The organism is Hymenobacter koreensis, from assembly GCF_039541855.1.
In the GTDB taxonomy this organism is placed as follows: domain Bacteria; phylum Bacteroidota; class Bacteroidia; order Cytophagales; family Hymenobacteraceae; genus Solirubrum; species Solirubrum koreensis.
The window spans coordinates 743500-791343 of record NZ_BAABHA010000010.1; the positions used below are offsets into that span (position 1 = coordinate 743500).

At 58.4% G+C, this 47844-nt stretch carries 42 protein-coding genes, 1 other RNA gene and 1 riboswitch (1 of these 44 only partly in view); of the genes, 26 read left to right on the plus strand and 17 right to left on the minus strand.

Annotated features, from left to right (window positions below; genetic code table 11):
- The 7 genes from pseG to ABD903_RS17255 all read left to right on the plus strand — a co-directional run.
- Positions 1-785 carry the 3' portion of a UDP-2,4-diacetamido-2,4,6-trideoxy-beta-L-altropyranose hydrolase gene (gene pseG / locus ABD903_RS17225; protein WP_345226347.1) on the plus strand. Its footprint begins 238 nt before the window's first position, so the window shows 785 of its 1023 coding nt (coding positions 239-1023); its start codon lies off the left edge, out of view; its stop codon occupies positions 783-785.
- Positions 786-859: 74 nt separating this feature from the next.
- Positions 860-1405, plus strand: coding sequence for a UDP-4-amino-4,6-dideoxy-N-acetyl-beta-L-altrosamine N-acetyltransferase (pseH, locus tag ABD903_RS17230; protein ID WP_345226349.1), 546 nt, complete (start codon positions 860-862; stop codon positions 1403-1405).
- 47 nt (positions 1406-1452) lie between these two features.
- Positions 1453-2496: a pseudaminic acid synthase gene (gene pseI, locus ABD903_RS17235; RefSeq protein WP_345226350.1), complete on the plus strand. Its 1044-nt coding sequence runs from the start codon at positions 1453-1455 to the stop codon at positions 2494-2496.
- 5 nt (positions 2497-2501) lie between these two features.
- Positions 2502-3788 carry a glycosyltransferase family protein gene (locus tag ABD903_RS17240; RefSeq protein ID WP_345226352.1) on the plus strand — a complete coding sequence of 429 codons (1287 nt, stop codon included), beginning with the start codon at positions 2502-2504 and terminating at the stop codon, positions 3786-3788.
- 35 nt (positions 3789-3823) lie between these two features.
- Entirely contained in the window at positions 3824-6823 is a 3000-nt protein-coding gene (locus ABD903_RS17245; RefSeq protein WP_345226354.1) for a LamG-like jellyroll fold domain-containing protein, read from the plus strand.
- 112 nt (positions 6824-6935) lie between these two features.
- Positions 6936-8315 (plus strand): DUF7033 domain-containing protein, encoded by a 1380-nt coding sequence (locus ABD903_RS17250; protein ID WP_345226356.1) that lies wholly within the window; start codon positions 6936-6938, stop codon positions 8313-8315.
- A gap of 73 nt (positions 8316-8388) precedes the next feature.
- Positions 8389-9873, plus strand: a complete 1485-nt coding sequence (locus tag ABD903_RS17255) for an oligosaccharide flippase family protein (RefSeq protein ID WP_345226358.1) — start codon at positions 8389-8391, stop codon at positions 9871-9873.
- Positions 9874-9961: 88 nt separating this feature from the next.
- Here the strand turns inward: ABD903_RS17255 and ABD903_RS17260 are convergent, their stop codons facing one another.
- Both ABD903_RS17260 and ABD903_RS17265 read right to left on the minus strand, forming a co-directional pair.
- Positions 9962-11443 carry an amino acid permease gene (locus ABD903_RS17260; protein ID WP_345226360.1) on the minus strand — a complete coding sequence of 494 codons (1482 nt, stop codon included), beginning with the start codon at positions 11441-11443 and terminating at the stop codon, positions 9962-9964.
- A 356-nt stretch (positions 11444-11799) separates the two neighbouring features.
- Positions 11800-11892: riboswitch (SAM riboswitch) on the minus strand.
- Positions 11893-12088: 196 nt separating this feature from the next.
- A complete protein-coding gene (locus ABD903_RS17265; RefSeq protein WP_345226361.1) occupies positions 12089-12964 on the minus strand; it encodes a hypothetical protein in 876 nt (291 codons plus the stop codon).
- A 234-nt stretch (positions 12965-13198) separates the two neighbouring features.
- Between ABD903_RS17265 and ABD903_RS17270 the strand changes: the two genes are divergently transcribed.
- Both ABD903_RS17270 and ABD903_RS17275 read left to right on the plus strand, forming a co-directional pair.
- The gene (locus ABD903_RS17270) at positions 13199-14191 is read left to right on the plus strand and encodes a fasciclin domain-containing protein (protein WP_345226363.1); all 993 of its coding nucleotides are present in this window, start codon (positions 13199-13201) and stop codon (positions 14189-14191) included.
- A gap of 194 nt (positions 14192-14385) precedes the next feature.
- Positions 14386-15888, plus strand: a complete 1503-nt coding sequence (locus ABD903_RS17275; protein WP_345226364.1) for an alpha/beta hydrolase family protein — start codon at positions 14386-14388, stop codon at positions 15886-15888.
- Between the two features lie 21 nt (positions 15889-15909).
- On the opposite strand, the gene ABD903_RS17280 is transcribed toward ABD903_RS17275, so the two are convergent.
- From ABD903_RS17280 to ABD903_RS17295, 4 genes are all read right to left on the minus strand, one after another.
- Positions 15910-16659: an EcsC family protein gene (locus tag ABD903_RS17280; RefSeq protein WP_345226366.1), complete on the minus strand. Its 750-nt coding sequence runs from the start codon at positions 16657-16659 to the stop codon at positions 15910-15912.
- Positions 16660-16679: 20 nt separating this feature from the next.
- Positions 16680-17399: a hypothetical protein gene (locus ABD903_RS17285; RefSeq protein ID WP_345226368.1), complete on the minus strand. Its 720-nt coding sequence runs from the start codon at positions 17397-17399 to the stop codon at positions 16680-16682.
- A 20-nt stretch (positions 17400-17419) separates the two neighbouring features.
- Positions 17420-18481, minus strand: a complete 1062-nt coding sequence (locus tag ABD903_RS17290; protein WP_345226369.1) for a Gfo/Idh/MocA family protein — start codon at positions 18479-18481, stop codon at positions 17420-17422.
- Positions 18482-18635: 154 nt separating this feature from the next.
- Positions 18636-19802, minus strand: coding sequence for a DegT/DnrJ/EryC1/StrS family aminotransferase (locus ABD903_RS17295; protein ID WP_345226371.1), 1167 nt, complete (start codon positions 19800-19802; stop codon positions 18636-18638).
- Positions 19803-19996: 194 nt separating this feature from the next.
- Between ABD903_RS17295 and ABD903_RS17300 the strand changes: the two genes are divergently transcribed.
- Positions 19997-20911, plus strand: a complete 915-nt coding sequence (locus ABD903_RS17300; RefSeq protein ID WP_345226373.1) for a hypothetical protein — start codon at positions 19997-19999, stop codon at positions 20909-20911.
- A gap of 104 nt (positions 20912-21015) precedes the next feature.
- On the opposite strand, the gene ABD903_RS17305 is transcribed toward ABD903_RS17300, so the two are convergent.
- The 6 genes from ABD903_RS17305 to ffs form a co-directional block, all read right to left on the minus strand.
- Positions 21016-21909 (minus strand): glycosyltransferase, encoded by an 894-nt coding sequence (locus tag ABD903_RS17305; protein ID WP_345226375.1) that lies wholly within the window; start codon positions 21907-21909, stop codon positions 21016-21018.
- 17 nt (positions 21910-21926) lie between these two features.
- Positions 21927-22292 (minus strand): hypothetical protein, encoded by a 366-nt coding sequence (locus ABD903_RS17310; RefSeq protein ID WP_345226376.1) that lies wholly within the window; start codon positions 22290-22292, stop codon positions 21927-21929.
- Between the two features lie 122 nt (positions 22293-22414).
- On the minus strand, positions 22415-23119 hold the full coding sequence (locus ABD903_RS17315) for a cell division ATP-binding protein FtsE (protein WP_345226378.1): 705 nt from the start codon (positions 23117-23119) through the stop codon (positions 22415-22417).
- Between the two features lie 109 nt (positions 23120-23228).
- Complete coding sequence (locus ABD903_RS17320; RefSeq protein ID WP_345226379.1) at positions 23229-23432, minus strand: fructose-6-phosphate aldolase; 204 nt, start codon at positions 23430-23432, stop codon at positions 23229-23231.
- Positions 23433-23533: 101 nt separating this feature from the next.
- Positions 23534-24190 carry a fructose-6-phosphate aldolase gene (gene fsa, locus ABD903_RS17325; RefSeq protein WP_345226380.1) on the minus strand — a complete coding sequence of 219 codons (657 nt, stop codon included), beginning with the start codon at positions 24188-24190 and terminating at the stop codon, positions 23534-23536.
- A 167-nt stretch (positions 24191-24357) separates the two neighbouring features.
- An RNA gene (ffs, locus tag ABD903_RS17330) (signal recognition particle sRNA small type) lies at positions 24358-24455 on the minus strand.
- Between the two features lie 201 nt (positions 24456-24656).
- On the opposite strand from ffs, the gene guaA reads away from it, so the two are divergent.
- Positions 24657-26189, plus strand: a complete 1533-nt coding sequence (guaA, locus tag ABD903_RS17335; RefSeq protein ID WP_345226382.1) for a glutamine-hydrolyzing GMP synthase — start codon at positions 24657-24659, stop codon at positions 26187-26189.
- Positions 26190-26289: 100 nt separating this feature from the next.
- On the opposite strand, the gene ABD903_RS17340 is transcribed toward guaA, so the two are convergent.
- Both ABD903_RS17340 and ABD903_RS17345 read right to left on the minus strand, forming a co-directional pair.
- A complete protein-coding gene (locus ABD903_RS17340) occupies positions 26290-26610 on the minus strand; it encodes a hypothetical protein (RefSeq protein ID WP_345226383.1) in 321 nt (106 codons plus the stop codon).
- A 174-nt stretch (positions 26611-26784) separates the two neighbouring features.
- A complete protein-coding gene (locus tag ABD903_RS17345; RefSeq protein ID WP_345226385.1) occupies positions 26785-28755 on the minus strand; it encodes an ABC transporter substrate-binding protein in 1971 nt (656 codons plus the stop codon).
- Between the two features lie 289 nt (positions 28756-29044).
- On the opposite strand from ABD903_RS17345, the gene ABD903_RS17350 reads away from it, so the two are divergent.
- The 12 genes from ABD903_RS17350 (at position 29045) to ABD903_RS17405 (ending at position 43112) form a co-directional block, all read left to right on the plus strand.
- Positions 29045-30466 carry an NADP-dependent isocitrate dehydrogenase gene (locus tag ABD903_RS17350; RefSeq protein WP_425555515.1) on the plus strand — a complete coding sequence of 474 codons (1422 nt, stop codon included), beginning with the start codon at positions 29045-29047 and terminating at the stop codon, positions 30464-30466.
- A gap of 198 nt (positions 30467-30664) precedes the next feature.
- Positions 30665-31351 carry a TetR/AcrR family transcriptional regulator gene (locus ABD903_RS17355; RefSeq protein WP_345226388.1) on the plus strand — a complete coding sequence of 229 codons (687 nt, stop codon included), beginning with the start codon at positions 30665-30667 and terminating at the stop codon, positions 31349-31351.
- Between the two features lie 105 nt (positions 31352-31456).
- On the plus strand, positions 31457-33196 hold the full coding sequence (locus ABD903_RS17360) for a peptidase domain-containing ABC transporter (RefSeq protein WP_345226390.1): 1740 nt from the start codon (positions 31457-31459) through the stop codon (positions 33194-33196).
- Positions 33197-33317: 121 nt separating this feature from the next.
- Positions 33318-34715 carry an HlyD family secretion protein gene (locus ABD903_RS17365; RefSeq protein ID WP_345226392.1) on the plus strand — a complete coding sequence of 466 codons (1398 nt, stop codon included), beginning with the start codon at positions 33318-33320 and terminating at the stop codon, positions 34713-34715.
- Positions 34712-36280 carry a TolC family protein gene (locus ABD903_RS17370; RefSeq protein WP_345226393.1) on the plus strand — a complete coding sequence of 523 codons (1569 nt, stop codon included), beginning with the start codon at positions 34712-34714 and terminating at the stop codon, positions 36278-36280. Before ABD903_RS17365 ends, ABD903_RS17370 begins: the two co-directional genes overlap by 4 nt.
- Positions 36281-36345: 65 nt before the next feature.
- Complete coding sequence (locus tag ABD903_RS17375) at positions 36346-37038, plus strand: DUF1361 domain-containing protein (RefSeq protein ID WP_345226395.1); 693 nt, start codon at positions 36346-36348, stop codon at positions 37036-37038.
- Positions 37039-37106: 68 nt separating this feature from the next.
- A complete protein-coding gene (locus ABD903_RS17380) occupies positions 37107-37589 on the plus strand; it encodes a DUF6705 family protein (RefSeq protein WP_345226397.1) in 483 nt (160 codons plus the stop codon).
- Positions 37590-37643: 54 nt separating this feature from the next.
- Positions 37644-39047, plus strand: a complete 1404-nt coding sequence (gene dgt, locus ABD903_RS17385; RefSeq protein ID WP_345226398.1) for a dGTP triphosphohydrolase — start codon at positions 37644-37646, stop codon at positions 39045-39047.
- A 403-nt stretch (positions 39048-39450) separates the two neighbouring features.
- Entirely contained in the window at positions 39451-40773 is a 1323-nt protein-coding gene (gene hemL, locus ABD903_RS17390) for a glutamate-1-semialdehyde 2,1-aminomutase (RefSeq protein ID WP_345226400.1), read from the plus strand.
- Positions 40774-40922: 149 nt separating this feature from the next.
- Positions 40923-41810 carry a hypothetical protein gene (locus tag ABD903_RS17395; RefSeq protein ID WP_345226401.1) on the plus strand — a complete coding sequence of 296 codons (888 nt, stop codon included), beginning with the start codon at positions 40923-40925 and terminating at the stop codon, positions 41808-41810.
- Between the two features lie 72 nt (positions 41811-41882).
- The gene (gene dcd, locus ABD903_RS17400) at positions 41883-42419 is read left to right on the plus strand and encodes a dCTP deaminase (protein WP_345226403.1); all 537 of its coding nucleotides are present in this window, start codon (positions 41883-41885) and stop codon (positions 42417-42419) included.
- Between the two features lie 207 nt (positions 42420-42626).
- Positions 42627-43112 carry a hypothetical protein gene (locus tag ABD903_RS17405; RefSeq protein WP_345226405.1) on the plus strand — a complete coding sequence of 162 codons (486 nt, stop codon included), beginning with the start codon at positions 42627-42629 and terminating at the stop codon, positions 43110-43112.
- A gap of 77 nt (positions 43113-43189) precedes the next feature.
- On the opposite strand, the gene gldC is transcribed toward ABD903_RS17405, so the two are convergent.
- Positions 43190-43525, minus strand: a complete 336-nt coding sequence (gene gldC, locus ABD903_RS17410; protein ID WP_345226407.1) for a gliding motility protein GldC — start codon at positions 43523-43525, stop codon at positions 43190-43192.
- A 193-nt stretch (positions 43526-43718) separates the two neighbouring features.
- The gene (dnaN, locus tag ABD903_RS17415) at positions 43719-44843 is read right to left on the minus strand and encodes a DNA polymerase III subunit beta (protein ID WP_345226408.1); all 1125 of its coding nucleotides are present in this window, start codon (positions 44841-44843) and stop codon (positions 43719-43721) included.
- Between the two features lie 218 nt (positions 44844-45061).
- Here dnaN and ABD903_RS17420 point away from each other — a divergent pair, with 218 nt between their 5' ends.
- The 3 genes from ABD903_RS17420 to ABD903_RS17430 all read left to right on the plus strand — a co-directional run bounded on the left by ABD903_RS17420 (position 45062) and on the right by ABD903_RS17430 (position 47075).
- On the plus strand, positions 45062-45505 hold the full coding sequence (locus tag ABD903_RS17420; protein WP_345226410.1) for a BLUF domain-containing protein: 444 nt from the start codon (positions 45062-45064) through the stop codon (positions 45503-45505).
- A gap of 50 nt (positions 45506-45555) precedes the next feature.
- Positions 45556-46287 (plus strand): ThuA domain-containing protein, encoded by a 732-nt coding sequence (locus ABD903_RS17425; RefSeq protein WP_345226411.1) that lies wholly within the window; start codon positions 45556-45558, stop codon positions 46285-46287.
- Between the two features lie 461 nt (positions 46288-46748).
- Positions 46749-47075 (plus strand): cyclic-phosphate processing receiver domain-containing protein, encoded by a 327-nt coding sequence (locus ABD903_RS17430; protein WP_345226412.1) that lies wholly within the window; start codon positions 46749-46751, stop codon positions 47073-47075.
- A 94-nt stretch (positions 47076-47169) separates the two neighbouring features.
- Here ABD903_RS17430 and ABD903_RS17435 read toward each other — a convergent pair whose 3' ends face one another.
- Entirely contained in the window at positions 47170-47745 is a 576-nt protein-coding gene (locus ABD903_RS17435; protein ID WP_345226413.1) for a hypothetical protein, read from the minus strand.
- Positions 47746-47844 lie beyond the last annotated feature (99 nt).

Sequence of the window (47844 nt, forward strand, 5' to 3'; positions counted from 1 at the left end):
ATTCTAACGACGTGGCCGTGCTGGACGGTTACCACTTCGACAGCCGTTACCAGGAAACCGTGCGCAGCAGCGGATGCCGAGTGGTGGTGGTAGACGACGTGCTGGCCGCCCCCATCGTGGCCGACCTGATAATTAACCACGCTCCAGGAATTTCACCAGAGCATTACAAGACGGTACTGCCCACCACGCGGTTCTGTCTCGGCCCGGCCTTTTCGTTGCTACGCGCGCCGTTTCGCACCCATGCCCACCTACCTAGCATAGTAGAACACATCAATTCGGTCGTGGTGTGCTTTGGCGGGGCCGATCCACAGCAGTTGACGGTGCGCTGCCTTGAGGCCCTGGCAAAGTCGGCCGTTATCCAACGCATAAGCGTGGTGCTGGGCGGCGCTTTTATGCACGATACGGCTTTGCAACGCTTGATTGCCCAGCAGCCGTCGGTGCAGATTTCGGTTGTTAGAAACCTACCGGCACCGGCTATGGTGGAGTTGCTGCAAGCCCACGACGCGGTAATTTGCCCAGCCAGTACGGTATTGCTTGAAACGCTGGTTCTGGGCTGCGCTGCTATAACGGGCTATTACGTCGAAAACCAACAACACTTGGCCGACTACGTGCATACGTACCGGCAAGCGTATTCCGTGGGCAACTTCACCGAACTTGATTCCAAAAAATTAGAACAGCAACTGCTGGAAGGACTTGCATTTCACCAAACGAACTTACGGCAGCCGTACGTAGCCCGTTTGGCACCCGATGCGTTACGGCGCGAATTCCGAAGGCTGCTTGCCTAATAGTGCCGCCATAACGGCCGGGCTCGGTTTGTTTTACCTTTGCACCGGGCCCATTTTGCTCTTGCTCATCTGTCATGACATCCGATATTCTTCGCCCGTTGCAGCATCAGGATCTGGAAACCGTACGCCAATGGCGTAATTCCGAGGCCGTGGCGCAATACATGTATCATGCGGAGCCCATTACGGCGGAACAACAGGAAGCTTGGTTTACCAGTATCAGCGCCGATGCCAGCAAGCAATACTGGATCATAACGCACGAGGGACGTGACGTAGGCGTAGCCAACCTCTATGCCATCAATCCTGCTTTTCAATCCTGCTATTGGGCTTTTTACCTTGGCGAGCAAAATGTGCGCGGCAGTGGTATTGGAGCCAAAGTGGAGTTTGCGGTGCTTGAGTACGTCTTCACCGAGTTGAAGCTCAACAAGCTGCTGTGCGAGGTTTTCGTAGACAACGCCAAAGTGGTGAGCATGCACGAAAAATTCGGTTTTCGGCGCGAGGCCTACTTTCGTGAACACATCCGAAAGAATGGCGTGTTTAAGGATGTGGTGGGCTTGGCCTTACTCCAGCGTGAATGGCTGCAAGTGCGCGAAGCCATGCGCAGCCGGGTTTTCCGAAGCTAATCCGGCCTTGTTTTTCTGACCCTACACCGCGCCCTGCGCCTGCTTATATGGCTGAATTTCAGCTGGGCAACCGAGCCATCGGCCCCAACCAACCGCCTTTTATCATTGCCGAGCTTAGCGGCAACCACAACCAGTCGCTCGACCGCGGCTTAGCTATTATCGATGCCGTAGCGGCAGCGGGGGCGCATGCCATAAAGCTGCAAACCTATACGGCCGACACCATGACCCTGCGGGGCGCACACCGCATCGACGACCCTACGTCGTTGTGGTACGGGCGCGAGCTGTACGAGCTGTACGAAGAAGCCCATACGCCGTGGGAATGGCACGCCCCGTTATTCGAACGGGCCCGGCAACACGGCATGCTCGCTTTTAGCTCGCCCTTCGACGAAACAGCTGTCGATTTTCTGGAGTCGCTCGATGTGCCAGCATACAAGATTGCCTCGTTCGAAAACACCGACTGGCCCTTGCTGCGGCGGGTGGCAGCCACAGGTAAACCCGTTATTATGAGCACCGGCGCCAGCAAACTTTCCGAAGTAGCCGAAGCCGTAGACCTGTTGCGTACCGCCGGCTGCCGCGAGCTGGTGTTGCTTAAATGCACCAGCACCTACCCTGCTACGCCGCAAAACACCAACCTGCGCACCATCCCGCACCTGCAACAACTTTACCCCGACTGCCTGGTAGGTCTTTCAGATCATACCATGGGCGTGGGTGCTTCCGTAGCAGCCGTGGCCTTGGGTGCCTGCGTAATCGAAAAACACGTTACCCTAAACCGCGCCGATGGTGGCGTAGACTCCGCGTTTTCGCTTGAGCCCGCTGAAGTGGCGTCGTTGGTTACCGAAACCGAACGAGCCTGGCAGGCTCTGGGTCAGATTCAATACGGCGTGCAGCGGGCCGAGGAAAAAAGCCGGCTATACAAACGCTCGGTATATGTCGCCCAGGATATTGCTGCGGGAGAAGTATTTACCCGAACCAACTTGCGCGTGGTGCGCCCCGGCGACGGTTTGCCCCCGCGCTACTTTGAGCAGGTGCTGGGCAAGCCCGCCCGCTCAGCCTTGGCCGCCGGCACGCCCCTCAGCTGGGATTCTCTGTAGCGCGTATGTTCCAGGCTTTGGTTGCCCGCACGCGCGACCTGCTGCAGCTGCGTTTCAGTCCGCTGTATGTATCCTTGCCGGCTGCTGTGCTGGATCCGGTGTCGCCCGCAAATCCCCTACGGCGCTTGGTAAAAGTGCTGGGCTACGCAGGTGCCCGGCTGGTAGGTAACGCGTTCCGCCCCATTCGGAACTCCGAGAAGCTGCACGGCGCGGTGTGGCTGTACGTAGTGAGTCAAAACAACGTGGAGGCCTTGCAGTTTCTGCGCGACCAACGAATCGATGCCGTGCTGGTGGCGGGCCAGAGCAAACAAATCGGACGATATAACCACGTGGTTAACCGCCTTTCGCTACGCCGTAAGCTGTTGTACTACTGGCAATTTCCATTTGTGTTGGCCGGTTTACTGCGCCGTGAGGGCGCGCCGGCGTGGCGTTTCTTCGACCTGATTTTTAACGCCATCGGGTACTACGAAATATACCGACGGGCACTGCGCCACTATCGGCCACGGGCCGTGGTTTTCGCCAACGACCACAACGACGACGCAAGAGCCTTGCTGCTGGCCTGCCAAGCCGAAAACATTCCAACAGCCTACGTTCAACACGCCAGCGTCAGCACCATTTTTCCGCCCCTGGGTTTTAACCTGAATTTGCTGGAAGGCCAGGACGCCCTGGACAAATACGCTCAATGCGGAGCCATTTCTGGCGAGGTGCGCCTGGTGGGCATGCCCAAAGCCGACGCTTACCTGTTCCAGCGGAATACCGAGCTACACGTCCGCCGGGTGGGAATTGCGGCCAACCTGCTTGATCCTACCGCCGGCATTCAAGAAGCCGTAACTGAACTACTCAGCACCTTCCCAGACTTGACTTTCACACTGCGCCCCCACCCCGGCGACCAGCGTGATTTTGCCTCCCTGCGGCAGCGGTTTCCACAACTGCGTTTCTCCAGCGCCCGGGAGGAAAGTGTATTTGCTTTCCTGCTTAAACAAGATGCGCTGATTGCCGCCGACACATCCACTCACCTCGAAGCTACTTTACTGAACTTGGTCAGTATCTATTACCGCTTTGGTGCTCAGACGGCTGCCGATGACTACTACGGATACGTGGCAAACGGCCTGATCGACCGTGCCAACACACCTGCCGAGCTGCAAAGCCTGTTACACAAGTACACCCAACATAAACCGCCGGTTCTTTACCAACGTGCTGGTTATTACTGTGCAACTATAGGAACTGCTCACGAAGGCAATAGCCAGAAACTTGCCCTTCGCTATGTAAATGAGTGGCTAACGTCGGCGTAACTTGCAGTTCTTTTAACCCCGATGCTCTTCACTCTATGGCGCACTTCCTTACTCGAGAACGGTCCATTTTAAAGCGAATTTCTTGCCGAGTAATTCCCGCTCTGCTGCTAGGTTGCCTGAGCTATGGCGCTACGGGACAAGGTTTGCAGGGGGCTGGCAATACTATTTCATTCAATGGTTCTACCTCCATTAATTGTGGGACCAACAACCGTGGTATAACGCAGCAGGTAACCGTTGAAGCCTGGATCAAGACCACCAACAGTGGCTACCAGTGGGTGATGGGCAAATACCAGGACTCAAATGGCGACGACAAAGGCTACCATCTTCAGACTTTCAATGGCTTAGCCAGTTTTCACGGGAGGGCCGGTAACTTCCAATACTACACATCGGGTCAGTCGACCATGCGGGTCGATGATGGAAGGTGGCACCATCTAGTGGGTATTTGCGCAGGTAACACTTGGCAGATTTATGTGGATGGCGCGCTGGTCAACAGCACGACCTTCAACTATACTAACGGCAACATTGCTTCGTCAGCCCCCATGGCTATTGGCATGTATGCTGGGGCAAATGCGCAGTACTTTCAGGGCCAGATTGATGAGCTGCGGGTTTGGCGCACGGTCCGTACTCCAGCCGAAATCAGGGGCGCTATGTGCCAAAAATTCACCACGGCACCCTCTAACTTGGTGGCCTATTTCCGCTTCGACCAAGCCAGTGGTAACACATTGCTCGATGAAGGCTCGGTGCCCACGAATGGCACCCTGAACAACTTCGGAACCACTCCTTCCTGGATCCGCTCCGGTGCGGCCATTGGCGACGCCAGCGTATCGGCTTACCCGGGCGGCGCGGTGTCGCTGACGGCGGCCAACGGCGACGTGGCTGAAGTAAGCAACGTCATCGGCCCGGTGCAGGGCGTTCAGCTTTACGCCGTGAACAGTGCCCCGGCGGTTTCGCCTGGGGCCGGCGCGGCTAGCAGCTATTTCGGGGTGTTTACCTCGCCGGCTAATGCAGCCAACTACACGCTCACGCTGCGCCCGCAGGACGGTAGCTCGACGGGGAAAAAGATGGCCGTGCGCACCGCCAACGATGCCTCCAGCTGGACCACTCCCGCTACCACCAACACGGCTTCGGCCGTGGCCTTGAGCGGCCATGCTTACCGCGGCGAGTACATCCTGGTGAACAACGTGTGGACCGGGGCCGTGAGCAGCGTGTATACGGATGCCGCCAACTGGAGCGCCAACGTGGTGCCCGGCGCCACCGACGATGTGTCCATTCCGGCCAATGCCATTCGGATGCCGGTGCTGAGCTCGGCCGCTTCTGCGGCGGGCTTTACTGTAGCGGCGGGTGCTTCCATGACGGTTGCCCCTAGCGGTACGCTTTCGGTAGCGGGCAACTTGACCAACAACGGCACAGTAACGGGCTTGGGCACGGTTACGCTTACCGGTACGGCGCAACAAACGCTAAGTGGCACCGGCACGGCCGACCTCGGTTACCTGACCGTGGGCACGGCCGGGGCACAATCCAGCTTGCCCCTGCAAATACGGCGCGTACTAACGGCCAACGGCAACCTGGCTCTGACCGACAACACGCTCACGCTGTTGTCGGATGCGGGTGCTACGGCCATGCTCTACAATGTGCCCGCCGCATCGGTAACCGGCCGGGTAACTGTGCAGCGCTACCTCGATGGCTCGCTCAACGGGGGTCCTGGCTACCGCCACCTATCGTCCCCGGTGGAAAACCCTCCTCTCGCCGATCTGGCTACAGCATCGTTCACGCCCATTGTAAATCCTAATTACACCAGCAGCACCGTTCCTTTCCCCAACATATTCTACTTCGGCACGAATGACGTTGGCCCAGGTACTTCGGTAGCCGATTTCGATCAAGGCTGGTTGTCGCCAGCTTCTACTACCAACGTTGTTCTTTCTTTTGCTTCGGCCTATTCCGTGAACATTGCCGGCAACCAAATGGTAGACTTCGTGGGCACACTCAACACGCAAGGGCGACAGCCGATAATTCCGCAACGCAATGGTTTGCCTCAGGCGGGCTGGAACTTGATTGGTAACCCCTTTCCTGGCCCTATCGATTGGAACGTCCTCATTACCGGGGCCGACAACGTTGACAACGCCCTGTACGTGTTTAAGTCCTCGGGACAGTACACGGGCTCGTACGCCACGTACATCAACGGCGTTTCGGCCAACGGCGGCTCAAACATCATTCCCATGGGCCAGGGCTTTTTTATTCGCACGAGCGTACCCAGAGCCGACTTCGGAACAATTATTTTTTCGAACGCCTCCCGCCTGACGAGCTACCAGAACCCGGCGCTGCAACGCACCCAGGAAACCCGTCCGCTGGTGCAGCTGGAACTGCGCGGCAGCACTGGCCCCGCCGATCAGGTAACGGTATACCTCCAGCCCGGTGCTACCGCCGGTTTCGACGCCGCTTTCGATGCCTACAAGCTGGCCGGCAGCAACGCCACGCGCCTGGCCATTCAGGCGGGCAGCAGCGAGCTTTCCATCAGCGGCCTGCCTCTGCCGGGCCAAAGCCCGGTAACGGTGCCGCTGCTGGTACAGGTGGCGCAGCCGGGCTCCTACACCCTGGAAGCCTCGCGCCTAATCAACCTGCCGGCCGGCACCACCGCGTTTCTGCACGATGCGCAAACCGGTACCCGCATCAACCTGGCGCAGCAGGCCATCTATTCTTTCACGGCCACCGGCACCACCCTGCCGGGTCGTTTTTCGCTGGAGCTGAACCCCAACCGGCCACTGGCCGCTAACACCGCACTCAGCGAACAGTTGAGCGTGTACCCCAACCCCGCCCGTCAGGAGTTATGGCTGGGCCTGCCGGTTTCGGCCCGCAAACTAGGTGCCGAGGTAACGGTGGTCAACGCATTGGGCCAGCAGGTGTTTGCGCAGAAACTGCCCGCTACGGTTGCTCAGGAAAATCAAAAACTGGCACTGCCGGCCTTAGCCCGGGGCGTTTATACGCTGCGGGTTGCCTTGGCTGAAGGCGTGGCCACCAAACGTTTGGTTATCGAATAGCACCTCGTTGTGGGTTTCGTTGTCTACGGGCCGCTGCATTCGTGCAGCGGCCCGTAGCTTTTTGTTGACCAGTTTCAAGCATAAACTTCGTAACGGATATCTTCGCAGCCTTATGCCCGCGTCCATTATTGCTCCTGCTGTGCCCGTTGCGGCAGCTTCTATTAGCTCCGAAGTACGCCTTGCCTACGTGTTGCAGCACTTTTGGCAGGCCTACGAGCCAACAAGCCCGGTTACGATTGGGGTGCCCGGCCAGCAGGCGCAGGTGGAAGTTGCAGTTGCTGATGCCGGCTTCTTTGACCAACGCCAGCCGTACCCGCCTGCCCCCATATGGCACGAGTGGCAAGGCAGGGAAGTACCGTTTTTCTTCGGTCCAGCGGCCGGGCAGCCGTTGTTGACATTGCAGTCCGGCCGTGCTCTGGTTCATGCCGACCTGGTTTCGGCGGCATTCTACCTACTTAGCGGCTGGCAGGAATACTTTTCGGAAGAGCGCGACCAGCACGGTCGGTTTCCTTACGCGGCCAGCGTGCAACACCAATATGGTTTTGTGGATGTGCCGGTGGTCAACTGCTACTTCGAGGTGCTGCGCACAGCCGTGGAGCACGTAACGGGCGAGCAGCTCCGCCCCCGCCGCTGGCTTGGTGGTGCGAAATGGGCGGCTTTCGTCACCCACGACGTAGACAGCCTGTTCGGTTCTTGGAAAGCACCGGCGAAAGCCGCATTGCAGCAAGGACGGCTGCTTGAAACCTTCCAGATAGCCATGCGCAGCTTGGCGGGGGTCGATGCCTGGAACAACCTGGAAGCTGTGCAGGCTACAGCCCGCAAGCACGGTGCCCCATCGACCTTTTTTATGCTCGGCAGCACCCAAAAAGCCGCGAACGGAACGCCGAACGCCGACTACCGCGTAAGCGCCCCGGGCATGCAGCGTCGCTTACGAAACCTGCAGGCCAGCGGCGCAGAGTTGTCCGTACACGGTAGCATTGGCACGGCTACCGATGCGGCCAAGCTGCGCCGGGAAAAGCAGCTACTGCCCGGCACCGTTTCCGGCAACCGCTTCCATTACCTGAGCTGGGAGCCCCGCCTCACACCTGGTTTGGTGGATGCGGAAGGCTTCGGCTACGATTCAACGCTAGGTTTTCCCGAGCACTTTGGGTTCCGCAACAGTTACTGTTTGCCGTTTCAGCCCTTCAATTTTGCAACTGGCCGAGCCTGTTCCTTTCTGGAAATTCCGCTGAACGTGATGGATGCAACGCTGCACCACCCGAGTTACCTGCAGCTAGCACCGCAAGAAATATTGCCAGCATTGGAACCCATGTTGCAGGAAATCGAACGGTTTGGGGGCGTGTGCACTCTGCTTTGGCACAACGACCACTTCGATCCGGCCAACACCGTTACCGGGCCGCGCCAGTTCGCTGCGCTGATGGAGTACCTTCGCAGCCGTAATGTCGCGTTCATGACCGGCCAGCAAATTGTGAATGACCAAAAACCGAGCTGAGAAAAGGGGCGCACCGCAACCGTCGCAGCTGTAATCATTTGCCTGTTTCCGTATCTGCCTTTCATTTCCTCACTTGGGCATCCTCCAGCGGCAAGGGCTGCGCAACACTGTAATATCGTACGTTGGCCTGGGCCTGGGCTTCGTGAACACGGCTTTCGTGCTGCCGCGCCTGCTGGCCCCCGACGAAATTGGCCTGACGCGCACTTTGGTTCAAATTGCCACCATTTACGCGCAGGTGGCGGCGCTGGGCTTCGGCAGTGTGGGCATTCGGTTTTTCCCCTACTTCCGCAACCGCGAAACGGGGCACCACGGCTTCCTACCCTTGCTGCTGGGCTTGCCCATGTTGGGCTTTGGCGTAGTCACGGCTTTGTACTTGCTAGGGCGGCCGCTGGTGTTGCGGCAGTACGAGCACGAGTCGGCGCTGTTCAATCCGTATTACTTCTGGGTGGTGCTGCTGGCGTTTTTCACGCTGCTCTACAGCCTGCTCGAATCGTACTTACGGGCCTTGTACCACTCCTCGTTCACGGCTTTCGTGCAGGATATCGGGCAGCGCGTGCTTACCATTATCCTGGCCGTGCTCTACGGCAAAGGGTTGCTGAGTTTCCACGAATTCGTGCTGGCCTTTATTAGCCTCTACGCATTCAATGTGCTGGTAACGGTGCTTTACCTGCTGTACATAGGTGAATTGCACCTCCGCCCTAACGCCGCCGTGCTGCGCGTACAGCCGCTGAAAACCCTAGTGGGCTATGGCGGCTTTGCGTTGCTCTCCAACATGTCGGGCCTCATCATCACTTCCATCGACACGCTGATGGTAGGCGCGCAGATCAACTTCGCGGCTACGGGGGTGTACACCACGGCCGCCTACATCAGCACGGCGCTGGTTATTCCGTTTCGGGCGCTGAACAAGATTGCCTTTCCGCTGCTGGCCGATTATTGGAAACAGCAAGACTTGACCCGCATGGCCGATTTTTACCGACGGGCCACGCGCCTGGGCACGGTGCTTGGGTGTTACCTGGCCCTAGGAATCGGCTTAAATCTCGATTTCATCTACGGCCTTATTGGCAAGCCCGAATACGCGGCGGGCGCGGTTTCCGTGCTGCTGTTGATGGCCGGTCGGCTTATAGATGGCATTACGGGCGTGAACGGACTCATTGTAGTTACCTCGCCCCGTTACCGCTTCGACCTGATCTTCAATCTTTCCCTGGCTGTAATCACGGTAGTGCTGAACCTGGTGCTAATTCCGCCAATGGGCATAACCGGCGCAGCCCTGGCCACGCTACTGGCCATGACGGCTATTAACATCGCGCGCACGTGGTTTGTGTGGTACGCGTACCGCATGCAACCCTTTAGCATGCGCATCCTGCTGGTGCTGGGTATTGCGGCGGCGGCAGGCCTCGCGGCATGGCTGGTGCCCACGCTACCCTCGGCATTTCTGACCATGGTGCTGCGCTCAGCGGTTCTCACGGGCACCTACGGGGGGCTGCTGCTCCTGACCAATGCCGAGCCCGAGGTGATTCAGCTGTGGCAAAAAACCCGTAGCCGTTTCTGGCTGAAATAGTTGCTCCAAGCGTATTGCAGGCCGCAGCGGCGGCAGGAACACTTAATGATGCGCTCCTGCCGCCGCTGCGGTTATCTTTTGAAGGCTTTTAGGCTATTCGGTTCCCTTCGGGCTCCACGGTATCATCAACCTGTAAACCCAGCCGCAGCTTGCTGTGCTTTTTGCCATAGGCGTAGTAAATCACCAAGCCGAGGGCCAGCCACACGAACAAGCGCAACCATGTGTCCCAAGGTAAGCTGAGCATCATAATCAAGCAGGTAATGATGCCGAGAATGGGCACCAGCGGCACCCACGGCGTACGGAAGGCTCGCGGCGCGTTTGGCTCGCGTTTGCGCATTATCAGTACGGCAAGGCACACCATTACAAAGGCCAGCAGCGTACCGATGCTGCACATTTCGCCCACTACATTAATGGGAACCAAGCCCGCAAACAGGCTGATGAAAGCGCCCAGCAGCAGGTTGGACTTGTGCGGGGTTTGGAAACGCGGATGCACCTGCGAAAACACGCGCGGCAGCAATCCGTCGCGCGACATGGAGAAGAATACCCGCGACTGGCCCAACAAATCGACCAGAATAACCGAGGTGTAGCCGATGAGAATGGCCAGAATTACGGCCGAGCTCAGCCAGGCATAGGGCGTTTTTTCGATGGCAATGGCTACCGGCGCCGCGCTGTTCTTGAACTCCGAGAAGTTGGCCAGGCCCGTCATAACGTGCCCAAACAGCACGAACAGTACCGTACACACCAGCAAGGAGCCAATAATGCCGATGGGCATGTTGCGCTGTGGGTTCTTGGCTTCCTGGGCCATGGTGGCCACAATATCAAAGCCGATGAACACGAAGAAGACCACGCCGGCGCCGCGCAGAATCCCGCTCCAGCCAAATTCGCCGAATTTGCCGGTGTTGGCCGGTATGTACGGCTGGTAGTTGGCCGGATCGATGTAGCGCCAGCCCAGGGCGATGAACACGAGCACCACCGATACCTTCAGGGCCACCACAATGGCGTTAAACCACGCCGAGCCCTGTGTGCCCCGCACGATGATGGCCGTAATAGCTAACACCACCAGAATGGCCGGCAAATTCACCACACCATGCACCGTGGAGCCGTCGGCCAGCGTGCTGGTTTCGAACGGCGACATCACCAGTTGCGGCGGAATGTGCAGGTCGTACTTGGCCAGAAACCGCACCAAGTACTGCGACCAGCTGATGGCCACGGTGGCTGCCCCCACGGAGTATTCCAGCACCAAATCCCACCCAATAATCCAGGCAAATAGCTCGCCCAGCGTGGCATACGAGTACGTATAGGCCGAGCCGGCTACCGGTACCATAGAGGCAAACTCGGCGTAGCACAAAGCCGAGAAAGCGCAGCCTACGGCCGCCACAATAAACGACAGGGTAATGGCCGGGCCCGTGTGGTTCGCGGCCGCAATACCGGTAAGCGAAAACAGACCCGCCCCAATAATTACCCCTACCCCAATGGCAATGAGGTTAAACGGCCCCAAACTGCGTTTGAGCGTATGCGAGCCAGTCTCTGCGGCTTCCAGCCGCAGCAGTTCCAACGATTTTTTAAGCATGATTAAGAAAGCTGCAATCGGCCGAGAGCTACCGGAAACCGGTGCCTTGCGCATTGCGTGACGCCCACGCTTGGTGACGCCTACTTAGGGCTACCAAACGAGAAGCAAAAAAGAAGACAGAAGGAAGGTGTAAATGGCGCAATGCCATCTACCCGCAGGAGAGTAAGGTCCTGCTATGCATCAGCGCCCAATTGGGCACAAGTGTGATGACCGTTACCGGAAAGCGTACTTCAACAACAACAGCAACGGCCCTCTACGTGCAGGCCCATGGCCTGCGGGTTGGTAGATGGGTAGTACGCCGCCCCACGGCGGATAAACGAAGCAAAAAGGCTGACCAGAGCGCCCACAGCAACTTGTTTTTATATGATCAGGACTTGGCACCGTTCCGGATGTTCCGGGGGGTTGCCGGCGTTTCGTCGAGCCTGTCTCTCCGCGCCTCTGTATAAAAACAATCCTTCAGCAGTAAAGAATTGATGCCGCAAAGGTAGGAGCCGCCTCGCCGCATCTGCAAATCGTTCCCGATTTATGTCTGCCTCACGGCCGGTATAAAAACAGCCTCCGCGCGCCTGCTTTAACGGTGCAGGCGCGCGGAGGCTGTTTTGGACTGACTGAAAAGGGCCGTTGAATAACCAGCCAATCAGCGGGTTAGTAGTTGTACGACACACCCGCCGACACGCCCGTGGACTGGCCCAGGTTGCGGCCGCCCACGTACTGGCTGGCGCCTAGCACCACCCCGAAACCTTTGGCCACCGGCTTAAAAACACTCACGCCCACGCGGGTGTAGTTCACGCGGGTAGCGGTGAAGTCGCCGGTGAAGCCCGGCTGCAGAATGTCGGTGCCTTCGTCGCTCGACTGCTGGAACGAGGCCCAGCCTTCGGCGTACAGGTTGAGGCCGGCGTAACCCACTTTGGCATCGGCAATAAAGGCGTTGGGCACCTGCCGGGTGCGGTAACTGTAGCCGGCCTGGCCGGTCAGGAACACGCCTGAGGGTGTTTTCAGGTGCACTACGCCCAAGGTATTGAGCTTGGTGGCGCGGTTACCAATGGCAATGATATACTCCAAGCCCACGTTCGACTGATAATTGCTGGCCGGGGTGCTTACCCCCACTACCCCCAACAAATCGAGCACGCTGCTTCCTACTTCGGTTGAAAAGGTTTTGAACTTGAGCAGGCCCGTAATATCCTGCAGGCCGCTGCGCGAGTTGGTAAAGCCTTCGTTGTTGCCTTTGCCTTCCGACTTAATATAGGGCAAGCTTACAATGGCTTCCACCTTGTTGCTGATGCCGTAGGTGGTGTACACGCTCACCGAAGACACCTGGATTTCCTGAAAAACGGGTACCCCTTCCACCTTTTCGGGCACCAGATACACGTTTTTGTAGCGTTCAGCGGTACCCGTAAAGGCTACGGAGCCGTGGCCTTTGCCTACCATAAACCCGCTAACCAGGCTTTGGGCCTGAGCGTGAGAAACAAAGAACAGGGTAGCGGCTAGCAGGAAAGTTCGCGCGAAGTAGGTGTGTTGCATACAAGTGGCAGGGCAAAGAAAACGGCTGTTGATGCCGACAGAGCAAAAACACAATCCCATTGAATTTGTTAAATTTCTGTCGCGACCAACTTACGGTCAAGGTTCTGGCGTTGGATTCTATTCGGGAATATTTTTCCCAAATAGACAAAATCCAGTTCTCCTGCGCGTTGCGTTTGTATGCCTACTCGCCGGTGAAGTCGTCTTACGCTGGTTCAACTTGTTGCCCCTTTGCTCATGCAAAAAACCCTACACCTTTGGTTTTCCGGCCTCACGGCCGCTCTTTTACTGCTTTCAGGCTGCGATAAAAAAGCGGATGCCGATCCGTCCATTGCCAGCGTGGCCGTGGCCAATCCCGATTTCAGCATGCTGGAAGACGCGGCCGTGCGCGGCGGCGTGGTGGGCGTACTGTCTAATAAAAATCCAAACGACCCCGAAGGCAACTTCACGGTTTTCGCCCCGACCAACGACGCCTTTGCCCGGCTCGGTTTGCGCACGGCTGCCGACCTGAATGCCCTGCAAACTCCATTTCTCACCACCACGCTGCAATACCACGTGAGCAACGGCTCGCGCCGCATCAGCACCCTGCCCGCTGGTACGGTTACGCCTTCGCTGCTTGGCATTACCCGGCGCATGGTGAGTCGCAACGGTAATTTGTACGTAAACGGGTCCCGCATACTACGCACCGACATTACCGCTGCAAACGGCACCATTCACGTGACCGATAAAGTAATGCTGGCCACCGGCGCCGACATTGTGCAGTCGGCGGTGGCCTTGAGCACCGCGCAGGTTTTCGTGAAGCCCGAGCTGACTTACCTTGTGGAAGCGGTGCTGTATTGCGAGTTAGCGGGGGCCCTTTCGGCCTCGCCGGGCAGCCCCCAACTCACGGTTTTCGCCCCCACCGACCAAGCCTTCCGCGACTTGTTGCGTCAACTGCTGGGAAGCGCCTCCACCTCACCGGCCGATATCCGCCGCCTGCCCAAAGACGTGGTTACCAAAGTTCTGCTGAATCATGTGGTGCCGGGCGGCCGCTTTACTTCTGAGCTGCCCGAAAACGCCACCGTGGCTTCGGCCGGCAGCACCCCCGTTCTGTTTGGAGCTTTCGATAACGGCGTGCTGCCCGTGCGCGGCGCCGGAAACGGTTCGGCCTCCGCTAACATCGTCATTCCCGACGTGCAGTGCACCAACGGTGTGGTTCACGTAATCGACCGCGTGCTGCTGCCCCAATAATGCCTTCGCGGCTGCAAACCCGGCGGAAACACGCTAGTATCCGCCGGGTTCAGCCCCGTTACTTTTCGCCCTTTTAGTTTTGCCCTTCACACACCTTACCAGGTAGCCCAGCTTGCACGCGTGGCGTTGCCTATTGCTGTTGCGTTATGTCAAATCGGTTTACCAACTCCTTCAGGAGCTGGCTTTTGTGTTTTATGATCTGCCTCCCGGGTCTGGCATTTGGGCAGGTGCGCCCCGCTGCCGTTCGAGTAACCCTGGAAGGTCAATGGAAAGGCCAATTGGCAGTACCGGGTGGTCGTTTGCCGTTAACCATTACCGTAACGGAGCTGGCCAACGGCACCCGTTTTGCCGTGCTCGATGTGCCCGCCCAACGCATTAGTCGGGCCCTGATGACGGTGGACGTAAAGAGCGACACCGTCATATTCGATACGCAGGAGCTCGGCTGCACCTACACCTGCCTACGCACGCCCGACGGCAAGCAGTTGGAGGGTCAGTGGAAACAACAGGGTTTTCAAACGGCTTTAACCTTGCAATTTGAGGCCCTTCCCGCTAGCCCACCCAAAAACTTTAAGTTTCCGCCGCCTTACCGGGTAGAGGAAGTGTCGTTCACCAACTCCCGCGACAACATTCGACTGAGCGGCACGCTCACCATTCCGCCCGGCGAAGGGCCTTTCCCGGCCGTGGTGCTGCTCTCTGATATGGGCCCGCACGACCGCGACGTGACCATGGGCGACTATAAAATGTTTGGGCTGCTGGCCGACTACCTTACCCGCCGCGGCGTGGCCGTACTCCGCACCGACGACCGCGGCGTGGGCCAATCGGGCGGTAGCGTGACGGCCGCCACCACCGCCGATTTAGTGAAGGACGCCCAAACGGCGCTGAGTTTTCTGCGTACCCGGCCGCTCATCGATTTTGGCCAGTTAGGTCTTATCGGGCACGGCGAAGGCGGTAATGTGGCGCTGCTGGTGGCTGCCCAGCCCCTACCGCCTGCTTTTGTCGTTGCCTTGGCCGCTTCCGGGGCTGCCGGCCGAGAAGTTTTGCTGCAGCAGCCCGCCGGCTTTCGGCCCGCCGGGGAAGCCGATACCGCCCAGGAAAACTACACGCGCCGCCAACTGAAAACCCAGCAGCAATTGGCGCTGAAAGTAGAAGAGCTGCGGGCGAAAGGAGCCAACGCCGCTCAAATTGAAACCTACCTCGCGCAACAGCAAATGCGCCAGCGGGCAGCCGACAAAAAACGCCAGGAAATCATTGTAAAGCAGCAGAAAACCTTGTTGGAAGTGGTCCGCCAAACCGCCGACAACGGGCAGGCGCAAGCTATTCTCACGAACATGATTGGCCAGTACAACCGCGACCTGCCGCCGGGTGCCGCGCAGTTACGCGCCAGCCAAATGACGTCGCCCTGGTACCGCTACTACCTGGACTTTAACCCACAGGCGGAGCTTGGCAAGGTTAACGCGGCTATACTGCTGCTGCACGGCACAGACGATACGCAAGTGAACGTATCGAATCTAGCTTTGCTTGAAAAGGGTCTGAAGGGCAACAAACGGGTGCGTAGCAGCCGCGTTGAAGGAATAAACCACCTGTTTCAGGCTCCCGTAACCCAGTGGCCTGTAATCAGTGGCGAACCGAAACCCATTTTCTCACCGCAGGTAGAGCAAGGCATCATTGCCTGGATTCGGACGCTGTTTAGCGAATAACCCTAATACCGCGGCTGGCAGCTAGTACTCCTGAACCGAACCCGGATTAGTTTCGGTGCCAAACCAACGCAAACGGTAGCAGTTCATGGCCGTGTCGCCGAGCTGCTCGATGAGTTTGTAGTTAGCTACAGCGCCCACGGCCGCCCCTATCACAGGCACCAGCTGAGCCATTTTGGCCAGGTCAATATAGTCGCGGTACTCTTGCTGAAAGGTGCGCCAATCGAACTCGTGCACATCGGTGGGTAGGGTTTGGCGGTACGTCTCCCAATCGGCTACGCGGCGGTACACGTCGTTGCGGGTGTGCTGGCTGCTGAAGGCCAGTTGAAAAACGTGCAGCAGGAACAGTCGCTCGGTGTAATCCTTCACGTCGTAACCGTAAAGAGCCGCGATGTCGAAGAGCAGTTTGAGCTTGATGCCGAGCAGCAGGGGAAAATCGGCGAGGCCAAGCAGGAAGCCGGCCGCACCGGTGGCCGCGCCTTCTACGGCGGCGGTGTTGCGGTAGTACCGAATGCGGGTGTGTACCGCTTCTTCACGTTCGGCTAACGGCAGGCCCAGGCGCGGCTGGCCGGTGGTGTGCGTCGAGCCAAACAGCACCCCGCGCACCATTTGCTTGATAGCGGCCGTGAGGGCCAGGTGTACCCGCTCGGGCAGCAGCGCGTTCAGACGTGTTTGCAGATGGCGCGTGAAACGATTCAGCTGCGAAGGACGCCGCTGCATCTTCTGCTGCCAGGCACGCAATTCGTCGTGGGCTTGCTGGTCGGTGGAGTGCATGGGCCGAGATTTAACGAAATCTATATCCAATCAAAGTCGATTTCTGATAGTTGTACGTTAGGGAACGTGTATTTTATCACAAGTTCTTGTTTAGTTATCTTCTTATCTTCCGGATCTATAATTGACGCCAACATAAGTTTAATATGACGAATACGATCCATATTATGTTTACTTAGATAGCCTCTAGTATTATAAATCGTGTATCGAAGTGCAATTGATCCGGCTTCTAAAACACCACTATTGAAATGCTCGACCTCATTTACTGCCTGAACGAATTTCCACAATCCTAGAAAAATGCGCTGGACATCGCGTAAACTAATGCTTTTCAATTCTGCTTCAATTTCTTCATTATATAATTTTTGATTTTCAAATACTTGCAATAAGTCAGAGTGAAGAATAGTATAATGCTCGCTATAACGGAGATTTACAAAATCCCCTTTCTCAAAATCCTGTACTGCATATGTTATTCCCAATGCTCTATACAATGACTCCAATTGCTTGAAACGATAGTATCGCGGCGGATTGCTTTTGAGATTTTCAGCTGACCAATTATTATGGTTTGGCTCCATTGCTTTCAATTCCAGAAACATATCGATAAAATCCAGTGCACTATAAATCCTACTCGGCTCCGATACATCACTTTCATGTTGTTCAATAACGGCTTCCACAGTTTCCTTTTCTTTACTTGACTCATTTCCCTTAGAGCTTCGGATGCCCCACGAGAAAATATTATTCAGCATACTTTTTATTGCATGGAACATCACAGGCTGCCCTTAGATTTCAAGCTGTACACCCGCTCAATAATCTCCACCACCTTCATGCCTTCCAGCGCATTGGTGGTAGCGTAACCGCGTTTTTGCACCGTATCCACCACGTTTTCTATCACCTGCACGTGGTTGGCCGCCGAGCCCTGGTAGGGTCCGTAGTCATTGGCAGGGTTGGTAGGAGCCAGTTCGGGTAGCTGGTAATCTTGCACATGGCAGTACTCCACCTTATCCATGTATTGGCCGGCAATACGCAGACTGCCGTGTTCGGCCACCACGGTAAGGGAGCTTTCGAGGTTCCGGTCCCACACGCTGGTGCTGTATTGCAGCGTACCCGCGCCGCCGCGCAACAAATCGAAGGTGACGAGGCCGGAGTCCTCGAAATCGGTTAGCTGCTGGTGGTTGAAGTCGAAGAAGCGGGCCTGAATGTTCTGGATGTCGCCAAATACCCAATACAGCAAGTCCACGAAGTGACTGAACTGGGTGAAAAGCGTGCCGCCGTCTTCGCTGCTCCGCCCTTTCCAGGAAGGTCCGCCGCGGTAGTAGCGCGCGTCGCGGTTCCAGAAACAATTGATTTGCACAAGGTAAATCTGGCCCAGCCGGCCGGAATCAACCAGCTGCTTCAACCATTGCGAAGGCGGCGAGTAGCGGTTCTGCATCACCCCAAACACCAGCCGGCCGGTTTGCAGCGCCACGTGAATCAGGTCTTCGGCGTCGCGCTTGCGCAGTGCAATGGGCTTTTCCACCACTACATGTAGGCCGTGGCGCAACCCGCGAATGGCCTGCGGAGCGTGTAAATGGTTGGGCGTGGCCACCGTCAATACATCGGCCGCGGCAGGGCTGTAGGTCGTTGCGGAAGCCAGGTAATCGTCGAGCGAGGCGAAGAACGCTACGCCGGGAAACTCTACTGCCAGCTCCGCTTGCAGCTCGGAGCGCACGTCGATGAGGGCCACAAGGCGGGCACCAGTGTGGCGCGAAACCAAAGCCGCATGGCGGCGGCCAATGTGGCCCACGCCGCAAATGGCAAAACGGACGTCGGGAAGATGGGGGTCAGACAAAACAGTCGGCATTCAGAAGCCCTTACAGATGCCGCAAGCTGCGCAAAAAAGTACGATAACGGCGGCACCGAATAGCAAATTATGCCGTGTGGCAGCTTTGGGCACCGCCGTAGCTCCGATGGCAAACGCTCAAGCCGCAGCCACTCGGCACTTGCTAAGCCACGCCCGTAGCCCCGCCCATAAATGCTAGGATAACCTCAGCTATACGGTCAATCTGGTCGGCCACCAGGCCCGGGTGTATGGGCAACGACAACACCGTACCGCACAACTGCTCGGCTACTGGAAACTGCCCTTCGCGGTAGCCCAAATACCGGTATGCGGGTTGAGTGTGCACCGGCAGCGGGTAGTACACCACTGATGGAATACCGTGCTGCTGCAAGTGTTGCTGCAAGGCGTCGCGGACTGCAGTGGAGCCCAGCGTGATGGTGTATTGGTGAAAAACGTGGGTACTGCCGGGCTGACGAGTTGGAATACGCAGCCCCGGCACGTTGGCGAGGGCCGCGTCGTAACGGGCAGCGGCTTGCTGGCGCGCTTCGGTCCAGTTAGTGAGGTGGCGCAGCTTTACGCGCAGCAGCGCCGCTTGCAGGGTATCGAGGCGGGAGTTCAGGCCGATGCGCTGGTGCAGGTACTTTTTGCCGCGCGGCTGACCATGATTCGCCAGCTCGTGGAGCTGGGCAGCACGGGCCTCGGAACGGGTGAATAGGGCGCCGCCGTCGCCCATGGCACCCAGGTTTTTAGACGGAAAGAACGACGTAGTTCCCACCTCCCCCACGGTGCCGGCGTGCTGTATTGAACCGTCGGAAAATTGCCAAGTGGCGCCTATGGCCTGGGCGTTGTCTTCGATAAGGGCCAGCTGGTGCTGATCGGCTAAGGTCTTCAAGGCCGTGAGGTCGGCGCACTGCCCGTATAAATGCACCGCCATAATGGCCCGAGTACGCGGGGTAATGGCGGCGGCGGCAGCGGCGGGGTCGAGGGTAAACGTGTGCGGGTCAACGTCAGCCATAACCGGCTTCAGGCCCAGAATGGCGGCGGCTTCGGCGGTGGCCACGTAGGTAAAAGCCGGCACAATTACCTCGTCGCCGGGCTGCAGGTCGAGGGCCATGAGGGCCAGCTGCAGGGCATCGGTACCGTTTGCGCAGGGCACCACGTGGGTGCCCCCCAGGTACAGCCCGAGCTCCTGCGCGAAAAGCTGCACATCGGGCCCTTGAATGAACGCGCCTTCTTGCAGCACCCGCTGCAGGGCAGCATCTAGCTCGGGCTGAATGGCGGCGTGCTGGGCAGGCAGGTCGAGCAAACGAATGGGTAAGGCGGGAACGGACACGAATGACGTAATAAAGGAGCCTTAAAGATAGAATGCGGCGGGTTTGCAACGTGATTTCCGGCGGCTTCCGGTGGCCAAAACGCGTGGCTTGATTGCACACATTCGCAACCCGCTATGTGTGCCCTGCGTTAATTCGGCCAAACCCTCCGTCGCTTGCCGCTCGGAGAATCCTTCCCACTGAAGCCTTACCGACCATGTTTAAGAACGCACTTACCACCAAAGCCCTGGCCCTGCTGCTGCTAGGCGGCGGACTGGCCTTTACCCAAACCAGCTGTAATAACGCCGACCGCCAGGAAGCCGCTGCCGAAACCAACGATGCGTACAGCGACTTCCGCACGTTTGTTGACAACACCGAGGCCAGCGCCCAAAACGTGGGCAACAAAACCCAGGAAGAATGGGACCAGGAAACCAACCAGCTGAAAGCGGATTACGACGCCAAAGTGGCCGCTGCCGAAGCCGACATGAGCACCTGGGACGATGCCCGCAAGCAGGAGTATGATCAGCTGAAGACCCGTTACACCACCGCCTACGATGCCCGCGAAGCCGCTTACCGCAGCAGCATGAGTGCCGGTGGCATGGGCGCTTCGGGTACTCCCGCCAAGCTGGGCAAGTACTACCAGCCCACTTCGCCCACGCCGTCGGCGGGGCTTACCGCTGCTAACGCCCGCCAGACCTATGAGAACTTCATTAAAATGGTGCAGCAGAACGAGAACCGCTACGACATCGACGACTGGCGCAACGTGAATGCCGAATGGCGCGCCCTCGACGAAGCCTACGACCGCGTGAAAGGCGACATTCCGGCCAAAGACCTGGCTGAAATTCAGAAGGAGAAGCTCAAGTACGCCGCCTTTAAATCGTACGATAAAACCGAAGCCCGCGTAGCCCAGGGTGCTGATGCTGCCCAGCGCGGCGCCAACGAAATAGATGCGGAAACCCAGGATGAGCGTTCCAAAGTAGGCCAAGCCGCTTCTAACACAGCTTCCGATGTGAAAGACGCCGGAAAATCGGTAGGCCAGAAAATTGGCAACGCTGCCCAGAAAGTGGGCGAGAAAACCAAGGAGGGCTACAAAGAAGTGAAGTCGGAGGTAAAGAACACCGACAACGACTAAGCTCCGTCTTCCACCGTTATGGTGGACCATTCTAAACGAAAGCCCTTCGACTGTTCGGTTGAGGGGCTTTCGTTTGCTTTGTGGCTATTGGTGTCGCTCGGGGCCTACCGCCACTCTTGCAACAGCCAATGCAATTTGAGGGCGTCGAAGACGCGCAGACTGGGTTGAGCTGAAAGCAGATTGTGCTGGAGTTGGGCAGCTGTGGCAGCCAAACCGGTTCTGGCCAACCGCAGAAGTCCGAGTTTGCGCAGCCGCTCCGCCGTTTGCACCAGCTTGGTATCGGCCCCCAGGCCCTCAGTTCGGTAAAGCACGGCTAGGTTGCGCACCGCATCGTGCGACTTCTGCAGGAACACCGGAGCTGGATCTAGCCCATCGTGGCGCACGGGGTTATCGAGGTGGCGCACCGGCACGGCCGCTTCGCGCAGGCACCACCCAAACTTTGTATCCTCGTGGCCATACCGCGTCAGGCTTTCGTCGAGGCCAAAGCGGCGAAACACCTCGGTCCGAATAAGCAGGTTGTTTATGGTTAGCTGCCCGTACGGGGCCTGCTGCCGTAGGGCGGCGGTGCGGGCTTCGCGGTGGCGGCCGTAATGCCAGCGCAGGTACAGCGCGGGGTCGGCGGGCGGGGCGGCGGCGTAACACGTACCGCCCACGAGCACCGGCGCCGCAGTTAAGGCGGCGGCGTAGCGGGCCAGGAAATGAGTGTCGGGCAGGTTGCTGTCGTTATCGAGCAGCAGCAACCAGGGGTTTTGAGCCTGCGCCACCAAGCGGTTACGCACGGCCGCGCGGCCCATGTTGGTCGGCAGTTCCTCGTAACGCACGTGAGGCAATGCGGCGAGCAAACGGTTTTGCTCCCGAAACGTGGAGGAACCGTCGTCGAGCAGCAGTACTTCCGCCGGACCGGGCCAAGCGGGCAGTTGCGCCAGCAGTTGCTGCACCAGCTCGCGCACGTCGCGGTTGAACACCGGAATCACTACGGAAAGGCCCTGCGACGACACGAGCTGCGCGGTTAAAATTAGTGGGCGGTATCGGGTGGAACAGGACCAAGCTTCTCCAAAGAGTCGAGCTCCCTCAGGATTGTTGAGCCTAGAATCTCGCCTCTGGAAGCTCCTTTCTGAAGAAGCTGCCGCATCAACTGGCGCGTATCGGGGTCGATGTCGAGCCAGCGGTTTCGCTCAGTCCCGTACGCGTTTTCCCAAGCGTAAAAGGAGTTCAGGTAAGCGGGGCCATACTGGTATCGGTTAGCCATCAGCATATGCCAGAATACTTGTTCTGGCGGGCTGTAGTCCAGCAACGCTGTACTCAGTTGGTGGTAAGCTTCCACGTCGCCGTGGTAAACGCCTGCCTGCAGTTGCTCCCAAGACCGAGTAGGCTGATTCATGGGGCTTGCGGCGGCTAATGCACGCTGTTCCCACCATTGATAACCCGCAAGCGTTGCAGCCCCAAGAAGACCAGCAAATGCATATTTGCCAATGGCGGCCAGCCTTTTTAGATCCGGCACTGCTATACGCCTTTGAAGCGCAGCTCTTCGCTGCCAATGAAGCTCACATGGCCGTTTTCGCAACGCAGCACCCGCTTGGGGTAGCGCCGAATAAGCTCGTAGTTATGCGTGGCCATGAGCACGGCGGTACCCGCGTTGTTGATTTCCATAAACAGCCGCATGATGCCGTCGGTCACGTCGGGGTCGAGGTTGCCGGTGGGCTCGTCGGCCAGCAGCAACAGCGGCTCGTTGAGCAAGGCGCGGGCAATAACCACGCGTTGCTGCTCGCCACCCGAGAGCTGGTGCGGCATTTTGCCGGCCACGCCGCTCAAGCCCACGCGCATGAGCACGTCCTGCACCCGGTTTTTCATCTTCGACTTGTCGCGCCAGCCCGTGGCCTGCAGCACAAACAGCAGGTTTTGGGCCACGGTGCGGTCGTAGAGCAACTGGAAATCTTGGAACACAATGCCCAGCTTGCGGCGCAGGTAAGGCACTTTATCGGTAGAGAGCTTGCGCAGCGGGTAGCCTACTACTGAGCCCATGCCTTCGGGCAAAGGCAAATCGGCGTACAGGGTTTTCAGCAATGAGCTTTTACCCGAGCCCGTGCGGCCTACTAGGTACACAAACTCGCCCTTGCCCACCGAAAACGACACGTTTTGCAAGACGGTGTTTACGTCCTGCATAATGTAGGCATCGCGCAGCTCAATAACGGCAGTGGCGGTATCCATAGCGGTGATATAACGTGTTTACCCTTGCAGCGTAACGTGCGGGGAAATGAGCGGCCCAAAACAGACTGTTCCGCCCATAATCAGTGCGTATTTCGGGTGCCAGTACCGCTTAAACCTCAAGCGGCTGCAACTTGCCGAACTCCAGCTGCTCGATAACTGCGGCTAACTCGATTTCCTTGCCTTCCAGGCCGTAGCGGTGTAAGTCCTTGAGCGGACGGTCGGCGCGGAAGTAGGCAATGAGCACAAAGTCCTTGTCGCGGAGCTGGATGTAGTCCGGAATTTTGGCTTTGCCTTTGACTTTAATGATGTACATCGGCGAGGGTCTGAATGTTGAGTGCTGAATGCCGAAACTGCGTCTGTTGTTTCTACCAACAGCAACAATTTCGGCATTCAGCACTCAAAATGCAGCAATTGCTAGGCGTTTACCTTTTTGTGGTCGGCCAGGAACGTGGCCAGGCCCTTATCGGTAAGCGGGTGGTTGAGCAAACCGGTAATCACGTTCAGCGGGCAGGTCACCACATCGGCGCCAATTTCGGCACACTGAATGAGGTGCGGCACGTGGCGTACCGAGGCGGCCAGAACCTGCGTGGGGTAGCCGTAGTTGCTGTAAATGTCCACAATCTGCTGAATCAGCTGCAGGCCGTCGTGCCCGATGTCATCCAAACGACCCACAAACGGCGACACGTACGTGGCCCCGGCTTTGGCGGCCAGCAGGGCCTGCCCGGCGGTGAATACCAGTGTGCAGTTGGTTTTGATGCCTTTTTCCGAGAAGTACTTGATGGCCTTCACACCGTCGCGGGTCATGGGCACTTTCACCACGATGTTGGGGTGCAGCTCGGCCAGGGCTTCGCCTTCGGTTACCATCTCCTCGAAATCCACGGCAATAACCTCGGCCGACACGTCGCCGTCCACGATTTCGCAGATCTGGCGGTAGTGGGCCATTACTGCGTCGGTTCCCCGTATGCCTTCCTTGGCCATCAGCGAGGGGTTGGTGGTTACACCGTCGAGCACACCCAGCTCCACGGCTTCCTGAATGTCCTTCAGGTTGGCGGTGTCAATGAAAAATTTCATCCGGAAGAAAACGCTTTAGAATCGAAAACTGCCCCAAAGCTAAGCAAAGGATTTGGGGCAATGCACGGAAGTTACAGGCGTTGGCCGGGCAGCATGGCGCCGCGCCGCATCGGTATCGAAACCGATAGGCCCGCCACAGGCAGCACGAAGCGCTGGGGCTGGGGCAAAAAAAAGCGAACCAGTATCGCACCGCTTCAACCACCTACCCTTGCTACCTTCCGGTCCTGGGGGAGTTCAGCGGGAGCTGGTCGTACTGATTCGCCGCTGCAAAGATACGCAGAGAATCGGAAGCAGCGCAAGGTGTGAGCCAACAACGCCGAGAAAACCCGTTTTTCCGGCCTGCCCGGGAGCTTATCCCTTGGCTAACAGGGCGCATGAAAATTTAGCTGGCGGAAAAATGTTACGGGAACATTACCAGTTGCCGCAGCCATTTGCACGGCAAGGTGCTCCTGCCCTACCTTTGCCCATGCCTCAACAGATTCTGATTCTAGATTTTGGGTCGCAGTACACCCAGCTGATAGCGCGGCGCATCCGCGAGCTGAACGTCTTCTGCGAAATCCACCCGTATAACCACGCCCCGGCCCTCACTGAGGACATCCGGGGCGTTGTGCTTTCGGGCTCGCCGTGTTCCGTGCGCGACCCCGAAGCACCCAACCCCGACCTCTCACAGTACCTGGGCCGCGTGCCAGTGCTGGGCGTGTGCTACGGCGCGCAGCTGCTGGCCCAGCAGGGCGGCGGCGAGGTGCTGCCGGCTACTATTCGGGAATACGGCCGGGCCCGCCTGCACCACCTCGACCAGCAAAGTCCGCTTTTGCAGGGCGTGAGCGTCGATTCGCAGGTGTGGATGTCGCACGGCGATACTATCAAGGCGCTGCCCGCCGGCTATAATGTAATTGCTAGCACGCCGGAAGTGGAAGTGGCGGCTTATAAGATAGAAGACCAGCCCACGTACGGTATTCAGTTTCACCCCGAGGTAACGCACTCCACGCAGGGCAAGCAGCTGCTGCGCAACTTCGTGGTGGATATTTGCCAGTGCGACCAGTCCTGGACACCCGAGCACTTCGTGGACGGCATGGTGGCCTCGTTGCAACGCACCATCGGCGAAACCGACCAGGTTATCCTGGGCCTCTCAGGCGGCGTGGATTCTTCGGTGGCGGCGTTGCTGCTGCACCGCGCCATTGGGCCGCGCCTGCACGGCATATTTGTAAACAATGGCCTGCTGCGCAAAGAGGAGTTCGAGAGCGTGCTCCACTCCTACCAAGGCCTCGGGCTGAACGTAACCGGTGTGGACGCCGCCCAGGAGTTCTACGCCGCGCTGGCCGGCATTTCCGACCCCGAGTTGAAGCGCAAAGCCATTGGCCGCACCTTTATAGAGGTGTTCGACCGCGAAGCCCACAAGGTGGAAGGCGCCGCGTGGCTGGCTCAGGGCACCATTTACCCCGATGTTATCGAGTCGGTATCGGTAAAGGGCCCGGCCGTGACCATCAAAAGCCACCACAACGTGGGCGGCTTGCCCGAGCACATGAAACTGAAGGTGGTAGAGCCCTTGCGCATGTTGTTCAAGGACGAAGTGCGCGAAGTGGGCGCTACACTGGGTCTGCCCGAAAACATTTTGCACCGGCACCCGTTCCCAGGCCCCGGCTTGGGCATCCGGATTCTGGGCGACGTTACGCCCGAGAAGGTTGACCTGCTGCAACGCGCCGACGCCGTGTTCATCGATGCTCTGCGCCAGCACGGGCTGTACGATAAGGTTTGGCAGGCCGGCTCCATGCTGCTGCCGGTGCAAAGCGTAGGCGTAATGGGCGACGAACGCACTTACGAACGCGTGGTGGCCCTGCGCGCCGTGACCAGCGTGGATGGCATGACCGCTGACTGGGCCCACCTGCCTTACGAGTTCCTGGCCGAGGTTTCCAACAAAATCATCAACCAGGTGCGCGGCATTAACCGCGTGGTGTACGATATCAGCTCCAAGCCACCCGCAACCATTGAGTGGGAATAATCAGGCAGACTTCTGCCGAACAAGCAAAACGCTGCGCCGGAGTTCCGGCGCAGCGTTTTGCTTGTTCGGGCTGGGTTGGCTCAGTTGATCGTGTTAAAGTTTACCCTTTCAGCAGTTCTTCTGCTTCCAAAAACAAAGCCGTGCAATCCAGCAGCTCAAGCAGTTGGCTTAACTCGGAGAAAGTAAAAACCAGGGCCAAGCGCTCGGCGGAAGAACGCACGGCTATGCATCGGGCCTCCGGATCAAGGTTTACGGCCGCCGCGTGGATGGAGTAAGCCTCGCTGATACGCGACCTGAAATCGGCCAACTCGGGCGGCGTAAGTGCCAACCCTACCGTACCGAAACACAGGTGGACAAAGCCAGCCGCCCGGGGGCAGCGGGCCGTGTAACCAAAGGGGTTATGGTGCAGCAGCTTTGCCATTGTTCATCAGTTATGACAGCTCTGCAAAGGTATTGGCAACAAATTGCGCGGCAATAATTATTTAGAATAATTTTAAATAAGCTTAATCACGTCTGCTGATAAGAACTCTTTATGCCAACAGCCCAGACAATGCCCGGGCTGTTGCTTCCTATTACTGCCGGGCGGAAACTGGTTTTACCGGCTCCCCACTGGGTTCTGTACTTCAATTTCCAGGCGCTCTAGCTTGGTGATGGGCACGTACTGGTTGTCGTGGGCTTGGTTGGGGTAACCTATTCCCTGAAACAACATGCCTGAAACCGGGCCGGAGTTTGCCAGCGCCTGTTGGAAACCGGGGCCGTTTTGGTGCAACTGGGTGCCGAAATAATAAAGCAGCTCGAAACCGGTGAAGGCAAACACCGAAGGCGGCAGGTTTTGCCGCTGCGTGTACAACTGCCGGAAGCGTCGCACACTCGCTAGTGAACCATCGATGTACTTGGGATGAACGAAAAAGACCTCCCGCTGGTCCAGCTGCCCCAGGCTCACGCTGGGGTTTTCGAGCCAGGAAGCGTAGGTGAGCAACGGCACCCGCAGGCCTTGGGCGTTGAGGGCATTGAGCGTGGCCGGCCCGGCTTTCTTGGAATCGGATGCCACCACTACGTGCCCGGCGCTTTTTACGTCGTACCCGCCAAAGGCTGAGCCGAGCGCGTCGGGCACTTCGGAATCGACGCGACGCAGGGCCAGTACCTTGCCACCCAAGGTTTCGTATGCGGTTTTGTAAGCTTGCCCAAAAGCCGTTTCATCCCGTGAGTCCTCGTGTATTACTACCGCGGGGCCACCCCCAAACGCACGGTAGGCAAACTCAGCGGCTTGCCGACCCTGCGTGCTGGAGCTGGGTTCGAACAGGTAATGCCAATGGTTATCGAGCACCAGGTCGCCATCCTGCGACAAGGGGTTAACGGTCACAATCTGCTTTTCCCGTGCGAAACGGGCCAGAATCTTGCTCCCGCTTTTGTATACCGGGCCCACAATCAAATCCATGCCGGCCAACTCGGGCTGCAACAGCAGTTGCTTGAGCTTAAGAGTATCGGCGCCGGTATCGTAAGCGAAGAGGTTTAGCTGCCGGCCTTCGCGCTGGAGCGAGTCCTGGGCCAGCTTCATACCGGCGTACAAGTCGTTCACGAATTGCAGGCGCCGGCGCGTTTCCCAGCTGGGGTCGTCAAACTCAAAGGGCAGCAAAATGGCCACGTTGTAGCTGCTCTTCTTGGCCGCCTGGGGACGTGGGGTGTAGCGCGTTCGGTCCAGGCCGAACTGCGTTACTACCTGGTCGAGTTGCGCCTTATCGGATTCGGTATACAGGCCACCGAAAACGAGCTGCTCGGCATAGCTGCGGGCCAGAACGGTATCCTGGGAGTTGCGCCGAAGCAAGTTTTGCCACAAGGCTTTGTCGCGCAACCGGGCCAAGTAACTGGCTTTCATGGCAGCTTTTTGCTTGCGCAATTGCGGCGTGGTTACCTGCTGCAGCACGCGCAGGGCGTTATCGGTGTCGCCTTGCTCAAACGACACTTGCCCCTGCAGAAACATGGCTTCGTGTACGCCGGGCCACTGGGGGTACTCGGTGCGCAGCAGGTTCAGCATCTGCTCGGCTTCTGCCCACTTTTTGGCCCGCGTGGCCGCCACGGCATACAAATAGGCGGCTTCGGGGGCTTTGCTGAATTTGGCGGCGGGCGCCGTTAAGGGCTGCAGCTCCTGCATGGCCAGGTCGTAGCGGGCTTGGTCGATGAGCGTTTTGCCGTTGCGGTAACGTGTGTCGGGGTCTTGCGAGCCAAGCCCGGCGGGCAAAGGCGGAACCGATTTAGTGGCCGGTTTGGCTACGGGCGCACTACCTGCCGACTTGCTGGCAGCCCCCGAAGCCCCTGGCGCGGCGGTTGTTTTAACCCCTGTCCCCGCAGTGGGCGTGGTACCGGCCGGTTTGCCGACCGAAGGCGCTGCCGTTTTTGTAGCAGCGGGTGTAGGTTTGGCAGACGTACCGGTGGCGGGCTTGGCAGAAGTGGCAGGAGTTGTTTTAGCGGGCGTGGTGGACTTGCTGGTTGCTGGCTTTGGCTGTTGGGCCAATGCAGGCGACAACTGAAAGAGCACCGCAAAAACAAACGGCAGGAAGGACCGCATAGAAGAAAGAGGTCAGCAGAAGGGACAAACGAGGCAGCCACGTGGCAACCCGGTGCTCAAAGGTACGCAGCCCAAGCGGGCATCGATGCGAGGAACATGCCGGCACTTTTTTATTTGATAGTAAAACTATCAATCAAGGAAGCATGTATATATTTGCGCTGAACCTAACCTCTTTCTTCTTATGCAGGCACTTGCACACGACCTTGCTTCAGTTGTTACGTCCCCCACGGTGGTGCCCGTTCCGGTTCCCATTACGGTAGCGGCCGGCGACGGAATTGGCCCGGAAATCATGGCGCAGGTACTGCGCATTTTGAATGCCGCCGGTGCGTCTGTGGTACCTGAATTTATTGAAGTTGGAGAGCAAGTGTACCGCGCCGGGTATACGGCCGGTATTCATCCTGCGGCCTGGGCTTCGCTGCACCACACGCGGGTGCTGCTGAAAGGGCCCATTACCACGCCTCAAGGTGGTGGTTACAAAAGCCTGAACGTGACCCTGCGGAAGTCACTGGGCCTGTATGCCAACGTGCGGCCGTGCCGCTCGCTGTACCCGGCCGTTACTTCCCTTCACCCGCAGCTGGACGTGGTTATTATCCGCGAAAACGAAGAAGACCTGTATGCCGGCATCGAGCATCAGCAGACCCCCGATGTGGTGCAATGCCTGAAGCTAGTGACGCGCACCGGTTGCGAGCGAATCGTGCGCTACGCCTTTGAATACGCCCGCCGCCACGGCCGCCGCAAGGTGACATGCATGACCAAAGACAACATCATGAAGCTCACCGACGGGCTTTTCCACCGTGTGTTCGACGAGATAGGCCGTGAATACCCCGAGCTGACACAAGAGCACCAGATCATCGACATTGGCACGGCGAGACTGGCCACCAAGCCCGAGCGCTACGATGTGGTGGTGACGCTAAACCTCTACGGCGACATAATCTCCGACGTAGTAGCCGAGCTGACGGGCTCGGTAGGGCTGGCTGGCTCGGCCAACATCGGCCGCGACTGCGCCATGTTCGAAGCCATTCACGGCTCGGCGCCCGACATTGCCGGGCAGGGCATTGCCAATCCCTCGGGCCTGTTGCAGGCGGCGGTACTCATGCTTCAGCACCTGAGCCAGCACGAGGCCGCTACCAAGATCCAGAACGCCTGGCTGCGCACCCTGGAAGACGGCTTGCACCCCGCCGATATTTACCGTGCGGGCCACAGCGTAGAGAAAGTAAGTACCGCTGGTTTTGCCGACGCCGTCATTGCCCGCTTAGGTTTAGAACCTACGCAGCTACCCGCGCTAGCCGTTCCTGCCTCACAAGCATCAGCCGAGGCTCCTGCCCTGGCCGAACCGCGCCCACGCCCCAAGCAAGAACTGGTGGGCACCGACATTTTTCTGTGCTGGGAAGGCGGCACACCCGATGAACTGGGCGCTCTGCTTACCGAGTTAGCCACACCATCGGCACTCCAGCTGAAGATTATTACCAACCGCGGAGTAAAGGTGTACCCGGAGGGCCAGCCCGAAACCTTTTGCACCGACCACTGGCGCTGCCGCTTTGTGGCCCAAGGTCCTTTGCCTGAAGGCAGCACCGGCTACCGCACGGTTTTCTTCCCCGATGTACTGACTTTGCAACAACACCTCACTACTGCGGGTTTACAGATAATCAAAACTGAAAACCTGTACGTATTCGATGACCAGCGCGGCTTCTCACTGGGCCAGGGCGAGTAATTTTACCGGCACGCCATGGCTCACCTTCACCGTGTAGCGCCGCACCCCAGCCCCAGCTAACGGGAAACGGGGTGAGGCGCACATAGTGCCCGCATTAGCGGTTGCGGGCAACTTGCGAGACACTTTTACCGCCCTTTGTATGTCCTGTAGGCATGCTGCCCACAGCCTCACCCCTTCCCCTTCGCCTCCTTCCCCCAAATGTTCACCACCCTACGTCCCGAACTAAACGAGAAGCTCTACCTGCGCGACCCGCAGGAAACCGACCTCGGCCGCAAAATCATTGCCGAGAGCGTACGGCTCATCGATGAAATGGGCTTCGAGCACTTCACGTTCAAGAAACTGGCCAACCAGATTGGCTCTACCGAAGCGTCGCTCTACCGCTACTTCGAAAACAAGCACCGTTTGCTGGTGTACCTGGTGTCGTGGCACTGGGCGTGGCTGCGGTTCCAGATTCGGTTTCACACCCACAACGTGGTAGACCCCGCAGGCCGCTTGCGCCTGATCCTGAGCATTATTACCCGCGCCCACCACGACTACGCCGCCACCACCGACCTCGACGAGGCCGCCCTTTACCGTATTGTGGTGGCTGAGGCGTCTAAAACCTACCTCACCCGCGAAGTAGACGAGGTAAACCGCGACGGTTTTTACCGCGAATACAAGAACCTGGCGGCCGACATTGTGGCGGTGGTGCTGGAAATAAACCCCGAGTTCAAGTACCCGCATGCGTTGGTTAGCACGCTGCTGGAAGGGGCCCGCAAGCAGCTGTTTTTTGCCCAGCACTTGCCTTCCCTCACCGACCTGACCGATCCTTTGCACGCGGAAACCAGCATCCTGTATTTCCTCGACCACCTGGCATTTTCAGCGCTGGGCTGTCCCGAACGCTAAATTTTCGTCTACCGCCGACACCGGTAGCAGTCGGTGGCACTAAACGGCCGTGCCGTAGCACCGTCCCTTTTTCATCCGCCTACATTTTAGTACTGCATTTCGAACATGGCCGACGCCGCTTCACCTTCCTCTCTCACACCGGGCCAGCGCCTTTGGCGGCTGCTGGGGGCCGAGCGCCGCGACATTACCTACCTCTACGTGTATGCGGCGCTGGCAGGCTTTATCAACCTTTCCCTGCCGCTGGGCGTGCAAAGTGTTATTGGCTTCGTTTCGAGTGGGGCCGTAAGTACGTCGCTGGTTGTGCTCATCGGCTTTATTGTACTGGGCACGCTGGTGGTTGGCTCGCTGCAGGTGATGCAAGCCTATTTGGTGGAATTTATTCAGCGGCGCCTGTTTGCCCGCGTTGCTTTCGACTTTGCCTTGCGCCTGCCGCGCGTGCGCACCGAGTCGTTGGGCGGGCAATACCTGCCCGAGCTCATGAACCGCTTGCTGGATGCCCCCACCCTGCAAAAAGGCATGGCCACGCTGTTGCTGGAGTTTACCGCCGCCGGCCTGCAGATCTTGTTCGGGCTGATCCTGCTCTCGTTTTATCACCCCATATTCATTGCCTTTGGGGTGCTGCTGGCCTTCCTGCTCTTCATGCTGCTGCGCGTTACCTGGCGCAAGGGCCTGAGCACCAGCCTCACCGAATCGAAGTACAAATACCGGGTGGTGGCCTGGCTGGAAGACGTAGCCCGTACGGTCCACACGTTCCGGCTGGGGCCGCGCCAGCGTCTCGTGTACAGCCGCACCGACGATTTGGTGGAAGGCTACCTATCGGCTCGGCAGTCGCACTTCCGGGTGCTGCTCACCCAGTACTTTGGTTTCGTGGCCTTTAAAACGCTGATTACCGCTGCCTTGCTAATCATTGGCTGCTGGCTGCTCATCAACAAGCAAATCAACATCGGGCAGTTTGTGGCGGCCGAAATCGTAATCATCCTTACCATTAACGCCGTTGAGAAAGTACTGCTGAAGCTCGACGTGTTTTACGACGCTTTAACGTCCATCGACAAGCTGGGTCATGTACTCGACCTTCCCCTGGTGCCCGATCAAGTCGGTTCGGGCCTTGCGCTACCCCAGAACGCTGCGGGCTTAACCGTGGAAATGCGAACGGTAGAGTTCCACTACCCCGACGGCGGCAACCCCGCTTTAATTGATGTGAACCTGCAACTGCGACCAGGTGAGCACGTTGGCCTGGCGGGTTACGATGGTTCGGGTAAAACCACGCTGCTCCGTATTTTGGCCGGTTTGCTGCAAGACTACACCGGCGTTATTGCCTTCGACGGAGTGTCGCAACGCGACTTGTCGCCGGCGGCTATGGCGGCCGCCGTGGGCGAGAATATTTCGCACCAACACCTTTTCACGGGCACCGTGCTCGAAAACCTGACCCTCGATCAGGCCGAAATAACTCCTGCCGACGTAACCTGGGCCTTGTCCCTGGTGGGTTTGCGCGACTACTTTTTTGCCTATCCGCAAGGCCTGGCCACCCCCCTGGGAGCCGGGGTACCCCTCCCCGACCACGTGCGGCAGAAGCTCTTGCTGGCCCGTGCTTTGGCCCGCCGGCCGCGGCTGTTGTTGCTCGATCATTTTCTGCCGGGCGTAGAACCCGCCGAGCGGCAGCGCATTCTGGTGAATTTGCTAGCCCCCGATAAGCCCTGGACGGTGGTTATTGGCTCAAACGACCCGCGCGTTCTGGCTTTATGCCCCCGTACCACGCTCCTGCGCGACGGCCAGATAGTAGCCGATGGCCCCTATACCAGCGTGTCTCAGCAGCCTGAGCTTCGTGAGTTGTTAGGGCAGCCCTAAATACAGAACCGGTGAGCTACCGTTTCAGCTGACCGACTTCCCACCCGAAAATTTTTGCTCGTTTCGCAGCCGCGCATGCGCCTCATGTCGTGAACAGCACGACCGAAAATCATCTTGAATCATGCCCTTTGCTGAGCATCCCTTCCACGAAACCCACCCGCTGGCCGGTCGTTTCCGCTCCTTTAACCAAGTGCAAACGCCCAGCGCCGGCCGCACGCTGGCGCGCTGGTGCGCGGGTTTGGGCCTGTTAGTGCTGATAGCCGGCTTTTTGCCCTGGACCCAAAACATCCGTTCCACCGGCACGCTCACCACATTACGCCCCCAGGACCGCCCCCAAACCGTGCCCAGCACCATTGCCGGCCGCATTGAGCGGTGGCGCGTGAGCGAAGGCCAGTTGGTACAGAAAGGCGACACGCTGGTAGAAATAGCCGAAATAAAGGACAAGTACTTCGACCCGGAACTGCTGCTGCGCACCCGCGAGCAGCTGGCCGCCAAGGAAGGCTCCCTGCGCGAAAACGTGGCCAAAGGCCAGGCACTGGAAAGCCAGCAAGCGGCCCTGCGCACAGGTTTGCAGGTGAGTTTGAACAAAGCCCGTAACAAAGTGCGCCAGTCCCAGCTCAAAGTACAGTCCGACTCGGCTGAGCTGGTGGCCGTGCGGGCCGATTACGCCATTGCCCAGGCCCAGCTGGGGCGTCAGCAAAAGCTGTACGACCAGGGTTTGAAGTCGTTGACGGAGCTGGAAAGCCGGCGCCTGAAGTTTCAGGAGTCCACGGCAAAGCTGCAATCGGTGGAAAACAAGTTCAACGGCAGCCGCCAGGAGCTGCTCAACGCCCGTCTGGAGCTCAGCTCCCTGGATGCAGAATACCAGGACAAACTGTCCAAGAGCGAATCGGACCGTCGCGGCACGCTGGCTTACCAGTACGACACGGAAGGCCAGATTTCCAAAATGCGTAACGAGTACGCTAACCTGAGCATTCGGGCGGGCTTTTACCGCATTACGGCCCCACAGGACGGTTACGTGGTGCGGGCCCTGAAAGCGGGCTTGGGAGAAATGGTGAAGGAAGGCGAATCCATTGTAACGGTAATGCCCGACAAGCCGCAGCTGGCCGCCGAGCTGTACGTGCAGCCCATGGATATACCGCTGCTGGCCGTGGGCCGCAAAGTGCGCCTGCAGTTCGACGGCTGGCCCGCCCTCGTGTTTTCGGGCTGGCCCGGTACCAGCTTCGGTACATTCGGCGGTGTGGTGGCCGTTATCGACAACCTCGACAGCCAGGGCCGCTACCGCATTCTGGTAACTCCCGACCCCGCCGATGAAGCTTGGCCCAAGCCCCTGCGCGTGGGTTCCGGCGTGTACGGCTGGGCCCTGCTCGACGATGTGCCCATTTGGTACGAACTCTGGCGTCAGCTAAACGGCTTCCCGCCCAACTTTGCCGACGCCGACAAAGGCGGGGACGAGAAGTCGGGCAAGGCCAAAAGCAAAAAAGACAACGCCACCAATCCCGACGAGACCGAGTTATGAGTAACCCGTTAAGCCTGTTGCGGCTGCGCCGCCTGGTAGCACCGGGTTTGCTCCTGTTGGTGCTGACAACGGGTACCAGCGTGGCTCAGATTCCGCTGCGCACGCCCGCCAAAGTGGCACCGCCGGGCCTAAGCACTTACGCTTCCGCTACTGAACCCGTGGAAGAGGCTGAGCAAACGGTACAGGCTCCCCAGGACAGCATCTTTGCCCTGGCCGACTTGCTGACCATGGTAGCCGAAACCCACCCCGTGGCCCGGCAGGCCGCTTTGCAGCCCGAACGGGCCCGCCAGGAGGTACGCCAAGCCCGCGGCCTGCTCGACCCCTTGGCCTCCAGCAAGTTTTACCGCAAGGAGTTCGGCGGCAAGGATTATTGGAATATCTGGGACAACACCTTGCGCGTGCCTACCTGGTTCGGGCCCGACGTGAAGCTGGGCTATGAGCGTAACGTGGGTCCGCGCATCAGCGAGCAGGATGCCACGCCTCTGGAAGGCTTGAGTTACGTGGGCTTGTCGCTGCCGCTGGGCCAAGGACTGCTGATTGACGAGCGCCGCGCCGCCGTCCGGCAGGCGCAGGCTTTGGTGGGTTTGGCCGAAGCCGAGCGCCTCGCGGCCCTCAACAAGCTGCTGTTTGCCGCCGCCAAAGACTACTGGACCTGGACGCTTACATACGAGCGGCGTCAGCTTTACCAAACTAACTACCGCTTGGCCGAGGTGCGCTACAGCGCCGTACGCCAGCGGGTTCTTCAGGGCGACCTGGCCGCCATCGATTCGGTGGAGGCCTTAACCGAACTGCAAAACCGCCGGGCACAGCTGCTGCAAGGCGAAGTGGAATGGCAAAACGCCACCCTGCTACTCAGCAACTACCTCTGGGATGCCCAGCAACGCCCGCGTGAGCTGCCGCCGCAGTTTAGGCCGCAGCCGCTGCCCGTGGCCGCGGCGTGGGCGGCCACTCCCGCGCAGCCACTGGAAACCCTGGTGGACCAGGCGCGCCAGCAGCACCCGGATTTACTCAAGGCCCGCGCTAAAATCGGTCAGCTGGAAGTAGAGCGGCGGTTGGCGCAAAACAAGCTGCTGCCCAAGCTCAACGTCGATTACAACCTGCTGCTTACCGGCCGGCCCCTCAGCTCAGAAATGACGTACGGACCGGCTCCGGTGTACCAGAACAATTACAAGCTGGGGGTGAGCTTTGCCTACCCCTTGTTACTGCGCCAGGAACGCAGCAAGCTCCAGGTAACTCAGCTGAAGTTGCGCGAAACCAACCTGGGTCTTGAGCAAACCACCCGCGAGGTAGCCACCACCCTGCGCGCCACGGCCAACGACCAGCGGGCCTTCAGCGAACAGCTGGTAGTGCAGCAGCAGGTGGTGCAGAACGCTCAGCGCCTGCGCGAAGGCGAGCAAATCAGGTTTGAGAACGGGGAAAGCTCCGTGTTCCTGCTCAACTCCCGGGAAGCTTCTTTGCTTTCGGCCCGGTTAAAACTGGCCGAGCTGCAGGCCAAGTATGCGCAAACCGTGGCCGCCCTGGGCTTCGCGGCGGGTCAGGCCCCGATAAATGTTTCGCTGCCCTAATGCTGGGCGCATACTGCAAGACGAGGTTAGAGCGTTAGTTGCCGCGCTTTAACCCGTGTCAAGCTATGCTTTCCTCTGCCGCCCATACGCTGCTCCGCCAGCGGTTCAACCTGCTGGTTCTTCTCGGCGCTTCCCTGACTTTGTGCACCGTACTGGTGGTGTTTCGGGTATTTCTTACCTACCAGATAACGTTCGTGTTCCTGCTCTGGAACCTGTTTCTGGCCGTGGTGCCGTTTGGGCTGAGTTTGATGCTGGGCATGGTTTCAGCATCGGCCCGGCAGCGCCTGCTGGTCCCGGTGGGGGCGGTATGGCTGCTGTTTTTTCCGAACGCGCCCTACATTCTTACCGACTTGTTTCACCTGCACCCGCGGCCCGGCATGCCGTATTGGTACGATCTGGCCTTGCTGCTCACCGCGGCCTGGACCGGCCTTATGCTGGCCTACGCGTCGTTGCTGGATATGCAACGGTATGTGCACGAACGGCTGGGCAGCGCGCTGAGCTGGGCTTTTACGGTGCTGGCACTGGGCTTAAGCGGCTTTGGCGTGTACCTCGGCCGGTACCTGCGCTGGAACAGCTGGGACATTGTAACCAACCCGCTGGGCCTTGCTTACGACATCCTCGACCGCGTGCTGAACCCGTTCAGCCACCCCCGCACCTGGGGCGTTACGCTCCTGTTTGGTGTCTTCCTGTTGCTGGGTTATCTTACGGTACGGCAGCTCGGCCGTTTAACCCAAAGCCCCATCGAACCATTACGTTAGCCGCCTTGTCTGGCAGAAGTTACCCGCTGACGTCTTGCGTCTGACACACCTTTCCCCGCCTTCCCCGCATGTCCTTTTTTCCCCTGCTACTTGGGCTGATTCTGCCCCTGTACCCCTTCGTCGATTCCGGCCCGGCACCCGCCCCCACCAATCCATACGTGGGCGTGTGGGAGTTCCGCACCGACTCAACTTTGTTTCGGGTTCAGCTGCGCGAGAAACGCAAGTTCGAAATGCCCGACAAAAGGGTTACCGATGTGGTGATGGGCAGCTACAGCTTTAGCCGCAAGGGCCAGGTGGTGGAAGAAACCTTTTCCGATAAAAACCGCTACCTCGCGCCGTTTGGCATGCTGAAACCGGGCTATGAAACGAGGCTGTCCATGGTTTTTCAGGACCAGCTGGGCCAAAACCACTGCCGCCTTGTGTTGCAGCCCAAACCCGAGCAGCCCGATGTGCTGGTTTGGACGCGGGAGTATTTTCTGGAAAACAAGCCTGGTGGTGGCAAGGCACGCTTTTCCCTGCCCGCCACTTTTGAGTTGGTGCGCGCCAAATAAACCCGCTGGCTGGGCGAAGCAGCGGGTGGGCCAGATTCGTATCTTGCCCGCCGCATGCGCATCTCCCCTTCCCTCGCCCCCATGACCTGGGCCCGGCTCCTGAGCCGCCGCCGCTACCCCGAGCAGCCCCAGCTTCACGTGGTTTCCGATGCTCCGCCCGTGCGCGGCGCGTTCGTGCAAGACTACGACCGCGTGGTATTCAGCTCGGCTTTCCGGCGTTTGCAGCGCAAAACGCAGGTCATGCCGCTGCCCGAAACGGACTTTGTGCATACCCGCCTCACCCACTCACTGGAAACGGCTTGCGTAGGCCGTTCGTTGGGGCGGTTGAGCGGCCGACTGCTCATGGAAGCCGACGACGAGCTGGCCCAGCAGCTGCCCTACTTCGATGCCGACTGCGGCGACATTGTAGCCGCTGCCTGCCTGGCCCACGACATCGGCAACCCGCCCTTCGGCCATTCCGGCGAAGACGCTATTTCCGCTTATTTCCAAAGCGCTGCCGCCGAGCCCTTCGTGCGCGTGCTCAGCCCCGCCCAACGCGCCGATTTACAGCGCTTCGAGGGCAACGCGGCGGGCTTCCGGGTCCTTACGCACACGTATGCGGCTCACAGCAGCGGCACGGCTGGCTTGGGCCTCACGTACGCCACCTTGGGCGCCTTCAGCAAATACCCCAAGCCGTCGGTAGTCGATGAAGACGATAAAACGGGGGGAATCAGCGAAAAGAAATTCGGCTATTTCCAAACCGAATCCGCCCGCTTCCGGCACGTAGCCGAGGATTTAGGCCTGCTGCCCAAGGGTAACCCGGCGGATGGCTTTTACCACCGCCATCCGCTGGCTTTGCTGGTAGAAGCCGCCGACGACCTGTGTTACCGCATCATCGACTTCGAGGACGGCCTCAAGCTGGGCCTCATCGACCACAAAGAAGGACTTAGCCTGCTCCGGCAAATGCTGGCCGACGACCCCGACCGCCCCCGCAGTGTGCAGTGGCTGGACTGGCGCGAGGAGTTGGGCTACATCCGGGCCCGTCTAATCGGCAAGCTGGTGGCTGAAACCGCCGCCCTGTTCGCCAGCCACGCGCCCGCCATTCTGCGCGGCGAGTACGACGCCCCGCTCATCAAGGAACTGAGCTGCTGGCACGAGTTGCAGCAAGTGCAGATGCTGTCGGTGGAGCTGCTGTACCGCAGCCGCCCCGTACTGCAAATCGAAGCCGCCGGTTTCGAGGTGCTGGCCGGTTTGCTCGACGCGTTTCTGCACGCCACCTTCGACTCAACCGCCAGCCCGCGGGCCCGCAAGTTGCAGGAGCTCATTCCGGCGCAGTTCCGTGCCGTGGGCCCGCAAGCCGGCGCCACCGCCTTCGAGCAAATCATCCTGCTCACCGATTACGTAGGCTCCCTCACCGACCAGAACGCCCTCAGCCTGTTCCGCACCATTCGCGGCATCGATCTACCGAAAGGGTTTTAGGCGCTTGGAGGCATGATAAACACTAGTAAATCACCCACTATTCGCTTGATCGTTCTGTCACTTACTGCTATTATTCTACTTCTGTATTGGCACAAGTTGACGAGTCTTTTAATTGATTTTGCTCCAATACACGGCATGGCCTTCAAAGGCCTCATATTTTACAAGCAATCAATATTTCTAGCTTACTCAGGGGTATTGCTTTTGCATAGTTATAACACCTTTCGTACGGAAGTATCGAAGTTTACAAAGGCGGGATTCATTGTGCTGGTCTTGGTTTGGGGCATATACGTAATGATACACTTGGCTGTGCCAGGGGGCATGCTTTCCTAACTGCGGTTCAGCTGAACCAATCTTCAGTCTACCTTTACCGGCACAAACTGCCCCTGCCAACTGTTACCTTCTCATGCAGCAAACTACTTCCGCACCCGGCCTTTCCCTGGCTACCAGCGACCAGCTTTTCACCCGCGCCAAAGACCTGATTCCGGGCGGCGTTAACTCGCCCGTTCGTGCCTTCCGCGCCGTGGGCGGCCACCCGGTTTTCATGAAATCGGCCCAGGGCGCCTGGCTAACCGATGTGGATGGCAACCGGTACCTGGACTTCATTAACTCCTGGGGCCCAATGATTTTGGGCCACGCACCCAAAGTCGTTCTTGATGCCGTTCAGCAAGCCTTGCCCGACTCGCTTTCCTTCGGCGCCCCTACTCGCCGGGAAGTAGAAATGGCCGAGCTGATTTGCCAGATGGTGCCCAGCGTGGAGAAAGTTCGCTTGGTAAACTCGGGTACCGAGGCCACCATGTCGGCCATTCGGGTGGCGCGGGGCTACACCGGCCGCGACAAGATTCTGAAGTTCGAAGGCTGCTACCACGGCCACGGCGACTCCTTCCTGATTTCGGCCGGCTCGGGCGCCCTCACCCTCGGCACGCCCGATTCGCCCGGCGTAACCGAAGGTGTAGCCAAGGACACGCTTACCGTTCCCTACAACGACCTCGAAGCTACCCGCCAGGCCATTGCCGCTAATCCCGACCAGATTGCCGCCATCATCTTGGAACCGGTGGTGGGCAACATCGGGCTGGTGCCGCCCGCCGAAGGCTTCCTGCAGGGTCTGCGCGAGCTGTGTACCCAGCACGGCATCGTGTTTATTTTCGATGAGGTAATGACCGGCTTCCGCCTGGCCCGCGGCGGCGCGCAGGAGCTATTCGGCGTGCAGCCCGACCTCACCACCCTGGGCAAAATCATTGGCGGTGGCATGCCGGTGGGTGCTTACGGTGGCCGTAAAGACATCATGGACCAAGTGGCGCCGGCCGGCAAAGTGTACCAAGCTGGTACGCTCTCGGGTAACCCCATTGCCACGGCCGCGGGCATGGCCCAGCTGCGCTACCTCAACGAGCACCCCGAACTCTACCAGGAGTTGGACCGCATCAGTGCCCGCCTTGCCGATGGCACCCGGGATATTGCCGCTGAGCTGGGTCTGAACTACACCGTGAACCGCGTGGGCTCTATGTGGAGCGTGTTCTTCACTTCCCAGACTGTTACGGATCTGGCCTCGGCCAAAACATCCGACCTGGAAGCTTTCGGCCGTTACTTCCGCGCCATGCTCAACCGCGGCGTGTACCTCGCGCCTTCGCAGTACGAAGCCCTTTTCATCAGCACGGCCATGACCGACGACTTGGTGGACCTGTACCTGACGGCTTGCCGCGAGTCGATGCGGGAGGCCCACGGCCTGTAGCCTACCCTGCCCTGCTCCGGTCTTTTAACGACGCGGGGCCACGACCTGACCGGGTTGTGGCCCCGCGTCGTTTTGCCAGCAGCGGCCATTCTTGTCGGGAGAGCATATCTACCGGTTATCTTTGCCCCGAAACCGATTCCTTACTGCCCATGCCCTACCGCTACCGTTTTGGATTCTGGAGCCTGCTGATTGTGCTGTTGGTTGTGCCGCTGAGCCTGAAGGCCCAATCTGGAACCGCCACGCAAAACAAGCAGCTCTTCGACCGTGCCGTGGACGAAATCAACTTTCGCACCATGGAAACGGTGTACGACAAGTCCTTTACCCGGCGCAAGTTTCCGGTTACGCTGCGCACGGCCAAAGCCCGCCGCGAATTCGACGATTTTGCCGGCCGCGAGGACATCAAGAAGCTGTTCCTCAACTACAACGGAGTAGCCGAACGTTACAAAAACCGTTTTGGCAAGGGCCGCACCGACCTGGCTGAATTCGACAAGCAACTCAACGGCATCCTCGTCGATGCCAACTTCGAGTTCTTTATTCGGGTGCTGCCGCGCGACGAACGGGTGGCCCTTATTCGTTCCCTGCAGCGCTACATCAAGCAGGCCGGCGCCCAGTTTAATGCCTCCGAAGACAAGGTTCGGGAAGATCTGCTGGCTTCCGGAGCTGCCGTGCCCCCAGCCGATGTAGACGCCCAAGCTGAAGAGCCCATTACCAAGCCGCTGGAAGAGCCTGCCGCGGAGGATGAAGCCGAAGAGGCAGCCGTTCCTGCGCCGCAACCGGCGGGACCACGCGCCCTGGACGAGTCCAGCGCCCCGCGCCACGATTGGCTGGATTACACCACGTTGCTCTGCTCCATACTGTCGCTGGCACTGGTCGCCTACCTCACGTTTTCGGTACTACCTGGTTTACGAACCCAAATCAGCAACCTCACCGCCGAGCCGGATTACGAGGAAGACGAACCCGTTGCGGTGGCCCCTGCCCCCAAACGCCGGGCCTCAACTGGCCCGCCCGCCGACCGTTACGAAGACGACGAAGAATAAACGGCTCCGCCGCCATTGCCGCATGCCGAAGGGGCCCGTTGCCTCTCAGCATTTTCTCACTCAGCATACCCAATGATTCTCACCGACGAGCAAATTCTGGCCGAAATCGAACGCGGCACCATCCTCATCGAACCGTACGACCGCGCCTGCCTCGGCACCAACTCCTACGACGTGCATCTGGGCCGCTACCTGGCCACCTACCGCGACCATATTCTGGACGCGCGCAAGCACAACGAAATCGACGTGTTCGAAATACCCGAGGAAGGCTTCGTGCTGACGCCGGAAACCCTCTACCTGGGCGTAACCGAGGAGTACACCGAAACGCACGCTCACGTACCGTTCCTGGAAGGAAAAAGCTCAGTGGGGCGTTTGGGAATCGACATTCACGCTACGGCCGGCAAGGGCGACGTGGGGTTCTGCAATACCTGGACGCTGGAAATTTCGGTGACGCAGCCCGTGCGCATCTACCACGGCATGCCCATCGGGCAGCTCATCTACTTCGCCGTAGAGGGCTCTGTTCAGAACTACTACAACCGCAAGCCGAACGCCAAATACAACGAGCGAACCAACAAGCCGGTGGAGTCGATGATGTGGAAAAACAAGTTCTAAAGGGCTTTCGGCACTTCCAGCAATGGCAAAAAAAGCGCTTCAGGGCTTCAATTGAGCCGCTTTAGTTTCATCAAGGGCATCCATACAGCTTCGAACCCGAACTGCTTGGCATACTTTTTCGTTACAATAGGGCGTTGGATGCTAAGGCAGCCAGCAGTAACTTGATTCAGTGGCCCCGAGCCCTCAACCATACTTGCCTTGACGACGATGAAGAACCTAATTGCAACGACTGTGCTGGCGGTAGGCGTTACCCTTGGCACTTACGCGCAGCAAGCTCCCGCCAAGAAAGCTGTGGTGCAGCAACGCGCCGACCGCCTCTCGAACCAGATGGCCCGCGAGCTGCGCCTGAATAACTACCAGACCACCAAGCTGCGTGCTATCAACGCCGATAAAGTGGCCAAAATGGCTGCTATTGAGGCCAAATACGCCGGCAACAACAAGCTCGTGGACGAGCAGTGCAAAGGGGTGTGTAAGGAACGCGACCAGGAACTGCGCAACGTGCTGACCACTGACCAGTACAGTGCTTACTACGGCAACCGCGCCACGTACTACGCTTTCGATAAGAACTACGCTATGCAATCGGGCGACATTATGCTCGTAAACGCGGTGCAGAATCCGCTGCCAGCTAGTGCTAAAGGTGCTACCATTAGTCAAACCAAAGAAGACGCGAAACCGGCTCCTCGTGGCCGCTAAGTAGTTTCGCCTGTCGGCACATAAAAAAGCCCGCCCTGCAAAAGCAGGGCGGGCTTTTTGTTTAACTGGGGGTAGTTCTACTGCCCCTTCTCTTCTTTCTCGAGGTGGTTGGCCAGCTCCCGGCCTACGGCGCGTAGCTTGGCGCCCATGAACTCATCGTTAGTAGAGTTGATGATGCTTTCGGCCATCGAGCCAATCATGTCCACGTAGAAGCGCTTCATCTCGTTCACGGGCATGTCTTTGGTCCAGAGGTCAATCTTCATGGTACCGGTTTGCTCCCGGTCCCAGATGGAGATATTCAGGGCTTTGGCAAAGTGAATATCGGGACCGGCGTCGGTGGCACTCCAGCTAATAGCCTCGGGAATCTTCTGCTCATCGAGGGCAATGCTGAAGCGGATTTCGGATTTTTTCATGGGTCAGAAAAGACGGTTGAAGGGCGTCTGACGAAGGAACAAAAAGAAAAAACGGGCTAAAAAAGCTGTCATCCTAAGCACCGGCAAGGACCTCATCAGGAGCGAACGACCCCGGATGAAGGTCATTACTTAGCTGACGTGAAAAGGTCCTTCGCGGTGCTCAGGATGACAAATGAGGTACGTAGCCGCTTGATTACACGTAGTTGTTGAGCATTACCGGCATTACCAGCATGAGGATGTTTTCGTTATCCTCAGCCAAGGTGGGCATGAGCAGGCCAGCGCGGTTGGGCGTGCTCAGCTCCAGGGTAATTTCCTCGGAGTCGATGTTGGAGAGCATTTCGGTGAGGAAGCGGGCGTTGAAGCCGATTTCCATGTCCTCGCCGTCGTACTGGCAGGGCAGCTTTTCGTTAGCTTCGTTGCTGAAGTCGAGGTCTTCGGCCGAAATGGTCAGCTCGGAACCGGCCAGGCGCAGGCGTACCTGGTGAGTGGTCTTGTTCGAGTAAATGGCAATGCGCTTCACCGAGTTCAGCAGAGCGGAGCGGTCGATGATGAGTTTGTTGGGGTTCGAAACCGGAATAACGTTTTCGTAGTCGGGGTACCGCTCGTCAATCAGGCGGCACACGAGGCGCATCTGGTTGAAGGAGAAGAACGCGTTACTCTGGTTGAACTCCATGCGCACGGGCGTGGCCTCGGAGGGCAGCGCGCCTTTCAGCAGGTTAAAGGCTTTGCGCGGAATGATGAGGTTGGCGGTTTGGCCAGCGGCTACATCCTGGCGGCGGTAGCGCAGCAGGCGGTGGCCGTCGGTGGCTACGAAGGTGGCTTGGTTATCGGCTAGCTGCACCAGAATGCCGGTCATGGCGGGGCGCAGCTCGTCGGTGCTAACGGCGAAGATGGTTTTGTTGATGGCGCGCTGCAGCGACGACGACGGAATTTCCACCGGCGACGAGCCTTTTACCACCGGCACGCGGGGGAAGTCGGTGGCGTTTTCGCCGGCCAGCTTGTAGCGTCCGTTCGACGAGCTGATTTCGATGCCGTACGTTTCCTCGTCGAGGGTAAACGTCACGGGCTGATCGGGCAGATTCTTGAGGGTATCGAGCAGAATGCGGGCCGGGGCGGCAATGCGGCCGCTTTCGCGGGCCTCCACGGGCAGCTCGGTAATCATGCTGGTCTCCAGGTCGGAGGCCGTGATGGTCAGCTTCCCGTTCTCGATTTCAAACAGGAAGTTCTCCAGAATGGGCACGACGGGGTTGTTGGTAACCACGCCGTTAATGCTCTGGAGCTGCTTGAGCAACGCCGAAGACGAAACGATGAACTTCATATAGAAGAGTTGGGAAGGTTGCGGATTATGGAGAACAAAGATAGGGAGCTATACGGGAGTTTCTAGCCACACTTCTACGCTTCCGCAAGCACCGGCCAGAGGCTCAGGCGCGAGGTGGGTGCGCGGTAACCGCATTGTATTCTGCCTCTAGTCTGTATACTTTTTCCGCTCGATTCCGTAAGTTGAGCTTGCCGCGCTTTCCTCCTAACCCTTTGCGTATGGGCCACTCTACTCTTTACCATCTGGTGTACCAGAGCTCAGCTTCCAAACCCCTGAGTGAAAAGGAACTACAATCCATCCTGGCTGAAAGCCGGGCCTGGAATATAGCCCACGGCCTGACCGGGGTACTGCTGCACAGCGACGGTGACATTTTGCAGGTACTGGAAGGCTCGGCTGACGAAGTACAGTACATTTTCAGGAAAATAGCCCGGGATGTACGCCACAGCAACATTGTGAAGCTAGCCGACGGCCCCATTGAGAAGCGCCATTTTTCGGATTGGTCGATGGGGTTTATGAGCGTGGCAGCCGAAGACTACCGCCACCTGACGGGATACATGAACCCGCGCAGCCCGCATTACCTCGCCTCGTTCTCCGATAACGGCGACGAAGACCTGCACTCCTTGCTGAGCACGTTTGTGCGGAGCGAAACGGTGCGGCTGTAAGCAGCGGCATCCGGAGCCTGCTACCGGCTTCTTCCTCTTGATTTTCCGCCATGAAGGTCTTGTTTGCGTTCGGCTTACTGGGTAGCCTACTTGCCTGCTCCAGTCCTTCGGTAGAGCCCGTGCAGGAAGCCGAGCCGCGAATACTCGTTTTCTATAAAACGAGCGGGTATTACCATGCATCGATACCAGCGGGTTTAGTGGCCATTCGGCAGAAGGCTTCGGCTAACGGTATTCAAATGGATACCACCAACAACGCAGCCCGCTTCACCCCCGACGGGCTACAGCCTTACGCCGCCGTGGTGTTTCTGAGTACTACCGGAGACGTGCTGGCACCGCAGCAGCAATCGGCCTTTGAAAGATACATTCGTTCGGGGCGGGGCTTCGTGGGCATTCACGCCGCCACCGATTCCGAGTATGACTGGCCGTGGTACAACGGGCTGGTGGGTGCGTATTTCAACGACCACCCTGCCATTCAGCAGGCTACCGTGCGGGTTGTTGACAAAGCGCATCCGGCCACAGCGGTCCTGCCCGATGCCTGGACGCGTACCGATGAGTGGTATAACTTCCGTAACCTGCACCCCGGCCTTAAGGTGCTGGCCAACCTCGACGAAAGCACGTACACCGGCGGCAACATGGGCGCCAACCACCCCATTGCCTGGTACCACACCTACGATGGCGGCCGAGCCTTTTACACGGCGGGCGGCCACACCGCGGAAAGCTTTGCAGAGCCACTGTTCATGCAGCACGTGATGGGCGGCATTACGTACGCCGTGGGGAACTAGCCCTACGGCTGGTGACATGCCGGTTGATTGCAGGCACGGGCCGTTGAGTTGGTTACTAGGGAATCTTGTGCTGCCCTCAGGGCTTCCGAAATAAGCCGGTTGGCATTAAGTCTGGTCTTGCTAGAACCCACTTTCTAACACAAATTATGACCAGAGAACCGCTGTCGGGTACCCCCTAACCACCAGCCCGGAACCGGTGAGCGGGCTTGATTGAATAACTAAGTCTGTTGGGGAAACGCAAGAAGCTGCTTGCAAAGTCGCCAATGCCAAACGGTTTCGCAGGAAGAAAGCTGCGCGTATATAGCTTGGGCCGGGGCAACAAGTCTGCGGGCCGCCGGTAGCTTGTAGAAACACATATTTGCATCCCGAGCGTCGCTGCCGTCCTGTTTGAGCGTACCGTTCAACGACAAGCAGCAGGTATGTGTCTAAGCATCGGGCATAATATCTTTCCCTTTTAAGCCATGTCTTCCTCCTACAAGCTATACCTCGACGACATCCGCACACCCCGCGGCAGCGGCTGGCTAATTGTGCGCAGTTTCGAGGAGTTTGTGGCTACGATTGAACGGCTGGGCGTGCCGGCGGAAATATCCTTCGACCACGACCTGGGCTGGGACGAGGTTCGCAACTGCGAGCGGAAAAGCGGCTACGACTGCGCCAAGTGGCTGGTGGAACAGGAGTTGCTGGTGGAGCGCTTCAACGTGCATTCGGCCAATCCCGTGGGGGCGGAGAATATTCGGGCGCTGCTGGGGAATTATGCGCGGTTTCGGGGAAGTAACTCTGGAGTTTGAAAGTTGGTTGCACGGTCCCTTTTGCCATGCACCTCAGTCTCAACCTCATACTTTATGCTGGTTTGGACTCTAATTAACCGGTGTTAAGTTGGTACTATCTTCTTAACCTTAATAAGACTCCTTCTCGCTCACAAGCAGCTGCACCAGGCAGGACGCCCGTACTTCCGATTTTATCGACGGCCCACTTAGCATGAAGTAGGTGTTTAAGCTTCCGAGCTGTGCTGGTTATTTCTGGCCAATTCCAATCCGCAACTGCACCCATCGAAAGCAATTCGTTTCCTTCATGCCCTTTGGCGCTTCTTTCGCTGAAATGGCCGATATGGGTGTATTCCAACTCCTGTGGAAACTGCCGACCGAAGTAAAGCTGGATTAACCCCCATCCTTGCGTCTGAAAGCGAAATGTTTGCCCTTCGCAGCGGTCCGGGTTCAGTTCAATTCGCCTAAAGCTGGGCATTGCTCCAAAGCGAGGCGACCAGAGCTGAAATGTTGGGCTAAAGATAGCGCCGTACAGTGCTCCGAATTTGCGGAAAACCTCGTCGGTATTGGTGTATACACAAACTTCCTTGCCGGGCTCTGAGGCCAAATCGTAAATCAGCAAGTCAGTTGAATCGAATAAGTAATCTAGCAGCGCGAGCTTGTCTTCCTTGCTGGCATAGAAGTCGTAGTTCATAGGGGCCAAGGTAAAGTCAAGAACTATTTAACCTTTAGAGCGTGTTTGGGAATTGGTTGGGGGCTAAAGAAAAACGAGCCAGTAAGTTGCAGGCGGAGT

What these genes read in the sequence shown, in the direction of transcription:
- ABD903_RS17375 (WP_345226395.1), top strand. Translation starts at nt 36,346, where the DNA reads ATGCTTTCCTCTGCCGCCCATACGCTGCTCCGCCAGCGGTTCAACCTG.
- pseH (WP_345226349.1), top strand. Translation starts at nt 860, where the DNA reads ATGACATCCGATATTCTTCGCCCGTTGCAGCATCAGGATCTGGAAACC.
- ABD903_RS17380 (WP_345226397.1), top strand. Translation starts at nt 37,107, where the DNA reads ATGTCCTTTTTTCCCCTGCTACTTGGGCTGATTCTGCCCCTGTACCCC.
- ABD903_RS17260 (WP_345226360.1), bottom strand. Translation starts at nt 11,443, where the DNA reads ATGCTTAAAAAATCGTTGGAACTGCTGCGGCTGGAAGCCGCAGAGACT.
- pseI (WP_345226350.1), top strand. Translation starts at nt 1,453, where the DNA reads ATGGCTGAATTTCAGCTGGGCAACCGAGCCATCGGCCCCAACCAACCG.
- ABD903_RS17280 (WP_345226366.1), bottom strand. Translation starts at nt 16,659, where the DNA reads ATGCACTCCACCGACCAGCAAGCCCACGACGAATTGCGTGCCTGGCAG.
- ABD903_RS17275 (WP_345226364.1), top strand. Translation starts at nt 14,386, where the DNA reads ATGATCTGCCTCCCGGGTCTGGCATTTGGGCAGGTGCGCCCCGCTGCC.
- ABD903_RS17320 (WP_345226379.1), bottom strand. Translation starts at nt 23,432, where the DNA reads ATGTACATCATTAAAGTCAAAGGCAAAGCCAAAATTCCGGACTACATC.
- ABD903_RS17425 (WP_345226411.1), top strand. Translation starts at nt 45,556, where the DNA reads ATGAAGGTCTTGTTTGCGTTCGGCTTACTGGGTAGCCTACTTGCCTGC.
- gldC (WP_345226407.1), bottom strand. Translation starts at nt 43,525, where the DNA reads ATGAAAAAATCCGAAATCCGCTTCAGCATTGCCCTCGATGAGCAGAAG.
- ABD903_RS17420 (WP_345226410.1), top strand. Translation starts at nt 45,062, where the DNA reads ATGGGCCACTCTACTCTTTACCATCTGGTGTACCAGAGCTCAGCTTCC.
- fsa (WP_345226380.1), bottom strand. Translation starts at nt 24,190, where the DNA reads ATGAAATTTTTCATTGACACCGCCAACCTGAAGGACATTCAGGAAGCC.
- ABD903_RS17355 (WP_345226388.1), top strand. Translation starts at nt 30,665, where the DNA reads ATGTTCACCACCCTACGTCCCGAACTAAACGAGAAGCTCTACCTGCGC.
- ABD903_RS17315 (WP_345226378.1), bottom strand. Translation starts at nt 23,119, where the DNA reads ATGGATACCGCCACTGCCGTTATTGAGCTGCGCGATGCCTACATTATG.
- dgt (WP_345226398.1), top strand. Translation starts at nt 37,644, where the DNA reads ATGCGCATCTCCCCTTCCCTCGCCCCCATGACCTGGGCCCGGCTCCTG.
- ABD903_RS17345 (WP_345226385.1), bottom strand. Translation starts at nt 28,755, where the DNA reads ATGCGGTCCTTCCTGCCGTTTGTTTTTGCGGTGCTCTTTCAGTTGTCG.
- dnaN (WP_345226408.1), bottom strand. Translation starts at nt 44,843, where the DNA reads ATGAAGTTCATCGTTTCGTCTTCGGCGTTGCTCAAGCAGCTCCAGAGC.
- guaA (WP_345226382.1), top strand. Translation starts at nt 24,657, where the DNA reads ATGCCTCAACAGATTCTGATTCTAGATTTTGGGTCGCAGTACACCCAG.
- ABD903_RS17360 (WP_345226390.1), top strand. Translation starts at nt 31,457, where the DNA reads ATGGCCGACGCCGCTTCACCTTCCTCTCTCACACCGGGCCAGCGCCTT.
- dcd (WP_345226403.1), top strand. Translation starts at nt 41,883, where the DNA reads ATGATTCTCACCGACGAGCAAATTCTGGCCGAAATCGAACGCGGCACC.
- ABD903_RS17430 (WP_345226412.1), top strand. Translation starts at nt 46,749, where the DNA reads ATGTCTTCCTCCTACAAGCTATACCTCGACGACATCCGCACACCCCGC.
- ABD903_RS17245 (WP_345226354.1), top strand. Translation starts at nt 3,824, where the DNA reads ATGGCGCACTTCCTTACTCGAGAACGGTCCATTTTAAAGCGAATTTCT.
- ABD903_RS17405 (WP_345226405.1), top strand. Translation starts at nt 42,627, where the DNA reads ATGAAGAACCTAATTGCAACGACTGTGCTGGCGGTAGGCGTTACCCTT.
- ABD903_RS17365 (WP_345226392.1), top strand. Translation starts at nt 33,318, where the DNA reads ATGCCCTTTGCTGAGCATCCCTTCCACGAAACCCACCCGCTGGCCGGT.
- ABD903_RS17395 (WP_345226401.1), top strand. Translation starts at nt 40,923, where the DNA reads ATGCCCTACCGCTACCGTTTTGGATTCTGGAGCCTGCTGATTGTGCTG.
- ABD903_RS17285 (WP_345226368.1), bottom strand. Translation starts at nt 17,399, where the DNA reads ATGCTGAATAATATTTTCTCGTGGGGCATCCGAAGCTCTAAGGGAAAT.
- ABD903_RS17250 (WP_345226356.1), top strand. Translation starts at nt 6,936, where the DNA reads ATGCCCGCGTCCATTATTGCTCCTGCTGTGCCCGTTGCGGCAGCTTCT.
- ABD903_RS17270 (WP_345226363.1), top strand. Translation starts at nt 13,199, where the DNA reads ATGCAAAAAACCCTACACCTTTGGTTTTCCGGCCTCACGGCCGCTCTT.
- ABD903_RS17350 (WP_425555515.1), top strand. Translation starts at nt 29,045, where the DNA reads ATGGCGCAGGTACTGCGCATTTTGAATGCCGCCGGTGCGTCTGTGGTA.
- hemL (WP_345226400.1), top strand. Translation starts at nt 39,451, where the DNA reads ATGCAGCAAACTACTTCCGCACCCGGCCTTTCCCTGGCTACCAGCGAC.
- ABD903_RS17265 (WP_345226361.1), bottom strand. Translation starts at nt 12,964, where the DNA reads ATGCAACACACCTACTTCGCGCGAACTTTCCTGCTAGCCGCTACCCTG.
- ABD903_RS17370 (WP_345226393.1), top strand. Translation starts at nt 34,712, where the DNA reads ATGAGTAACCCGTTAAGCCTGTTGCGGCTGCGCCGCCTGGTAGCACCG.
- ABD903_RS17310 (WP_345226376.1), bottom strand. Translation starts at nt 22,292, where the DNA reads ATGAATCAGCCTACTCGGTCTTGGGAGCAACTGCAGGCAGGCGTTTAC.
- ABD903_RS17300 (WP_345226373.1), top strand. Translation starts at nt 19,997, where the DNA reads ATGTTTAAGAACGCACTTACCACCAAAGCCCTGGCCCTGCTGCTGCTA.
- ABD903_RS17435 (WP_345226413.1), bottom strand. Translation starts at nt 47,745, where the DNA reads ATGAACTACGACTTCTATGCCAGCAAGGAAGACAAGCTCGCGCTGCTA.
- ABD903_RS17340 (WP_345226383.1), bottom strand. Translation starts at nt 26,610, where the DNA reads ATGGCAAAGCTGCTGCACCATAACCCCTTTGGTTACACGGCCCGCTGC.
- ABD903_RS17240 (WP_345226352.1), top strand. Translation starts at nt 2,502, where the DNA reads ATGTTCCAGGCTTTGGTTGCCCGCACGCGCGACCTGCTGCAGCTGCGT.